Consider the following 45,897-nt stretch of genomic DNA (forward strand, 5'->3'; position numbering starts at 1 on the left):
TCACGGTGCGGCCGGTGTCGGCCTGGGCGGTGGTCATGGGCCCCCTCCTCCTCGAGCGGAACCCGGATCGAGTGCCCTGACCGGCTTCTCTTACGCCCGAAGTTTCAGGCGCCCAGGGCGTGCGACACCGTGTAGATGAGCAGGCCGGCCAGGGAGCCGACGACCGTGCCGTTGATGCGGATGAACTGCAGGTCCCGGCCGATGTTCGCCTCGATCTTCCTCGTGGTGTGCTCGGCGTCCCAGCTCGCCACCGTGTCGGTGATCAGGGAGGTGATCTCCTTGCGGTAGGTGGTGACGACGTAGACGGCCGCGTCCTCCACCCACTGGTCGACCTTGTCCTGCACCTTGCGCTCGCCCGCCATCCGCGAACCCAGCGACAGCAGGGACGCCCGAACGCGCAGCCGCAGCTCGCTGCGCTCGTCCTCGGCGGCCGAGACGATCATGGATCGTACGGCCGTCCAGGCGCTGGCGATGAGGTCCTGGACCTCGCCGCGGCCCAGCACCTCGCCCTTGAGCCGCTCGACGCGGGCACGGGTGTCGGTGTCGGACTGGAGGTCGCCCGCGAAGTCGGTGAGGAAGCGGTCCAGGGCGCTGCGCGCCGGGTGGCCGGGCATGTCGCGCATCTCGGTGGCGAAGCGCAGCAGCTCCCGGTAGACGCGCTCGCCGACCTTCCGGTCGACGAACTTCGGCGTCCAGCCCGGGGCGCCGCCCTCCACGGCGTCCATCACCTCGTCCCGGTGCAGCACCAGCCAGTCGTGCGCGCGGTTGACGACGAGGTCGACGACGCGTTTGTGGCCGCCGTCCGCGACGACCTTCTCCAGCATCTTGCCGATGCCGGGCCCGATCTCCTGGGCATTGGCACGACGGGTGATGGCCTCCCCGACCACGGCCTGGACGTCGGAGTCGCGCAGGACCGTCAGGGCGCCGCGCAGGGCGGTGGACAGCTCGGCGGTGACCCGGTCGGCGTGTTCGGGGACCGCGAGCCAGGCGCCGAGGCGGCTGCCGATGCCGACGGCGCGCAGCCGCTGCCGTACGACGTCCTCGGAGAGGAAGTTCTCGCCGACGAACTCGCCCAGGGAGACGCCCAGCTGGTCCTTCTTGGTGGGGATGATCGCGGTGTGCGGGATGGGGATGCCGAGGGGGTGCCGGAAGAGGGCGGTGACGGCGAACCAGTCGGCGAGCGCGCCGACCATGCCCGCCTCGGAGGCGGCGGCGACATAGGCCGCCCAGGCCCCGGCGCCGGAGTTGTGCGCCCACGTGGACAGGACGTAGACCAGCGCCACGAACACCAGGAGTCCGGTGGCGGTGAGCTTCATCTGGCGTACGCCGCGCTGTTTCTCCTCGTCCGCCGGACTGAACGTCGTCATCGCACGGTTCACGGCGCCGCCGGGGCGGGCATGCTGCCCTCCGGCGTCGGCACCCTTTTCTGCTGCTTTCGTCCGTTCCATCCGCTCCACCCGCTCGGTGATCCCGCACACACATTGTCCCTTCCTGACCGACTCCTGGAACGGAACAGGAGTTCCCGGCGTCTGTCAGGAGGGGTATTGCCACGGGGTGCTGTGAGCTTCCCCCGGCCCATGCCGCATCATGGGCACATCAGATCGGAGCCTTGGGCTCCCATCGCCCGAGGAGAACTGAACAGCATGACCCGAGGACGTGGCTACGCCCTCCTGGCCCTGGTCGTCGCAGCGATCGTGGCCCTTTCCACCGCCATATACGTCGGCGTGGGGTCCGACGACGGCACGCGCAACCGGAACGCCATCGGCGACGGCCGCGCCAATCACAACTCCGCCGCTCCCGCCTCCACCGGCACCTGGGTCGGCACCTGGTCCACGTCCCCCTCCGCCGCCGAACCCGGCACCGAGACCACGGGCATGGCGGACCGTTCGGTACGCAACGTCGTCCACACCAGCGTCGGCGGTACGAGTGCCCGCGTGACGCTGTCCAATCTCTACGGCCAGTCGCCGCTGAGCATCACGCGGGCGACGATCGCCGTCTCCGCGGGCAGCGGCACGGCGGCAGCGCTCGCGGACACCATGCGGCAGCTGACCTTCGGCGGTGGCCCCACGGTCGTCATCCCGCCCGGCCGGCAGGTCATGAGCGACGCGGTACGGGTCGTCGTCCCGCACGACTCCGACGTCCTGATCACCACCTACACGCCCACCAGCTCCGGCCCGGTGACCTACCACCGGCACGCCCGGCAGGTCTCCTACGTCGCCCAGGGCGACCACGCGCAGGACGCCACGGGCGCCCCGTACACCGAGCGGATCGGATCCTGGCGGTACCTGACGGCGCTGGACGTGCTGAGCAACGAGTCCGACGGCACGGTCGTCGTCATCGGCGACTCCCTGACGGACGGCATCACCTCCACGCCGGACACCAACAGCCGCTGGACCGACGTGCTGTCCGACCGGCTGCGCTCCGAGATCGCCTCCGGGCGGGACCTGCCCCGCTACAGCGTGGTCAACCAGGGCATCAGCGGCAACCAGGTCCTCGCCGACGGCCTGGGCCGCCCCGCGGACAACCCCAGCGGCCTGAACCGCTTCGGGCGGGACGTGCTGGAGCGGACGAACGTCAAGGTCGTCGTCATCGACCTCGGCGTCAACGACATCCTGCGCAACCCGCGCCTCGCCGACCCGAACGCGATCCTCACCGGGCTGCGGTCGATGGTGGGACAGGCCCACGCGCGCGGTGTGAAGGTGGTCGGGGCGACGCTGATGCCGTTCTCCGGGCACCGCGGGTACACCGAGGCGCGTGAGCAGGTCCGCCAGACGATCAACGCGCAGATCCGCGCCGGGCGGGTGTACGACGCCGTGGCCGACTTCGACCAGGCACTGCGGGACCCGTACGACCCGCGGCGGCTGCGGCCCGAATACGACTCGGGCGACCATCTGCACCCCAGCGACAAGGGGTACGCGCGGATGGCGGAGTCCTTCGACCTGCAGACGCTGAAGGGGTCCGCTCCGGCGGAGCTGTAGCCCTTGTCCCGTCCCGTGCCCGTCGTCTGCCGCAGACGGCGGGCACACCGCTGCCGGGGCAGCGCGCACGCGCCGACCGGCGGCGGCCACCCGGCCGCCGGGGCTCAGTGTCCGCCGTGACGGTGCCGCCTGTGCGGATCGTCCAGCTCCCGCCGCCCCGCCTTGCGCTCCAGCTTCTCCTGGCGGCGCTCCTCGCGGATCCGCAGCTTCTCCGCGCGGGGCAGCTTCCGCTGGACCCCGACGCCGCCCCACAGCGCGAACCCGGTCACGATCACCCTCGGTGCGCCCGGCTCGCCCGGCACGCCCTCCTCGCGCTGATCGAAACCGCCCATGACGCCGATGCCGCGGACGACGACCTCGACTCCGGGAGGCACGATCACATCCACCCCGCCCATGATCGCGATCGCGTTGATCTCGACCTCGCGGTCCGCGAACCGCGCCTCACGCAGGTCGATCTCCCCGCCGCCCCAGAAGGCGAGGCAGGTGAACCGCCGGGGCATCGTCCAGCGCCCCTTGCGCTGGAAACCGGACATGACGGCGACGGCCCAGGTGGAGGACCCCTCACCGCCGACGATCCGCCCTGACCAGTCCGGCCCGGCCGCCACATCCTTCGTCAGGGACACCGACGGCACCGCGACACCCGCGGCCGGCAGGTCCCGGGTGATCGGCGCCAACTCCCCGTAGGTGCGCGCCTTGTACGTCGCGTCCAGCCGCTCCTCGAACTCCTCCATGTCGAGGCGCCCCTCCGCGAGGGCGTCCCGCAGGATCTCGGCGACCTGTTCACGGTCGGCGTCGGAGGCGCGGAGGTCCGGGACGGCGTCGTCGGTCATGGACAGCAGACTACGAGTTCACCCCCGCCGGGGGCTACGAGATCGCCCGCTCGGCCTGATCCGCGTACATCTTCGCGATCACCGCCTCGATGTCCGGCTCCCGCACCGACAGGTCCACCAGCGGGTACTCGGCGGCGATCCGCGCCACGAGCGGCGCCGCCGACTCCCCCGCCGGGAACGCCAGCCACTGCCGCGGACCGTCCACGCGCACGACCCGCGCCGGCACCGGCGCCTCGATCGGCGGAAGTTCCCGCTCCAGGTCCACCACCAGGACCCGCTCGCTCTCCCCCGCCTCGTGCAACCCGGCGAGCGGACCGTCGTACATCAGGCGCCCGTGGTCGATGACCATCACCCGCTTGCACAACTGCTCGATGTCCTGCAGGTCGTGCGTGGTCAGCAGCACCGTCGTACCGCGCTCGGCGTTCACCTCCCGCAGGAACTCCCGCACCTTCGACTTGGAGACGACGTCCAGACCGATGGTCGGCTCGTCCAGGTACAGCACCTCCGGGTCGTGCAGCAGCGCCGCCGCGATGTCGCCGCGCATCCGCTGACCGAGGGAGAGCTGCCGCACCGGCACGTCCAGCAGGTCGCCCAGGTCGAGGAGTTCGACCAGACGGTCGAGGTTCTCCCGGTAACGGGCGTCCGGGATCCGGTACATGCGGTGCATCAGCCGGTAGGAGTCCAGCAGCGGCAGGTCCCACCAAAGCGTCGTACGCTGCCCGAACACCACGCCGATCCGGTGCGCGAGGCGCGTCCGCTCCCGGGAGGGGTCGATGCCGGCCACCCGCAGCCGGCCCGCGCTCGGCGTGAGGATGCCGGTCAGCATCTTGATCGTGGTGGACTTGCCGGCGCCGTTCGGGCCGATGTAGCCGACCATCTCGCCGCGTTCCACACGGAAGGAGATCGAGTCGACGGCCCGCACCTGCCGCCGCTCCCGCTTCATGAAGCCGGTCTTCTTGCGCACCTCGAAGACCTTCTCGACACCGTCGAGTTCGATGAACCCGCTCTCCGGTTCCATGAACCCGCTCTCCGGTTCGACGAACCCGCTTTCCGACCCGGTCAACTCAACTCCCTGTACTCCGGTACGAACGAAGCCCCGTCCGCCACGCCAGCCCGGCCAGCACACAGCACGCCACCGCCACCGGCGGCGAGGCGAACGCCACCCACCCGGGCAGCCCGATCGGGTACGGCCGCCCCAGCACATGGGTGGCGGGCACCCAGTTGACGAAGGCCAGCGGCAGCATGAAGGTCACGCCCCGCACCAGGTCCTTGCCGAACACCGACGGCGGGTACTGCAACAGCGTCGTCCCGCCGTAGGTGAAGGCGTTCTGCACCTCGGCGGCGTCCTGCGCATAGATCTGGAAGGCCGCGCCCGCCACGAACACCGCCGAGAAGATCGCCGCGCCGCTGACCACCATCACCGGCACCAACAGCACCTTCGCCGCGCTCCAGTCGACGTCCACCGACACCAGCGCCCAGCCCAGCACCACCGCGCCCTGGGTGATCCGGCCCAGCCGCCGCAACGCGAACCGGTCGGCGCCGACCTGGGCCAGCACCGGCACCGGACGCACCAGCAGCGTGTCGAACGAGCCGTCGCGCATCCGGGCACCCAGGACGTCCATCGAACCGAGCACCAGATCGGCGATCCCGAACGACGTCGCCGACAGCCCGTAGAGGAAGGCCACCTCGGGCAGCGACCAGCCGCCCAGCGAGTCGACCTGCGAGAACATCAGCAGGATCCCCACGAAATCCAGGGCGGTCACCACCAGGTTGCCGAACACCGTGACGACGAAGGAGGTCCGGTAGGCCATGCTGGAGCGCACCCACATCCCGGCGATCAGCCGGTAGGCCCGCAACCCCTCCAGCAGGACACCACGCTCAGCCACCCTGCACCACCACCCGTCGCGTCGCGGCCGACTGCAGCAGCCGCCCCGCCGCCAGCAGCGCCACGGCCCACGCCGCCTGGAAGGCGAACGCCCGCAGCGGGTCCGTCTCCCCCATCAGCACGTCCGCCGGCATCTGGATCTGCGCCGCCCACGGCAGCACCCGCACCACCTCGCCGAACACGCCCGGGAAGGCGTTCAGCGGCAGCACCATGCCCGAGAAGAAGATCCCCGTGATCACCAGAACCTGGTTGACGCCCATGCCGTCCATCAACCAGAACACGCTCAGCGCCGCCAGATAGCGGATCGCGAAGCTCACGACCGTCGCCAGCAGCAGCGTGACCACGAAGGCCGCCCAGGGGATGAACGTCGTCGGCAGCGCCATCGGGAAGAAGAGCGCACCGAACAGGAACGGGATCACGCCCCGCCCCAGCATCTGGAACAACGCCCGGCCCACGTCCCCCGCGAGCCACCACAGTTGAAGATCGGCCGGCCGGTACAGGTCGACGGCGATCTCACCGGTGCGGATGCGATCCATCAGGTCCTTCTCGGCACCCCCGCCCTGGATCGCCAGCGTCGCGTAGAGGCACTGCCCCAGCCAGACGTAGGTCACGGCCTGCGCCTGGTCGTACCCCCCGAGATGCGGCTTCTCGTCCCACAGCGCCAGATACGTGTAGACGAGGATGACGCCGAAGACCGTGTTGGTGAACACCCCGGCCACCGTGGCCGCCCGATACGTCGCGTACCGCCTGAAACCCCCCGCCGCGACGGCCGCGTACAACCGTCCCGAGCCCACATCCACAGCCCTCCTCGCCGCCCGGCACCGAAGCGCAGGAGCCTAGTCCTCCCGCGTACGGGCCTGCCACGCAATTTCGGGGAGCGGCGGGAGTGCCGCGGGGCGAGCGCGCACCGGCCCAGACGGTACGATCCGTTGCGTCCGCGCGGGCCCTGGCGTCCGTGGCCAGGGCGAGCAGCGTGACGGCGGTGCCGGCCGGACGGAGCGTAGGAGCCGTCGCGATCCACGGTCGGGTCCCCCTTCGGGCGAACGTCGCGCAGGCGAGATCACGATTCGGGCAGGAGCGCGGAGCAGCGCGTTTCACCTGTGCCCGCACGCGCACTCGCCCGCACGCGGTCCGCCTCACCACGGCTCACAGCCCGGCCCTCGATCAGGGAACTGATCAACGGATGGGACAGTCTTCATCACAGGGGCGCAAGAGCGAGCAGAGACGTACGGAACGACGTACGACGCGAAACAGGAGTCCGTGCACGACATGAGTGACGAGCCTCAGCCGCAGCAGCCGAATCCGGGCTGGGCATCGAGAGAGCCGCAGGCGCACGCCGACGGCGCCCCGGGCACGCCCGAGGCCACGGCGGCCGGGAAACCGAAGCGGACCGGCTGGCGCCGGGCGATCCCGACCTGGCGCATGACGCTCGGCGGCTTCATCATCGTCGTGCTGCTGCTGGTCGGCGGCTTCTTCCTGGGCTACTCGTTGGTGAAGATCCCCCCGGCCAACGCGCTCGCCACCAAGCAGGCCAACGTCTACCTCTACGCGGACGGCTCCGTCATCGCCCGCGACGGCGAGGTCAACCGGGAGAACGTCACCCTCCCCCAGATCTCCAAGGACGCCCAGCACGCGATCCTGGCCGCCGAGGACCGCGACTTCTACACCGAGTCCGCCGTCGACCCCAAGGCCATGGTCCGCGCCGCCTGGAACACCGCCCTCGGCAAGGGCAAGCAGTCCGGCTCCACCATCACCCAGCAGTACGTGAAGAACTACTACCTGCGCCAGGAACAGACCGTCACGCGCAAGGCCAAGGAGTTCTTCATCTCGATCAAGCTGGACCGCGAGGTCAGCAAGGACCACATCCTCGAGGGCTACCTCAACACCAGCTACTTCGGCCGCAACGCCTACGGCATCCAGGCAGCCGCCCAGGCCTACTACGGCATGGACGCCAAGGACCTCGACCCGGCCCGCGCCGCCTACCTCGCCGCGCTCGTCAACGCGCCCAGCCAGTACGACGTCGTCGCCCACCCGGAGAACCGGAAGGCCGCCGAGTCCCGCTGGAACTACGTCCTGGACGGCATGGTCAAGAAGGGCTGGCTCAGCGAGTCGAAGCGGACCGGCATGAAGTTCCCCATGCCGAAGGAGTCCACCCTCTCCACCGGCATGTCCGGCCAGCGCGGCTACATCGTCCGGATCGTCAAGGACTACCTCGTCCAGAACAAGATCATCGACGAGAGCAAGCTGGACGCCGGCGGCTACCGCATCACGACGACCCTGCAGAAGAGCAAGCAGGACGCGTTCGTGAAGGCCGTCAACGACAAGCTGATGTCCAAGCTCGACAAGAAGAACAAGGTCGACACCTACGTCCGCGCCGGCGGCGCCTCCGTCGACCCCAAGACCGGCAAGGTCGTGGCGATGTACAACGGCATCGACTACGTCAAGCAGTACACCCCCAACGCCACCCGCCGGGACTTCCAGGTCGGCTCCACCTTCAAGCCCTTCGTGTTCACCTCGGCCGTCGAGAACCACTCCGAGACGCAGGACGGCCGCGTCATCACCCCGAACACCATCTACGACGGCACCAACAAACGCCCCGTCCAGGGCTGGACCGGCGACCCCTACGCCCCCGAGAACGAGGACCAGCGCTCCTACGGCGACATCACCGTCACCGAGGCCACCGACAGCTCCGTGAACTCGGTGTACGCGCAGATGGCCGCCGACGTCGGCCCCGCGAAGGTCAAGCAGACCGCGATCGACCTCGGCGTCCCCGAGACCACCCCCGACCTCGCCGACGGCCCCGCCATCGCGCTCGGCACCGCCACCGCCAGCGTCCTCGACATGGCCGAGGCCTACGCCACCCTCGCCAACCACGGCCGGCACGGCACGTACACGATCGTCGACAAGGTCACCAAGGAGGGCACGCCCATCGACCTGCCCGAGCGGCGCACCCGGCAGGCCGTCAGCCGCGAGGCGGCCGACACCACCACCTCCATGCTGCGGAGCGTCGTCCAGAACGGCACCGCCTCCGCCGCACAGGCCGCGGGCCGCCCCGTCGCCGGCAAGACCGGCACCGCCGAGGAGGACACGGCCGCCTGGTTCGCGGGCTACACCCCCGACCTCGCAACCGTCGTCTCCGTCATGGGCCAGGACCCCGTCACCGCCGCCCACAAGTCGCTCTACGGCGCCATGGGTCTGCCGCGCATCAACGGCGGCGGCGCGCCCGCCGAGATCTGGACCCAGTTCACCGAGGACGCCCTCAAGGGCAAGCCCGCCAAGGAGTTCGACCTCAGGCTCCAGCCCGGCGCGAACGTCTCGCAGGCCCCCAGCAGCGAGGCCCCGGCCGACCCGAGCGCCGGCGCCACCACCGACGGCGGCACGACCACCGGCGGCGAGGAAACCGGCACCCAGACGCCCGAGCAGAGCCCCAGCGCCCCCGAGGGGCAGACCGAGGGCCAGACCGACGGCGGCACCACCGACGGCGGCACCGGCGGCGAGTCCCCCACCGGCGGCGGCACGGCGGACGGCGGCACGACCGACGGCGGGACGACCGACGGCGGCACCACGGACGGCGGCACGACGGAGGGCGGTGGCGGTGGCGGCGACGCGACCGACGGCGGCGCGACGGGTGGCCCGACCGGCCCGGGCTGGGGCGTGGTCCCACAGGGCGCACGGCGGGAGTAGCGCATCGCCCGTGCCGAGGGTCATTGACCGGTGGCGCGTAGCCCGTGCCTGGCCGGTCAGTGACCGCTGGTCGCTTTGAGCCCCACCGCGGCGGCGGCGCTCAGTGGCCGCTGGTCGCCTTCAGCCCCACCACGGCGACCAGCAGCAGGCACACGAAGAAGATCCGGGCGGCGGTCGCCGGCTCACCCAGCACCGCCATCCCGAACACCGCCGCCCCGGCCGCACCGATCCCCACCCACACGCCGTAGGCGGTACCGATGGGCAGGGTCTTGGCCGCCTGCGACAGCAGCAGCATGCTCGCGACGATGCCGGCGCCCGTGAGCACACTGGGCAGCGGACGCGTGAACCCGTCGGTGTACTTCATGCCGACGGACCACCCCACCTCGAGCAGACCGGCGACGACGAGCAGAACCCAGGCCATGACGGGCACCTCCGGGAAACGGGCTGACGGTGTCGGTGCGTCGTCTTTGCCTTGATCCCGGTACGGCGCGTCTCGTCGGGGTGCCTCCAACGTAGCAAAGCCGCACGGCACGGCGAGGGGGCCGGTGACCACCGTCACCGGCCCCCTCGCACCGCCATGTGCCCTAGAGGTACAGACCCGTCGAGTCCTCGGCACTCGTCCTAGAGGTACAGACCCGTCGAGTCCTCGGCACCCTCGAACCGGTCCGCGGCCACCGCGTGCAGGTCCCGCTCGCGCATGAGCACGTACGCGATCCCCCGCACCTCGACCTCGGCCCGGTCCTCCGGGTCGAACAGCACCCGGTCGCCCGCCTCCACGGTCCGCACGTTCTGACCCACCGCGACGACCTCTGCCCACGCCAGCCGGCGGCCGACCGCCGCCGTGGCGGGGATCAGGATGCCGCCGCCGGAACGCCGCTCGCCCTCGCTGGTGTCCTGCCGCACGAGTACGCGGTCGTGCAGCATCCGGATGGGCAGCTTGTCCGGATGGGTGCTCTGCTCGTTTCTCTTGGCGCTCACGCCCTGAAACCTACCTGTCCTCGACGCACACGTACGCAGTCGGGTCAGCCCTTGCGCCGCCGCGTGCTGACCGCGAGCAGCCCGACCACACCCACCACGACGAGCGCCACCGGCACGACCCGCTCGAGCCGGGGCGCGCCCTGCTCGTCCACGAACCGGGCGCGCACATCGGTGACGGCCCGGTTGACCCCCACGTAAGCCCGTCCGAGGGTGTGATCAATATTCGAAGCGACCTTGGCCTTGGCATCCCCGACGATCGTCTTCGGGTGCACCCGCACCCCGATCTCGTCGAGGGTCTCGGCCAGGGTCGCGCGGCGGCGCCTGATGTCCGCCTCGATCTGCGCCGGGGTCCTGGTGTCCGCCGTGTCCGCCACCGTGTCGCCTCCGAAGTCGGTGTGAAGCCTGTGTGGGACAGTCTGTCAGCTCCACGGCTCATCACACTGTCAGCACCCCCGGTTACCCTGGCCCGATGAGCGAGCGACTCCAGCCGGGGGACGTGGCCCCCGCCTTCACCCTGCCCGACGCCGACGGCACCGAGGTGTCCCTGTCGGACCACAAGGGCCGCAAGGTCATCGTGTACTTCTACCCGGCCGCCCTCACCCCGGGCTGCACGAAGCAGGCCTGCGACTTCACGGACAACCTGGAGCTGCTGGCGGGCGCGGGCTACGACGTCATCGGCATCTCCCCCGACAAGCCGGAGAAGCTGGCCAAGTTCCGCGAGAAGGAGTCCCTGAAGGTCACCCTGCTGGCCGACCCGGACAAGCAGGTCCTGGAGTCCTACGGCGCCTTCGGCGAGAAGAAGCTGTACGGCAAGACGGTCGTCGGCGTCATCCGCTCCACGATCGTCGTGGACGAGGAGGGCAAGGTCGAACGCGCCCTGTACAACGTCAAGGCGACGGGCCACGTGGCCAAGATCATCAAGGACCTGGGGGTCTGAGGCCCCACTGATCGTCTCGCGAGCGGCTCGTACCGGTGAACCTCCGGTACGAGCCGCTCCGCATTCCGCACGCATTCCGGGCGTGACTGTCCGATAAACGGTTCGTTACTCCGTGCGAGGCCACGAACGGGTTGTCGGAGACGGAGACGTGTGACGTGCGGAACACATCGAGCTTGTACGGCGATGAGCGACTGGTGTCGGCTGTAGCCGAGGCTCGCAACTGGACCGACCTGATGCGACGGCTCGGCCTGAAAGTGAGCGGAGGCCAACGGCGCGTGCTGCAAGAGAGAGTGGTGGAGCGCGGACTCGACACGAGTCACTTCGTCAAGCGCAGCCCGTATCGCAAGTACCCGGACTCCGCCATCGCGGAAGCGGCCGCCTCGTCGTCGTCACTTCGCGAAGTAGCACTGAAACTGGGCGCCGACCCGGCCAGCGGCACCTTGTCGCACATTCGCCGCCGCATTCACGCGGCCGGCATCGACGTCCGTCACTTCCCGGTATCAATAGGCCCGACCTGGACCTGCCCTTCACTCTCCAAGAGCTCCAGGAAGCAACAGTGACGGCGACGAGTGTGCGGGGCGTAGCTCGTTCCCTGGGAGTACCGGACGACAGCCGTTCGCGTGCCACCTTGAGCCGCATGATGCGGGGGCATGGGATCGACACCTCACATTTCACCCACCGGCGTGTATCGATCCCCGAGGGCAGACTCCGTGGGCTCGTAGAAAACTCCACGAGCTACGCCGACTTGATGCGCGGCCTCGGCTTGGATGTGGACAACACCAATCACCGACGCGTCAGGCGCGCGGTCTCTCGGCTCGGACTGGACACCGGCCATTTCAAGCGCAGAGGGTGGGCGCGACCGGAGCGCCCGGCTCCCGAGCCCGTCTCTCGACGGGTACTGGTCGTCCTGCCCTCGAGTGCGGGACGAACCAACAGAGCTCAGCTCCACCGCGCCCTGGTCGAGATCGGCGTGCCATACGCATGCCAGGCATGCGGCAACAAGGGCGAGTGGCTGGGCCAGTCGATCACATTGCAGATCGACCACATCAACGGCAACTGGCGCGACAACCGCCGGGAGAATCTGCGGTATCTCTGCCCCAACTGTCACGCGCTCACTGAGACGTGGTGCCGCCAGAAGGCGAGGATGCCTCTCGTCGCGTAACTCGCTCAGCCCGTACACTTAACACTGCCGGTCGAGCGCGATGACCGTTTTTGAGCGGCCGTGATGGAATTGGCAGTCATGCTGGGTTTAGATCCCAGTGGGTTCACACCCGTGTGGGTTCGAATCCCACCGGCCGCACGCACAGAGGGGCCGCCCGGGCTGGGCGGCCCCTCTCGCGCATTTCAGCCCAACAGCTCCCGAACCACCGGCACCAGCGCCCGGAACGCCTTCCCCCGGTGGCTGATCGCGTTCTTCTCCTGGGGGGTCAACTCCGCGCAGGTGCGCGACTCGCCCTCCGGCTGGAGGATCGGGTCGTAGCCGAAGCCGCCCGTGCCCGTCGGCTCGTGGCGGAGGGTGCCGGGGAGTTGGCCCTCGACCACCCTTTCCGTGCCGTCGGGCAGGGCGAGGGCCGCCGCGCAGGCGAAATGGGCGCCCCGGTGTTCCTCGGCGATGTCGGAGAGCTGGGCGAGGAGGAGGTCCAGGTTGGCCTTGTCGTCGCCGTGGCGGCCGGACCAGCGGGCCGAGAAGATGCCGGGGGCGCCGTTGAGGACGTCGACGCAGAGGCCCGAGTCGTCGGCGACGGCCGGGAGGCCCGTGGCCCGGGCCAGCGCGTGGGCCTTGAGGAGGGCGTTCTCGGCGAACGTCACGCCCGTTTCCTTGACGTCGGGGATGTCCGGGTAGGCGTCGGCGCCGACGAGTTCGTGGGGCAGCCCGGCTTCGGCGAGGATCGCGCGAAGTTCGGTGATCTTCCCGGCGTTACGGGTGGCGAGGATCAGGCGACTCATGCCCCCAGTATCGCCGGGGCAGCATCGCGCTCCGTCAGTGGCCGCAGGGAGCCCTGGACGGAATCCCGCCCCGTCCGTGCGCAGGGAACCCTGGACGGCATCCCGCCCCGTCAGTGCGCAGGGGACCTGGGCAGATCGCGCCCCCTCAGGGGCGCGGGGAACTGCGCGGGCGGCCACGACGGATCCGCACCCGCCCAACGGCAGAGACCCGGCACACGAGAAGCCTGGCCCAGTCGGCGCAGCCTTACGGCGTGCAGACCTTCGTCAACTCGCCCGCCGCGTCCGTGACCGGGCTGATGTCGGGCGTCTCGTCGCCGTTCTTGATCGATGTGCGGACGTTGTCGACGGCCTTGTTCAGGTCGTCCACGGCCTTGCCCACGTCCGCGTTGTCGGTCTTGTCGCCGATCTCGCCGAGGTTCTTGTCGATGGAGTCGAGGGACTCGTCGAGCTGTGTCGGGTCGTTCGACGCGCTGTCGACGGCCTGCTGGAGTTCCGTGACGCTGTCGGCGATGGCGTCGGCGGTCTGGACGCAGTCCAGCGCCTTGTCGACGGCGGCGCAGCCGGTGGTGAGTCCGGCGGTCAGCGCGACGGCCGCCAGGGTGGCGGCGACGGCTGCGGTGCGGCGTCGGCGGCTCGCGGCCATGGAGCGGTCCCTCTCGTTCGGTCGGGCCGGTCGGGCCCGCGCGGCTGGCCGGGCGCACAGGGGTGAGCCGTGCGCCCGTACTCCTTCAGACGCGAGTGCGCTCGGCGCGGTTGCCCGTGCCGAGCACCCGTCTTGGCGTGCCTTTTACTTTTCGGGTTGCTGTGTCGAGCCGCTTGTTCGAGTCACTTCTCGAGGACGGCGTCGAGCGCGGTGCGCTGGTGCGCGGCGAGTTCGCCGCAGCCGGCGACGGCGAGGTCGAGGAGGGCGTTGAGTTCGTCGCGGGCGAAGGGTTCGGCTTCGGCGGTGCCCTGGACCTCGACGAAGCGGCCGTCGCCGGTGCAGACGACGTTCATGTCGGTGTCGGCCCTGACGTCTTCCTCGTAGCAGAGGTCGAGGAGGGGGACGCCTGCGACGATGCCGACGGAGACGGCGGAGACGGTGCCGGTGAGGGGCTTGCGGCCGGCCTTGATGAGCTTTTTGCCCTGGGCCCAGGCGATGGCGTCGGCGAGTGCGACGTAGGCGCCGGTGATGGCTGCCGTGCGGGTGCCGCCGTCGGCCTGCAGGACGTCGCAGTCGAGGACGATGGTGTTCTCGCCGAGGGCCTTGTAGTCGATGACGGCACGCAGGGAGCGGCCGATGAGGCGGCTGATCTCGTGGGTGCGGCCGCCGATCTTGCCGCGGACGGATTCGCGGTCGCCGCGGGTGTTGGTGGCGCGGGGCAGCATGGAGTATTCGGCGGTGACCCAGCCCTCGCCGCTGCCCTTGCGCCAGCGGGGGACGCCTTCGGTGACGGAGGCGGTGCAGAAGACCTTGGTGTCGCCGAAGGAGACTAGGACGGAGCCTTCGGCGTGCTTGCTCCAGCCGCGCTCGATGGTGATGGGGCGGAGCTGCTGGGGGGTGCGGCCGTCGATTCGAGACATGCGGCTGAGCCTATCCGTACCGCGGAAGGGGCCCTTCCCGCGGTGGGAGGGGCCCCGTTGGTGAGGTGGGGGGTCTGTCTCAGGGGGTGAAGCCCGGGACGATCCCCGCCCTTCACATCATGTCTTCGATCTCCGCGGCGATGGGGTCGGCGTCGGTGCCGATGACGACCTGGATGGCGGTGCCCATTTTGACGACGCCGTGGGCGCCGGCGGCCTTCAGGGCGGTCTCGTCGACCTTGGCGGGGTCCACGACCTCGGTGCGGAGGCGGGTGATGCAGCCTTCGACCTCTTCGATGTTGTCGATGCCGCCGAGCCCGGCAACGATCTTCTCAGCCTTGGTGGCCATGTTCGTTCTCCCTGATCCGAACCGCTTTGTCGCAGTAACCCACAGTTGGCCCGTCTTTGCGAGCGGCCCTGTCGTGTGTGCCGAAGGACGGCGTCACGTTCGTGCGACCGTCGAACGCCTGGTCTACACCACGAGCCCGCCTCGCGACAAAAGGCCCCCGGCATGGGGGGCGGCGCCGGGGCGTGATCGTCTCCAGCGGGCGGAATTGGCGGGTTCCACTCGTTCGGCCTACCGTGCTACAACTGGTCTACACCACTCACCGGTGGAGGTCGCGCGGTGGCTACCGCGTTCCCCTTTCTTTGAGACGCCGCCGTCCCCCGTCGCATCCTTCCTGGGCGGCGCCGTGCCCCATGGAGGAAGTTCATGTCCACAGACACCGCCGCGCCCGCGAGCCCGAAGAGAGGCTCGGCCGTGATGGCCGTCTTGCAGCGTATCGGCCGCAGTCTCATGCTGCCCGTGGCGGTGCTGCCCGCCGCCGCGCTGCTGGTCCGGCTCGGCAACACCGACATGCTGGGGCGGGATTCGTTCCCTGAGGTGATCACCAAGATCGCGGGCTTCATGACCGCGGGTGGCAACGCGATCCTCGACAACATGCCGCTGTTGTTCGCCGTGGGCATCGCGATCGGCTTCGCGAAGAAGTCGGACGGCTCGACCGCGCTCGCCGCCGTGGTCGGCTACCTGGTGTTCAAGAACGTGCTGGGCACGTTCACCGACCCGACCCTGCCCAAGGTGGCGGCGAAGGTCGGCGACAAGGCCGTCATGGTGGACGCTCCCGCGGACGCCAAGGTGCTGGGCGGTGTCGTCATGGGCATCGTGGTGGCCCTGCTCTACCAGCGGTTCTACCGGACCAAGCTGCCCGACTGGGCGGGCTTCTTCGGCGGTCGCCGCCTGGTGCCGATCCTGTCCGCCTTCGCGGGCCTGGTCATGGGCGTCGTCTTCGGCTACATCTGGCCGGTCCTCGGTACGGCTCTGCACAACTTCGGTGAGTGGCTGGTCGGCTCCGGAGCCGTGGGCGCGGGCATCTTCGGTGTCGCCAACCGTGCACTGATCCCGGTGGGCATGCACCACCTGCTCAATTCCTTCCCCTGGCTGCAGGCGGGCTCCTACGAAGGGAAGAGCGGGGACATCGCGCGCTTCCTGGCCGGTGACCCGACCGCGGGGCAGTTCATGACCGGTTTCTTCCCGATCATGATGTTCGCCCTTCCCGCCGCCTGCCTCGCGATCGTGCACTGCGCCCGTCCCGAACGGCGCAAGGTCGTCGGCGGCATGATGTTCTCGCTCGCGCTGACCTCGTTCGTCACCGGTGTCACCGAGCCGATCGAGTTCACGTTCATGTTCATCGCCCCGGTGCTGTACGCGATCCACGCGGTGCTCACCGGTGTCTCCATGGCGCTGACCTGGGCCCTCGGCATGAAGGACGGGTTCGGTTTCTCCGCCGGTGCGATCGACTTCCTGCTGAACCTCGGCATCGCGACCAAGCCGTGGCTGCTGGCCCTGGTCGGCCTGTGCTTCGCGGCGGTCTACTACGTGGTCTTCCGCTTCGCGATCACCAAGTTCAACCTGCCGACGCCGGGCCGGGAGTCCGACGAGGAACTCGCCGAGCTGCAGAAGGCGGAGGCGAAGTAGCCCGCGGCCCGCACCGCGCGAAGGCCCCGGAACCACAACGGTTCCGGGGCCTTCGCGTGTGCTCCTGGCCCTCGTGCGCGTACCGGGGCCTCGGTGCCGTGCCGTGGAGCGCTAGATCTCGTACGTCTGCCCCGGCGCGGCCAGGTCCACCCGGCCGTCGTAGACCTCGCGGGCGTGGACGAGGTTGACCTGGGGGTCCGTCCACGGCGGGATGTGGGTGAGGACCAGGCGGCGGGCACCGGCCCGGGCCGCCGTCTCCCCCGCCTCGCGGCCGTTGAGATGCAGGTCGGGGATGTCCTCCTTGCCGTGCGTGAACGCGGCCTCGCACAGGAACAGGTCGGCGTCCCGGGCGAGTTCGTCCAGCGCGGGGCTCACCCCGGTGTCGCCGGAGTACGTCAGCGTCCGGCCGCCGTGCTCGATCCGGATGCCGTAGGCCTCCACGGGGTGGGCCACCCGCTCGGTGTGCACGGTGAAGGGGCCGAGTTCGAAGGTGGACGGCTTGACCGTGTGGAAGTCGAAGACCTCGCTCATGGAGGAGGCGGAGGGGGTGTCCGCGTAGGCGGTGGTCAGCCGGTGTTCCGTGCCTTCGGGGCCGTGGACGGGGATCGGATCGCAGCGGCCGCCGTCGTGGCGGTAGTAGCGCGCGACGAAGTACGCGCACATGTCGATGCAGTGGTCGGCGTGCAGATGGCTGAGGAAGATCGCGTCGAGGTCGTAGAGACCGCAGTGGCGCTGCAGCTCGCCCAGGGCACCGTTGCCCATGTCGAGAAGCAGCCGGAAGCCGTCGGCCTCGACGAGGTAGCTCGAGCAGGCCGATTCCGCGGACGGGAACGACCCCGAGCAGCCGACGACGGTGAGCTTCATGAAGCAGAAACCTCCGCTGGCGGGATAAGTCTGAGAGGGGCGTCGGGGGTCGTGCGGTCCGTCGAGCGTAAGGCGCAAAACCTCCGGTAGCTCCTCCGCCAAGGCCTGTTGTGGGCGAACTCACCTGTGGTGTCACCGGTTCGGCTGGCAGAGCCGGGGGTGATCCCTGTGAGGGGGGCGCGTGGCAGGGGCGGCGCCGGTAACGTCTTTCAGTATGGACACGTCCTGGTGGCTGGCGCTCGCCGCGGTGGTGCTGCTCGCGCTCATCGCCACGCTCGTCGACGGCTGGGGCCGGGGCCGGCGGCCGTCGGTCCGGCGTGGCTCGACTGCGGCCCCCGTCCTCCCGGAGGGCCGGCCGCAGCCGGCGGAGATCTGGTGGGCCGATGTGCCCTACGACGACGAGGCCCGTACGAAGGACCGGCCCTGTCTGGTGCTGGCGGTGCGCGGGGAGCGGGCGACGGTCGCGAAGATCACCACCCGGTTCCGTGACGAGCGCACCGGGGTGATCCCGCTGCCGCCGGGCTCGGTCGGCGATGCCCAGGGGCGGGCGAGTTTCCTGGAGACGGAGGAGTTGCGGGAGGTCCCGGTGTGGGGCTTCCGGCGGCGGGTCGGCGTGGTGGATCCGACCCTCTGGGACCAGGTGCGGTACCTGGCGGGCTGACCCGGGAAAGCGGTACCCGGCGGGCTGACCCGGGAAAGCGGTACCCGGCGGGCTGGTCCGGGAAAGCGGTACCCGGCGGGCTCACCCGGGCCAAGCGACGGGAAGAGCGGCACCGGGGAAGGCGCCGGGGGAAGAGGCACCGGAAAAGGGCTGGAGTCGTGGACTCCAGCCCTTCGTGTCGGTGGTGCTCGCCGTCGGCTACGCCCAGAGCTGGCCCTGGAGGGTGTCGATGGCTTCCTCGGTCGTGGCCGCCGTGTAGACGCCGGTCGAGAGGTACTTCCAGCCGCCGTCGGCGACGACGAAGACGATGTCGGCCGGCTCTCCGGCCTTGACGGCCTTCTTGCCGACGCCGATCGCGGCGTGCAGCGCGGCGCCCGTGGAGACGCCGGCGAAGATGCCCTCCTGCTGGAGCAGCTCGCGGGTGCGGGTGACCGCGTCCGCGGAGCCGACCGAGAAGCGGCTGGTGAGGACGGACGCGTCGTACAGCTCGGGGACGAAGCCCTCGTCGAGGTTGCGCAGGCCGTAGACCAGGTCGTCGTAGCGCGGTTCGGCGGCGACGATCTGGACGTCCGGCTTGTGCTCGCGCAGGAAGCGGCCCACGCCCATGAGGGTGCCGGTGGTGCCGAGGCCGGCCACGAAGTGGGTGACGGACGGCAGGTCGGCGAGGATCTCGGGGCCGGTCGTGGCGTAGTGGGCGCCGGCGTTGTCGGGGTTGCCGTACTGGTAGAGCATCACCCAGTCGGGGTGCTCGGCCGAGAGCTCCTTGGCGACGCGCACGGCGGTGTTGGAGCCGCCCGCCGCCGGGGAGGAGATGATCTCCGCGCCCCACATGCCCAGCAGGTCCCGGCGTTCCTGCGAGGTGTTCTCCGGCATCACGCAGACGATGCGGTAACCCTTGAGCTTCGCCGCCATGGCCAGGGAGATGCCGGTGTTGCCCGACGTCGGTTCGAGGATGGTGCAGCCCGGGGTCAGGCGGCCGTCCTTCTCCGCCTGCTCGATCATGTGCAGGGCTGGGCGGTCCTTGACCGACCCCGTCGGGTTGCGGTCCTCCAGCTTCGCCCAGATACGGACGTCGGCGGACGGCGACAGCCGCGGCAGGCGCACCAGGGGGGTGTTGCCGACCGCGGCCAGGGGGGAGTCGTAGCGCATGGTTGATCAGACCATGCCGCCGGCCACGGCCGGCAGGATCGTGACGTTGTCGCCGTCCGACAGCTTGGTGTTGATGCCGTCGAGGAAGCGGACGTCCTCGTCGTTCAGGTAGACGTTGACGAAGCGGCGCAGCTGGTCGCCGTCGACGATGCGGGCCCGGATGCCGGCGTGCCGGGTCTCGAGGTCGGTGAAGAGCTCGGCGAGGGTGTCTCCCTTGCCCTCCACCGCCTTCTGACCGTCGGTGTAGGTGCGGAGGATGGTCGGGATGCGGACCTCGATGGCCATGGCTTCAGGGCTCCTGTCGGGAGTAGTCAGTCGGGGCGCGCGGCAGCGCAGGAACAGCAGGTGGTGCGTGTGTGCAGCGCCGCGGCTCACGGCCGTACGGCGGCAGGGACCGGCGTCAACAGATGGCGCTGGCGAGCCTGCACAGGTCGACGTGCAGCCGCGCCACGAGCAGATCGCCCGGCGTCTTTTCGCTCACGTCGTGGAAAACCATGGGCTCATCGTATCGATTCCCGGTCCGGGTCCTGGAATGTGATCCCACATTGCGGACGTTTTCGGGCCGGACAGTGAGACCGCCCTGTTCAGGCGTCCTCAGTAGGCCTCGACGACCTGGACCTCTTCCTCCGTGACCTCGCCCTCGACGATGCGGAAGGAGCGGAACTGGAACTCGCCGGCGCCGTCGGTGTCGGCGGTGGAGACGAGGACGTAGTGCGCGCCGGGCTCGTTGGCGTAGGAGATGTCGGTGCGCGAGGGGTAGGCCTCGGTGGCGGTGTGGGAGTGGTAGATGACCACCGGCTCCTCGTCGCGGTCGTCCATCTCCCGGTACAGCTTGAGCAGGTCGCCGGAGTCGAACTCGTAGAACGTGGGCGACATGGCCGCGTTCAGCATGGGGATGAAGCGCTCGGGGCGGTCCGAGCCCGCCGGGCCGGCGACGACGCCGCACGCCTCGTCGGGGTGGTCCTTGCGCGCGTGGGCGACGATCTGGTCGACGAGGGCCTGGGTGATGGTCAGCATGCTCGCCAGGATAAGCAGAAGGGCCGTTCCGTACCGAGGGTTGGTACGGAACGGCCCATATGCCGGACGCCCTGAGCGGCGGCCGCAGGGAGTGCCACGAGTACTCCCTGCGGCGGGCGTCCCGCGGGTTGGTCAGCCGACCTGTTCGAACTCCGGGTCACGGCGCTCGGTGAGCTGCGGGTTGCGGCGCTTGAGGAACGCCCAGCCGATGCCGAGGGCGACGGCCCAGCCGGCGGCGACGTACAGGCAGACCCGGGCGTCCTTGTCGTACGCGATCATGCAGGTCACGCCGATGAGGAAGAGGAGCGCGACCCAGCTGAAGAGGGCGCCGCCGGGGGCGGGGAAGGACGAGGCGCGCAGCCGGCCCGCGTCGACCGCGGAGCGGTAGCGGATGTGGCTGACGAGGATCATCATCCAGGTCCAGATGCCGGCCGCGGTGGCGACGGAGGTGACGTAGAGGAACGCCTTCTCCGGGACGACGTAGTTCAGGACGACGCCGATGCCCATGAGCGCCACGGAGACGGTGATGCCGACGGCGGGCGTCTTGCGGGCGTTGAGCTTGCCGAACGCCTGCGGGGCCTCGCTGTTGGCGGCCAGGTCGCGGAGCATGCGGCCGGTGGAGTACATGCCCGAGTTGCAGGACGACAGGGCCGCGGTGAGCACCACGAAGTTGACGATGCCCGCGGCGAGCGGAATGCCGATCTTGCCGAAGGCGTGCACGAAGGGGCTTTCACCGGCGGAGAACTCGGTCCACTTGACGACGGAGAGGATCACCAGCAGCGCGCCGACGTAGAAGACGATGATGCGCCAGGGCAGGGTGTTGATGGCCTTGGGCAGGGTCTTCTCGGGGTTCTCGGACTCGCCCGCGGTGACGCCGACGAGCTCGACGGCGAGGTAGGCGAACATGACGCCCTGGAGGGTCATCAGGCTGGAGCCGATGCCGTTCGGGAAGAAGCCGTCGTGCGCCCAGAGGTTGGAGACGGTGGCGGTGTCACCGGCGTCGGAGAAGCCGAGGGTGAGCACGCCGAGGCCGATGACGATCATGCCGATGATGGCCGTGACCTTGATCATCGAGAACCAGAACTCGACCTCGCCGAAGATCTTGACGGAGATCAGGTTGACGCCGAAGAGCACCACCAGGAACACCAGGGCGCTGACCCACTGGGGGATCTCCGGGAACCAGAAGTGGATGTAGATCGCGGCGGCCGTCAGTTCGGCCATGCCGGTGACCACCCACATGAGCCAGTACGTCCAGCCCGTGACGAACCCGAAGAACGGGCCGAGGAACTCGCGCGCGTACTCGGCGAAGGAGCCGGAGACCGGACGGTAGAGCAGCAGCTCGCCCAGCGCTCGCATGATGAAGAAGATGATCACGCCCGCGAGGGCGTACATGAGGATGATGCTGGGCCCGGCCTTGGCGATGTTCGCCCCGGCGCCCATGAACAGACCGACGCCGATGGCGCCGCCGATCGCGATCATCTGGACCTGACGGCTGCCGAGTCCGCGCTCGTAGCCCTCTTCAGGTGCTTTCTCCGTGTCGACCTGCGCAGAGGTCATGTGTGGTGCGCCTTTCTCCATGCCGACCCGGGCCCTCGTCGGCCTCGGATCGGGTTTCGATCCCCCCGGAATGATGGAGCTGAGCGGGCCCGGAAGCCTGCTCGTGCCTGGCCGGCGGTTGCCGGCTCGGTGGCGCACCCGGCCGAACATTCGGGTGGTGTTCTGCCGGGCGGTCGTGAAGATTTATCACGCTGGAAACACTGATCACAGCGGCGCGATGTGGCGCACGGCACAGGGAAAAGCAGACAAAACGCACCCGAAGAGGCCATAGGCGGCGGGTGCGGTGACGGGATCGTTATCCGGATTTGAGTGTCCTCTGAGCGAACACCGTTCGGTCACTCAGCGGTCACGAAATCTGCACCGATCAGGGCATAAGGGTTCCGACCAGCGTCTCCTGGAGTCCACCGAGCCACAGGTAGGCCATCACCATCGGCTTGCGCGGGTCGTCGTCCGGGAGGCGGTAGAGGAGGTCGGTGTCCTCGTCGTCGGTGATCTCCAGCCGCGAGCCGATCGCGAGCCGCAGGTCGTTCAGGGCCCCCAGCCACTGCTGGGACTCGGCCGGCGACAGCTTCAGCACCGCGCCGCCCTCGCCGGCGGAGGCCGCGGAGAGCTCGTCGAGGGAGCGGATCACCGCGAGGGCGCTGTCCCGCTTGCCGGCCCGCAGGTCGTTCTCGGTGTACCGCCGGAACTCCGCCGAGTGCGCCCGCTGCTCCTCGGCGTCCCGGGGCGAGGCGGGCTGCTCGGGGTCGCTGTAGGCGTCCGGGAACAGCCGCCTGAGCACCGGGTCGGTGGGCGGCTCGCTCGGGCCCTCGGCGAACAGCTCGGCGAGCGGGTCGTCGGGGGCGTCCGCGGCGGGGCCGGGGCCGATGAGCTCCAGGAGCTGGACGGCCAGCGACCGGATGATGGAGATCTCGACGTCGTCGAGGGCGACGGCCGCGCCGCCGCCGGGGAGCGGTTCGAAGGTTCCGGGCATGAACGCCTTTTCGCTGCTGGGCGGGGAGCTGGCTACTTGCGGTCCTGCTGGAGGGTGGCCCACAGGCCGTAGCCGTGCATGGCCTGCACGTCGCGTTCCATCTCCTCGCGGCTGCCGCTGGAGACGACCGCCCGGCCCTTGTGGTGGACGTCGAGCATGAGCTTGGTGGCCTTGTCCTTGGAGTAGCCGAAGTACGACTGGAAGACGTACGTCACGTAGCTCATGAGGTTGACCGGGTCGTTGTGGACGATCGTGACCCACGGGACGTCCGGCTCGGGTACGGCGAAGACCTCCTCCGCCGACTCGGTGCGTTCGATCTCCAGGGGCGCGGGTGACGTCACACTGCCCATGCTGCCACCCGAGGGGGGTGGTCGCACAAACGGGCCTGGCCGTAAGGGGATCGCGTCTCCCGGAACTGCAATCGTCAGATTGACGAAATGGGGGTACGCTCCTTTCCATGAACACAGCGGACCTTGGGCTGCCGGTGGACGTTCCCTCGACGGCTCTCTTCACGGACCAGTACGAGCTGACGATGCTGCGGGCCGCCCTCGCCTCGGGCACGGCCGAACGGCGGAGCGTGTTCGAGGTCTTCACCCGGCGGCTGCCGAACGGTCGCCGCTACGGCGTCGTGGGCGGCACCGGGCGGGTGCTGGACGCGGTGGAGAACTTCCGTTTCGACACGGCCGTGCTGAACTTCCTGCGCGAGCGGGGGATCGTCGACGAGGAGACCCTGCAGTGGCTCTCCGGCTACCGGTTCAGCGGCGACATCTGGGGCTACCCCGAGGGCGAGGTGTACTTCCCCGGCTCGCCGATCATGCGGGTCGAGGGCACCTTCGCCGAGTGCGTGCTGCTGGAGACCGTGATCCTGTCGATCCTCAACCACGACTCGGCCATCGCCGCGGCCGCCTCGCGCATGGCGGCGGCGGCGGGCGACCGGCCCCTGATCGAGATGGGCGCCCGGCGTACCCACGAGCTGGCGGCGGTGGCGGCCTCCCGGGCCGCGTACGTCGGCGGTTTCGCCACCACCTCCGACCTGGCCGCCGGCTTCCGGTACGGCATCCCGACCGTCGGCACCTCCGCGCACGCCTTCACCCTGCTGCACGACAGCGAGCGGGACGCCTTCCAGGCCCAGGTCGACACCCTGGGCCGGGGCACCACCCTGCTGGTGGACACCTACGACGTCGCCGAGGCGGTCCGCACGGCCGTCGAGGTCGCCGGGACCGAGCTGGGCGCGGTGCGGATCGACTCCGGCGACCTGCTGCTGGTGGCGCACCGGGTGCGCCAGCAGCTGGACGAGCTGGGCGCGAGGGACACGAAGATCGTGGTGACCTCCGACCTGGACGAGTACGCGATCGCCTCGCTGGCGGCGGCGCCGGTGGACGCGTACGGCGTCGGGACGCAGCTGGTGACCGGCTCCGGCCACCCCACCTCCTCGATGGTCTACAAACTGGTCGCACGGGCCGAGTCCACCGGCCCGAAGGCACCGCTGGTGGCCGTGGCGAAGAAGTCCAGCGGCGGCAAGACGTCGGTCGGCGGACGCAAGTGGGCGGCGCGGCGGCTGGACTCCTACGGGGTGGCCGAGGCCGAGGTGATCGGCACCGGGCGGGTGCCGGCCGAGCTCGCGGACCGGCAGCTGCTGGTCGAGCTGGTCAAGGGCGGCGAGGTGGTGGCGCGTGAGCCCCTGGACGCGGCGCGCGAGCGGCACACGAGGGCGCGCGCGGGTCTCCCGATGTCGGCCACGCAGCTCTCGCGCGGGGAGCCCGTCCTTCCCACGGAGTACCTGCACGAGAGCTCGGGTAGCTAATTGCGGTGTGCCGTTGCGCGCCGACCCGCGACCCCTCCCGTCCGCTCCCCTCTGTCAATAGGCTCGGTGGTTCACCGGCCGGGCTTGCCGACCTCATAGCCGAAGGACACCGACCATGCGCCGCGCCTTGATCGTCGTCGATGTGCAGAACGACTTCTGTGAGGGGGGCAGCCTCGCGGTGTCCGGCGGTGCCGACGTGGCCGCCGCCGTCACGGAGCTGATCGGGCAGGCGGCCGGGTCCGGCTACCAGCACGTCGTGGCCACCCGCGACCACCACATCGCCCCCGGCGGCCACTTCTCCACGAACCCGGACTACGCCCGCTCCTGGCCCGCGCACTGCGTCGCCGGCACGGAGGGCGTCGGCTTCCATCCGAATTTCGCCCCCGCGGTCGCCTCCGGCTCGATCGACGCGGTGTTCGACAAGGGGGCGTACTCGGCGGCGTACAGCGGTTTCGAGGGCGCCGACGAGAACGGCACGCCGCTCGCCGACTGGCTGCGCTCCCGCCAGGTCACCGAGGTCGACGTGGTCGGCATCGCGACCGATCACTGCGTCAAGGCCACCGCTCTGGACGCGGCCCGCGAGGGCTTCCGCACCCAGGTCCTGCTGGACCTCACCGCGGGAGTGGCCGAGGAGACCACGGAACGGGCCCTGGAGGAGCTGCGGGCAGCGGGCGTGGAGCTGTCGGGGAAGCCTGTGGTCTGACCACCTCGTCGCGCCGGCTCACGGAGTCCGGCGCGGGTGGGCGCGCTGAGACCGATGGACGGGCCGGTGCCCGGCCCGTCCAGGACCCGGTCAGGTCCTGATACCGCCGATGTTGATCCCGTCGCAGCTCCGCTCGATGAACTCACCGACCCGGACACCGGCCTGCTTGAACCTGTCCCGTTCCGCCCCGCCCGGGTGCTCGTACCACGCGATCAGCCGGTCGAACTCGCCCGCGATGTCGTCCGGGGCCAGCTCACGCAGTTCTTCCATGAGGTGAGTACGGCGGTGCGCCGACAATTCCTCGGACTTCGACAGATCAAGCGGCTCGGCTTCCTCGCAGAATTTCGGCCGCTCCTCGGCATGACGGAACGATTCGATGTCGGGACCACTTTCACCCGACCGCAGTACGAGCACTGCGACAAAAGCAATCACCGCCGCCGCGACATAGCTGGTGATTCGCCACGCTCTGCCCATCACGTCCCTGCCTTGATCGCATTGAGGTCGTGCTGGTCATAGTTCTGGGGCCAGATCTCCACTCGCATGCAGGAATTGTTGTCCGTGTCATTGCTCCTGCTGCGGTGGCCGAGGTCACCGGTGTGCCCGAATTCATGGCAGCCGAGGCTGCGCCACTGGGCAGCGGTCTTGTACTGGTAGGTGTTGAAACGCACCCGGATGACGTCACAGGACGTCGCGAACGGCGTCCAGTCGATGCAGTCGGTCCGGCCGTGCCAGCCGGTGTCGCCGTAGTTGTTGTCGTAGACGTGGATGTCGCTGTCGCCCCAGGACGTGGTGATAACGCTGCGCTCCAGCTGGCTCTTGCCGTGGTTCATCGCCCTGGTGCCGTTGGTGCTCAGGTCGTAGCCCTTGACCGCCTGGCTGCGGTTGTCGGGGTCGGTGCCGTTGTCGTCGTGGTCGGCGACCGCGGTGAACGGTGTGCTGAGCACCAGGGCCGCAGCCGACGCGAGTACGGCCATGGACCTGCGAGAGGTGTGCACGATGTTCTCCTCGTTCCTTCGGGAGGTGGCCGGACTCAGGTGGACGAGGGGTAAGGCGTCGGCTCGGAGCCGTCGTCCGTCGATCCGTCGGGCTCCGGCTCCACGGGGCTGTCCGGGACGTCGTTCTGCTCATCGCCGACCGCCGGTACGGGCTGCGGCAGGACCGTCAGCTGGTTCGCGTTCGCCGGGTCGAGCAGGCGCTTGAGTTCGGCGTAGAAGTCGGTGTTGGTCCGCCCGTCGATGAGCGGGAACAGCGGACCCTTCGGGTCGGCCGAAGAGCGGACGATCCCGTCCTTGTTCAGCACCCGGCCCTGGGTGCTCACGTAGCGCCATTTCGTGGTGACGGCATCCCGCTTCAGGAAGTAGTAGCCGGTCTCGCCCACCTGGCTCCAGGTCAGGTTCTCGATCTGGTAGCCGTTGCCGGAACCGTCCCAGCCCCACTCCTCCAGCGTGAGCGTGGCGCCGATGTCGGCCCCGCCCCTCTTCAGAACGGCGTCGACGCGGAGCGTCACATTGCGCGCCTGATCGGTGCCACCGGTCTCGGCGGTGCCGACCGTCCGCCCCGGAGCGGTGCTCAGCACCGTGCCCCGGATCATGACCGGAGAGGTGCCCACCAGGGCGTTGACGGTGGCGAAGGAGAAGTCCTCACGAGCGTGCACAATGCGTTCCGGATGCGCATCCCGATGGGCCGACACACCTTGCGCCGATCCCGACGAGGTGGCGATTATTCCGACCATGGCACCGGCCGCCGCAGCTATGGCGGCGCGCACGAAATAGCCTGTTTTCATTTAGCGATCCCCCGACAACCCCAAGAGGGGAACACCTGTTCCCCTCTGATCGGCAGTCAGACTAACAGGCATGTGATCAACAAGGAAGAAGTCGCGGGAGGAGAACCAAAATCGCTATCCGCGCCCCGGGCAGGCGGGCGCGTCCGCCCTGTTCGCCTCCGCCGTCATCCATTCTTCGGTGGGTGCGATATCGCTTCCGGTGAACAGCAAAGGCACCTCGTCGTCGAAGCGCGAGACGGCCACCAGCACGCGGGAGCCGGTCTGGTAGGCCGCGCCGTCCGCCCGCGGCACCACGAACCGCACTTCGTCGGGTCCCTTGCCGGGCTTCACATACCGCTCGACGTCCAGCCGGACGCCGACCTTGCCGGGCCCGGCGACGTCGGTGCCCGCCACCGTGCCTTCCACGACGAGCTTCGCGCAGGCCACGATCCCCGACTGGTCGGGCTTCGACTCCGCCTCCTCATCCGGCGACCAGGGCGCCCACAGCGCGGCCGAGACCACTCCGGTCACGACCGCCGCGAGGCCGAGAACGCCCGCTGTCATCCGCCCGGACCGCCGCCGGGCGCCCACCGCCCCAGCCTCCCGGGGGGGACCGGTGTCCGCCGTCGCGGACTCCTCCGCCCTCGCCGTCGTCTCCGCGTCCTCTTCCAGGAGCACCCCGATGAACTTCAGGCGATCCGCCACGAGGTCCTCGGTGTGCTTGTCGCTCCAGTCGTCGTTCATCGCGCCTCCACCGCCGCCTCGCTCCGCAGATGTGCCTTCATCGCCCGGCCGGCCGCGTGCAGGCGGCTCTTGACGGTACCCACGGGTACCGCCAGGACCTCCGCCATCTGCGGCACGGTCAGGTCGGCGTAGTACCGCAGGATGAGCACCTGCCGCTGGAGCGCGGGCAGCGCGTCCAGGCCCTCGGCGACGGCCAGGGTGAGTATCTCCGCCTCCGGGCCCGGCACCGTCCGGCGCCACTCGCCCATGCTGCGCAGCCGCTCGCCCACCAGTTCCTGTCGGTTGCGGCTGCGGTGCCAGTCGACTGCGTAGTTCGAGGCGACCACGACCGCCCAGGCGGCCAGGTCCCGTGGCGCCTCGGCACCCCTGGCCAGCCGCTCGACCAGCCGGAGCCGCACCTGCTGGACCCCGTCGGCGCGGTCCTCCCGCGGCACGCCGCCCAGCGCCAGGACCGCCGTCACACGGCGCACCTGAGCGGAGCTGAGCAAGTCTTCGTCCTCCACCGGCACGGTCCCCCAAGCCATCTCAACGACACCATCACCACTGAGACGCTGGAGGGACCCGAAACGTTCGGTACCCGTGAATGCTTTCCGTGTGCGCCGGGCCGGCAGGTGGCGCGGATCAAGCCGGGGTGGCGGGCTGGCGGACCAGGGTCCGTATCGGGTGCCAGAGCTCTTGGGCGAGCTCGGTGCCGCGGATCTCGCTTCCTGGGGCCCTGCGCCAGACGAGGCCATCGGGGTGGTGCAGGACCGCAGTGATTTCGTCCGGCGTAGGCGGGGCGGCGTTGCCGCGCAGGTAGACCGACCGCAGACCGAGGTTGCGGAGCCTGGTCAGGGCCCGGGCACGGTTCACGGAGTGGACGAGGACACGGACGGCGCCGGGGCCGGCGGCGGCGGGGCTGGGCAGGTTCAGCGCCACCACCACCGTGCCGTTCGGCAGCTTGCAGAAGCCTCCTGCGGCCATGCGCTCATCCCCCCGTGTCGGTCGGTGTCAATAAGAGAGCCACAGGACGCACCTAAACACGGATCGGCGGTGACCCGCCAGTGGGTCACCGCCGATCATGCTTTGACCTGCAAGGATGCGGATTACCTACCCGCGGCGCCGACCTCCAGCTCGATCGTCGAGCCGTCCTTGGCTTCCTTGAGGATCTTGATCTTCGTGTTGGTGTCAGTGATCTTGACACCCGCGGTCGGGTTCGACTCGTCGTAATAGTCGTTCTTCCGGTCGTTGAAGACCGAGACGCCCTTCGAGCCCGGGATGTACTTCGCCACGTCCGCCTTGTGCAGCGTCATGCCGTCGGTGCGGTAGAGGCTGAACGGCGAGTCGTAGGCCTGGATGCGGTTGCGCATGAGCGTGCCGTCGGCCCACTTCAGCTGGTCCGGGTGCGAGTCGATCGGCAGGACCAGACCGGTGCCCTGGTGCTTGCTGGTGTTGTTGTCCGCCTGGGAGGTGTCCCACTTCCAGATCAGCAGGCCGTTCTGGTACGCGTAGTGCTCCACCCAGTCCGGGCGCGCCGTGAAGCCGAAGTTGTACGGGCCGACCTTCAGCGTCTTGTCGTACGAGACGTACTGCCGGTTCTCCGCGATGTAGTACTGCGCGTAGTCCTTGGTGAAGGACGCGCCGATGCGGGAGAAGCCGGTGGCCTTCCACGCCTCGTCCGCGGTCTCGGCGTTGTCGGTGAAGACGGGGGCGCCGTCGGCGGTCACCGTGATCGAGTCGGCCGCGAAGCCCTTCATCGCCAGGCCGCCGTCGGTCTGGTAGCGGAAGCGCAGGTCGATCTTCTTGCCGGCGTAGGCGTCGAGCGGGAAGGCAAGCTTCTTGTAGCCGTCGACCGTGCCGGTCAGGACCGGCTTGTCGCTGCCGTCGCGCGGGATCGGCTGGCCGTCCACCGTGCCGTCGAGGGCGGTCCAGTTGGCGCCGCCGTCGGTCGAGACCTCGGTGTAGAGGTAGTCGTAGTTGGCCTCGATCTCGTACCAGCCGTCGAGGGTCAGCTGCGCCTTCGACTTGCCGGTCAGGTCGACCGAACGCGTCAGGGTGTTCTTGAGGTTGTCACCGCTGCCGCTCCACCACTGGGTCTTGCCCTCGGCGGGGGTGACGAGCTCGGTGGTGACCGCCTTCTTGGGGAGGTCGACGACCAGGGCCTGCTTGTGCTTGGTGTTGTACTCCGCCACGCCCAGCTTGTGCCAGGAGTTGACGCCGGCCTTGGCCTTGTCGTAGTTCAGCCAGCCGAGCTGCAGCTTGTCCCAGGCGGTCATGTCGCCGGGCAGGTCGCCGATCTCGTTCTTGCCGGTGCCGAGCCAGGACCCGGACGACATCAGCGTCCAGAAGCCGGTGGAGTTCTCGCCGCCCGAGGTGTCGTAGTGGTCCGGCAGACCGAGGTCGTGGCCGTACTCGTGGGCGTAGACGCCGAGTCCGCCGTTCTCCGGCTGGACGGTGTAGTCGCCGACCCAGATGCCGGTGTCGCCGATCTTCGCGCCGCCGAGCTTGTTGTTCGCGGGGCCGGTGGCGCCGGCGTCGGTGCCGAAGGCGTACCAGCGGTGGGCCCAGATCGCGTCGGTGCCCTGGGCGCCGCCGCCCGCGGACTCGTCCTCGCCGGCGTGCACGATCTGGAAGTGGTCGATGTAGCCGTCGGGCTCGTTGAAGTCGCCGTCGCCGTCGAAGTCGTAGCGGTCCCACTCGTCGAACCGGGCCACGTCCGCCTTGATCTGGGCGTCGGTGCGGCCTGCGGCCTTCTGCTGGGCGACCCAGGAGTTCAGACCGTCGCTGACGACGTTCCACACGCTCGGGCAGTTGGTGTCACCGCAGGCGTTGTTGCCGTAACGGGCCTCGTTGTAGGGGACCTTGACCCAGTCGGAGACCTCGCCGTCGACGGAGTAGCGGCCCGAGGACTGCTTCTCGTAGTAGGTCTTGACCGAGTCGACGCCCTTGCCGTGACCGAAGTACAGGTCCTGGAAGTACTCCTGGTCGTAGTCGGCCTTCCACGCCGTGGAGTTGTCCTTCTTGCGGTCGGGCTTGGGTATCGCGTTGTGCAGCGGGCCCGCGGTGCCGCCGAAGCGGCTGTCGACCTTGTCCCCGAACTCGACCAGGATCGTGAAGATCTTGTCGGTCTTCTCGCGGCCGAGCTCGACGTACTTGGCGTCGCCCTTCTTGCTCTTGAGCTGGACGACCTTCGAGCCCTCGCGGTTCTTGACCTTGCTCTTGCCGGATATGACCTGCTTCAGGGCTTCCTGGCGCTGAGCGTCCTGCGTCTTGCTCAGCGGGCCTTCGAGGTCGTGCTCGTCATGGTGACGATCCGCCGGGTCGTGCCGGTCCACGGTGGTGGACCGGGGGGCCGAGGCGTCGTCGGCCACCGCGTACGTGGATGCGGTGGCGGTGGCCGCCGCGAGCGCCACGCTTATGGCGGCCGCTCTGAACGTCCAGGTTCTACTGGTCACTTGAGATCCTCCCCCGCGTTCGTGCGCGCGGCAGGCGGGGTCCCGGTCGTGGAAGTCCGCGCGCGCGTGATCAACGCGTGTAGTCAAGTGACGACATTTGACTAGAGGTTTAGAAGAAAAGACAGACCTTGACTTGGACAGGTCAAGTGCATTATGCGGAGGCGAAGTTCGTTTTACGGACAACCAAACGGTTGTCCCGCGACCTTCCCAGCGGCCCCTGCGGGCGCGTGCGCATGTCCACTACGTGGACGTCATGACTCCGTGCGCCCCCTGTGCACCGCCCTTGTTGATTAGGTCACGCTTACCGCCGGTTCCGGTCGGGCACCCTGCCCGAGAGAATGTCGTTCGGCGGAACGCCCTCAAGCCGGCGGATTGCCGGGCCGACACCCCGTGGACCCCACATTCGAGGACATGATGGCCATGCCCCGTCCGACTGCCGCACAGCTCGCCTACGGTTCGTGCACCGTGATCTTCTCGACCCTCGCCATGCTGCTGCTGTCCCAGACGAGTTCGGGCGCGGGGATCGCGGTCATCGCCCTCGCGGCGCTCGCCCTCGGGCTGCTGGTCGCCATGACGGTGCCGCTGCCCGGCAAGCGCCCGGCCGCGGTGGAACAGCCCGCGCCCCCCGAACCGCTCCGGGCCTCGGTCCCGGCACCGGCCCGCGAGCCGGTGCGCGAACGGGCGGCTTCCTGACCGCCCGCTGACCTTTCTTCACCGCCAGCTGTTCCCCAGGTGTCTCATCTGGTGCTGACCACGACCGTCTTGGCCGCCTTGTCGTGCAGGCCCTGCTTGTAGGGCCGGTCGAAGTAGCTCCAGCCGCCGGAGACCACCAACCAGACACAGGGACAACAGAAGGCGAACGGGACCCACAGCACGGCGGCACGCAGCAGCGCGTTCGGCACGGAGGGCGTCTCGCCGTTCTCCAGGTTGGCCACGCGCATGCGCAGCAGCTTCTTGCCGAGGGTCTGGCCGTTCCTCGCTGTCAGAACCGTGTCGTAGGCGACGTAGAGCACGGCGAAGACCAGCGCCTGCCAGAACGACTTGCTGATCTGGCGGTCGCTGTCCACGTCGTACTCGTTGATGGCGAAGCCCCACGTGAGCAGCCAGACGACGGCACCCACCAGGATCATGTCGATGATGCGCGCGAGCGTGCGCATGACGCTGTCGCCGAGCGGGGGCATGCCGGCGAGGGGGTCGGTGGGGTAGGAGCCGCCGCCGTACGGATCACCGCCGTAGGGGCCGCCGCCGGGGGGACCACCATCGCCCGGTGGACCGCCCCCGAAGCCGCCGCCCGGGCCACCGCCAGGGCCAACCGGGCCACCGCCAGGGCCGTCGGGGCCGCCCGGGCCGCCCCCGTACGGCGGGGGCTCGCTGCCGTGGGGCGAGCCCCCGCCCGCACCGGGCGGCTCGTCCGGGGGACGCTTCCGGAAGGGGTCGTCGTCCGGGGGCTCCTGACCGGAGCCGGGGGGCGGTTCACTGCTCATGGGCCGAGTCGACCGCGAACCCCCGGCCTCCGCATCCGGCAGACGGCTGTCCGAGGGAGCTCAGCCCGCCACGAACGTGTGCGCTGCCTTGTCGTGCCAGCACTGGCGCCAGGGCCGGTCGAAGAGGCACCAGGCCATGCCGACGATCCCGACGACGAGGAGCCCGGGCACGCAGCAGACCAGCCAGCGGCGCAGGGCCGCGCCGAACTCCGGGGAATCGTGCCCCTCGATGTCCCTCACCTCGAGGCCCATCAGCTTCTTGCCGAGGGTGCGGCCCCACTTGGCGGTGGGCAGCACCTCGCACAGAACACCGGCGAGCAGCAGGACGGCCAGGATGATGCCGAGGCAGACCGAGGTGGTGCCGTCGAGCAGCCAGACCGTGACGGTCTCGCCGGAGAGCCTGGCCGCGTCGATCTTCTCCTCGACGTGGTCGATCGCCTTGGTGCCGAGCGGTACGGCCGCCGTGGCGGTGAGAGCGGCGAGGACGACGGTGTCCAGCAGCCGGGCGACGAGGCGCTTGCCGAGTCCGGCGGGGCGGGCCTCGGCCTGGCGCCGGGCAGCCGCCTGGAACACGTCCTCGACCGGCGGCTTCCAGGGCGCGACGGGCTGCTCGTCACCGCCGCCGGACCCGGCGAGCCGATGCACCTGCTGCGCCCAGGAGGACTGGCCGCCGCCGGGCCCGGGGCTGAGAGGGGCGGCGGAGGCGGCGGGTTGGGCGCTGCCGGGCCCGCCGGACTGCGGAGGGACCGTTGGGGCGGCCTGGGGTCCGGACAGTGCCGTCGGGGCGGCCCCGGAGGCCGGGGCGGCGGCGCTCCCGGCCGCTGCCTGCGCGGCGGAGGCCCGGGCGGCGGCCGCCTTGCCGGCACTGAAGCCGGGTCCCGCGGAGCCGCTCCCGGAACCGGCCGGCCCGGCCTGCGCGCCGAAGGCGGATGCCGCCGGGCCACTGCCCGGGCCGGCCGGCCCGAAGCCGGATCCGGGTGCCCCGGCCTGCCCTGCGGAACCGGACGCCGCCGAGTCGCCACCGGCCGCCCCGAAGCCGGAACCGCCGGCCCTGCCCTGCGCGCCGAACCCAGACGCCGCCGGACCGCTGCCCGGGCCGCCCGCACCCGCCGGTCCGAAGCCCGGACCCGAAGAACTGCCCCCTGAGCCACCGGCACCGACCGCCCCGGCCTGCCCGCCGGAACCGGACGCCGCCGGTTCGCCACCGGACCCGGCCGGCCCGAAGCCGGAACCCCCGGCCCCGCCCTGCGCACCGAACGCGGCACCGGCTGCGCCACGGTCCCCGGCCCCGGGCCCCCCGGCCGCTTGCGAACCTCCACCGGCCGGGCCCGGGCGCGGGGACACCGCGCGGAACGTCATCGTGCCGTCGTCGGGGGCATCGGCCGGGGCCGCCCCTGCCCCGGGCTCCCCCGCCGGGCGGCGGAACACGAACGTGCTGCCCCCCGCCGCGGCCTGCGCCTCCCGGTCGGCCAGGGGGGCGTCCGCCGTGCCGTCGGCGGGGGCCGGCTCCCCGTCGGGCCGCCGGTCGGCGTGCGGCAGCCTCGGATCGCCGCCCTGGGCACCCTGCGGGGCCGCGCCCTGTGCCCCCTGCGGCGCGCCCCACGAGACACGGCGGTCCTGGCCACCGCCGAAGCCGGACTGCCGGGAGCGGTCGGCGCCCCAGGCGGAGGCCGGTTCGGGACGGCTGCCGTGCTGCGCGTCGGCGGCGGACGGCGACGCGGAGGGCTCCTCGACCGGGTCCTCGTCGAAGAAGTGCGGACCGGTCTCCTCGACCGAGCCGGGCTGCGCCGCCCCCGCTCCGGGCGGTGGCGCGAGCGACTCGCCCTCCCCCGGTGCCGGCCGACTGGTGCCCGGCACCCAGGAGGCACCGTTCCAGTACCGGACATATCCAGGAATGGAAGGGTCCGGGTAATACCCTTCGCGGGGCCTGTCGTCACCGGGGGCCGGGGTTGGGGCGCTCATGTCCGTCGTCCCGTATCTGCTCGGGGGCCAAATGGGGGCCTCCACATCTATCAGACGTGCGCAAGCCCCACCGCCGCTCCCACCGGACCCGCCCCTTTCGAGCACCGATGTGCTACGCACCGCACCCCTCCGGCGGATCCCCGTGCGAAAAAAACTTCCGGCAAGGCGCGTAATGCCGGGGCCACGACCCGCTCTCTCCTGCTGACCGGCCCGCACGGGCAACCGTCAGGAGAAGGGAAGACCGCCATGCACACCGTCGTGGAGCGGGAACTGGAGCTGAAACTCGTCCTGTCGCCCGAACGCAGGATCCCGGTGCCTGCCCGGCTCGGGTATCTCACCGACGACCCCTACGCCGTCCACGTCACCTTCCACATCGACACCGAGCACCCGGTGTACTGGACGTTCGCCCGGGACCTGCTCGTGGAGGGCGTGTTCCGCCCCTGCGGGCAGGGGGACGTGCGGGTGTGGCCGACGAAGACCGAGGGGCGCGGCGTCGTGCTGATGGCGCTGAGTTCACCCGACGGGGACGCCCTGCTGGAGGCTCCGGCGGCAGCGGTGTCGGCCTGGCTGGAGCGCACGCTGCGGGTGGTTCCGCCGGGGACGGAGGGTGAGCAGCTCGGGCTGGACGACGAGCTGGCCCAGCTGCTCGCCCAGTGAGGGGCAGGGCCTCAGAAGAGCTTGCCCGGGTTCAGGATGTCCAGCGGGTCGAAGGCCTGCTTGACGGCCCGCTGCATCTCCATGCCCACGGGGCCGATCTCGCGCGCCAGCCATTCCTTCTTCAGGACGCCGACGCCGTGCTCGCCGGTGATGGTGCCGCCGAGTTCCAGGCCGAGTGCCATGATCTCGTCGAAGGACTCGCGGGCGCGCCGGGACTCGTCGGGGTCCGCCGGGTCGAAACAGACCGTCGGGTGGGTGTTGCCGTCGCCCGCGTGGGCGACGACACCGATGGTGAGCTGGTACTTCTCGGCGATCCGGTCCACCCCTTCGAGCATCTCGGCGAGCCGGGAGCGCGGCACGCACACGTCGTCGATCATCGTCACGCCCCTGACCGCCTCCAGCGCGGTGAGCGACAACCGGCGGGCCTGGAGCAGCAGTTCGGACTCGGTCACGTCGTCGGCGGGGACGACCTGGGTGGCGCCTGCCGCCTCGCAGAGCGCTCCGACTGCGGCGAGGTCGGCGGCCGGGGCGGTGGTGTCGAACGCGGCCAGCAGCAGGGCCTCGGTGCTCTCGGGGAGGCCCATCTGCGCCATGTCGTTGACGGCCTTGACCGTCGTACGGTCCATGAGTTCGAGGAGTGACGGGACGTGGCCGCCCTCCATGATCCGGCACACGGCGTCGCAGGCCGCGGAGGCGGAGGCGAACTCGGCGGCCAGCACCAGCTGCTCGGGCGGCTTGGGGCGCAGTCCGAGGACGGCCCGTACGACGATGCCGAGCGAGCCCTCGGAGCCGACGAACAGCCGGGTCAGGTCGTAGCCGGCGACGCCCTTGGCGGTGCGGCGGCCGGTGGACATCAGGCGGCCGTCGGCGAGGACGACGTCGAGGCCGAGGACGTACTCGGCGGTCACCCCGTACTTGACGCAGCACAGGCCACCGGAGGCGGTGCCGATGTTGCCGCCGATGGTGCACATCTCCCAGCTGGAAGGGTCCGGCGGGTAGGAGAGGCCGTGTTCGCCGACGGCCCTGGACAGGGCGGCGTTGACGACTCCGGGCTCGACGACGGCGATGCGGTCGACCGGATTGATCTCCAGGATCCGGTCCATCTTCGTCAGGGACAGCACGATGCAGCCGTCGGAGGCGTTGGCGGCGCCGGACAGTCCGGTGCGGGCGCCCTGCGGGACGACGGGGACGCGCAGGGCGGTGGCCGTGCGCATCACGTGCTGGACCTGCTCGGTCGTGCGGGGCAGCACGACCACGGCAGGGCGGCCGGCCGGGCAGAAGCTCGCCATGTCGTTGGCGTAGGAGGCCGTGACGTCGGGATCGGTGAGGACCGCTTCGGCGGGGAGGCCGCCGAGCAGCAGGTCCACGAGGTCGCCGGTCGCTGCGGTGTCCTCGGAGCGGGGCGCTTCGATACGGCTCATGATCACAGGTTCGCACCCGGGGCCATCGGTGTGAACCCGTCGGCGGCTCCCTTCGGCTGCCCGGGTGTGGTCGTCGTACTGACGCACAGTGAGCGCCATGGAGAACGAGCGGGAGGGCCCGGAGCGGCAGGAGAGAAGCGTGCGACGCCGCCGGGTGCTGATCGCCTCCGTCGCGGGGTGTGCCGTGCTGGGCGGGGTGCTGGTGCTGCTGCCGTGGGAGCGGGCCGCCGGGCCCGCTGCGCCGTCTCCCGGGGCGTCGGCCATGGCGGCGGTCGGCAGGGGGGCGCCGGCCGCGCTGCCGGACCTGGCGGTACTGATCGACGAGCGGGTCAGGGCCGTGCGCGAGCGGCCGGGGGACGCCGCGTCCTGGGCGGTGCTCGGGGCGGCCTATGTGGAGCGGGGGCGCCGCCTGGCCGACCCGGCCTACTACCCGCGGGCGGAGAAGGCGCTGCGGATGTCGCTGACGGTGCGGCCGCGGCGCAACACCGCGGCCCTGGTGGGTCTTGCCGCGCTGTCGAACGCCCGGCGGGACTTCGCCGCCGCGCGCCGGTGGGGTGAGGCGGCGCTGCGGCTGGAGCCGCGGCGGTGGACGACGTATCCGCTGCTCGTCGAGGCATACACAGGGCTCGGTGAGTACAAGGCGGCCGAGCGGACGCGGGACCGGCTGACCGGACTGCGTTCCGGCCCGGCCGTGCGGGCGCGGGTCAGGGTGGCGGCCGCCTACCGGGACCGGGGCCGGCTGGAGGACGCGGCGGCCTCGCTGGCGGACGCGGCGGCGGGCGCGCGGGCTCCCGCCGAGCGGGCCGCGCATCTGGAGCGGGCCGGGCGACTGGCCTTCGAACGCGGGGATCCCGATGTCGCGCTGCGGCACTTCCGGGAGGCGGTCCGCCTCGACCCCGACCAGCGGGCCGCGCAGGCCGGGCAGGGTCGCGCCCTGGCGGCGCTGGGCCGGTCGGCGGAGGCCCTGAGCGCCTACCGGGCGGCCTTCGCCGGGCAGCCGCGTCCGCAGTACGCCCTGGAACTGGGCGAGTTGTACGAGTCGCTGGGCGAGCCCCGGGCGGCCCGGGTGCAGTACGGCCTGCTGCGGGAGCGGGTGCGGGGCGCTGCCGCGGGCGGGGCCGACGAGCAGGTGGTGCTGGGGCGGTTCGAGGCGGATCACGGCGATCCGAAGGAGGCGGTACGGCGGTTGCGGGCGGAGTGGAGGCGCCAGCCCGCGACGGAGGTCGCCGACGCCCTGGGGTGGGCGCTGCACCGGGCCGGGGAACCCGAGGAGGCGCTGCGGTTCGCGCTGGTGGCGACGGACCCCGAACGCGGGGGCGGGATGTGCGACGCGGTGTCCATGTACCACCGGGGCATGATCGAGCGGGAGCTGAAGCGTTACGGCGCGGCCCGCCGCCACCTCGGGGAGGCGCTGCGGATCAACCCGCACTTCTCCCCGTTGCAGGCACCCGCGGCGCGGGCGGCGGTCGAGGCGTTGGGCGAGCCGCCGGACGTAGGGGTGCCGGAGATGGCCCGGCCGTGAGCTCGTGCGGGTGCCCCGTGACACCCGCACGAGCTCGGTGGGGCGATCGGGTCACAGGTTGCCGCGGCGCTCCTGCTCGCGCTCGATCGCCTCGAAGAGGGCCTTGAAGTTGCCCTTGCCGAAGCCCATCGAGCCGTGGCGTTCGATGATCTCGAAGAAGACGGTCGGGCGGTCCTGGACCGGCTTGGTGAAGATCTGCAGCAGGTAGCCGTCCTCGTCGCGGTCGGCGAGGATCTTCAGTTCGCGCAGGGTGTCGATCGGGACCCGGGTCTCGCCGACCCACTCACCCAGCGTGTCGTAGTAGGAGTCGGGCGTGTTGAGGAACTCGACGCCGGCCGCGCGCATCGTGCGGACCGTCTGGACGATGTCGCCCGTGTTCAGCGCGATGTGCTGCACGCCCGCGCCGCCGTAGAACTCCAGGTACTCGTCGATCTGGGACTTCTTCTTGGCGATGGCCGGCTCGTTGATCGGGAACTTGACCTTGAGCGTGCCGTCGGCGACGACCTTCGACATCAGGGCGCTGTACTCGGTGGCGATGTCGTCGCCCACGAACTCCTTCATGTTCGTGAAGCCCATCACCTTGTTGTAGAAGCCCACCCACTCGTTCATCTTGCCGAGCTCGACGTTGCCCACGCAGTGGTCGATCGCCTGGAAGGTGCGCTGCGCGGGCGGCTCGACGATCGGCTGGGCCGCGACGAAGCCGGGCAGGTACGGGCCGTCGTAGCCGGAGCGCTCGACGAGGGTGTGGCGGGTCTCGCCGTAGGTGGCGATGGCGGCCAGGACGACCGTGCCGTGCTCGTCCTTACGCTCGTACGGCTCGGCGACCGAGCGGGCGCCGTGCTCCAGGGCGTAGGCGTAGGCGGCGCGCGCGTCCGGGACCTCGATGGCGAGGTCGACGACACCGTCGCCGTGCTCGGCCACGTGCTTCGCGAGGAAGTGGCCCCACTCGGTGGTGGGCTTGATGACCGAGGTGAGGACGAAGCGGGCGGAGCCGTTCTCCAGGACGTACGCAGCGGTCTCGCGGCTGCCGTTCTCCGGTCCGGAGTACGCGACCAGCTTCATGCCGAAGGCGGTGGAGTAGTAGTGCGCCGCCTGCTTGGCGTTGCCCACGGCGAAGACGACCGCGTCCATTCCCTTGACCGGGAAGGGGTCGGCCTGCCGGGCGGTGTCGGGAGTGTGGTGTGTGGTCTGCGTCATAGCCGCAGGGTCTCCCCGCCCGGCAAGGTGCGCAATAGTTTGCGTTTCGGCTGGGCAATCTGTTCAGCGATACGGCCGTATCGTCGGCTCTTCTGTACAGGATGACCATGCCGGGAGGCTGCGGTGGCGATCGATCATCTGGACGGCCGGATCATTCTGCTGCTGGCCCGGGAGCCGCGGATCGGGGTGCTGGAGATGTCCCGGCGGCTGGGGGTGGCCCGGGGCACCGCGCAGGCGCGGCTGGACCGGCTTCAGTCGAACGGAGTCATCCGGGGATTCGGTCCGCAGGTGGACCCGGCGGCGCTCGGCTACCCCGTCACGGCGTTCGCGACGCTGCAGATCCGGCAGGGGCAAGGGCCCGACGTGCGGGCCCACTTGGCGACCGTGCCGGAGGTGCTGGAGCTGCACACCACCACCGGCACCGGGGACATGCTGTGCCGCCTCGTGGCCCGCTCCAACGCCGATCTCCAGCGTGTGATCGACCGGGTCGTCGGTTTTGATGGCATCGTCCGGGCCTCCACGGCGATCGTCATGGAGAACCCCGTTCCGCTGCGGATCATCCCGCTCGTGGAGCAGGCCGCGGAGGAGACCTGACGTGTAGGGGTGAGCGCGTATGAACTTCTGGGAGTACCTGGTCAACCGGCACCAGCAGCTGCTCACGGACGCCTACCAGCACGCGAGCGTGGTCTTCCAGTGCATGGTCGTGGCGACGGCGCTCGGGGTGCTGATCGGCGTGGTCACCTACCGCAGTGAATGGTCCGGGAACCTCGCGACCACGACCACCGCCACCGTCCTGACCGTGCCGGCGCTCGCCCTGATCGGTCTGCTCATCCCCCTCGTGGGCCTCGGCGTGCCGCCCACGGTGATCGCGCTGACCCTGTACGGGCTGCTGCCGGTGGTGCGCAACGCGATCGTCGGGCTGCGCGGCGTCGATCCGGCGCTGGTGGACGCGGCCACGGGCATCGGGATGTCCCGGCCGGCCCGGCTGCTGCGGATCGAGCTGCCGCTGGCCTGGCCGCCGATCCTGACCGGGATCCGGGTCTCCACCCAGATGCTGATGGGCATCGCGGCCATCGCGGCGTACGCCTCCGGCCCGGGCCTCGGCAACGTCATCTTCCGCGGCCTCGCCTCGCTGGGCAGCGCCAACGCGCTCAACCAGGTCCTCGCGGGCACGCTCGGCATCATCATCCTGGCGCTGCTGTTCGACGCCGCCTACGTCCTGATCGGACGGCTGACCATTCCCAGGGGGATCCGTGCCTGAGACCGGTGACCGCGGCGCCTCGATCGAACTGGAGAGCCTGACCAAGCGCTATCCGGGCAGTGCGCAACCGGCCGTGGACAACGTGAGCATGCAGATCAAGGCGGGCGAGGTCGTCGTCCTCGTCGGCCCCTCGGGCTGCGGCAAGTCCACCACGCTCAAGATGATCAACCGGCTGATCGAGCCGACCGGCGGCCGCATCCGCATCGGAGGCGAGGACGTCACCGACATGGACCCGGTCAAGCTGCGCCGCAAGGTCGGTTACGCCATCCAGTCCGCCGGGCTCTTCCCGCACATGACGGTGGCGCAGAACATCGGGATCGTCCCGAGGATGATCGGCTGGCCGAAGGCACGGATCAAGGAGCGGACCGAGGAACTCCTCGACCTCGTCGGCCTCGACCCCGGGGAGTTCCACGGCCGCTACCCGCGCCGGCTCTCCGGCGGACAGCAGCAGCGCGTGGGCGTGGCCCGGGCACTGGCCGCCGATCCCCCGGTGCTGCTGATGGACGAGCCGTTCGGGGCGGTGGACCCGGTCACCCGGGACCACCTCCAGGACGAGCTGATCCGCCTGCAGCACGAGCTGCACAAGACGATCGTCTTCGTCACCCACGACTTCGACGAGGCCATCAAGATCGGCGACCGGATCGCCGTGCTGCGCGAGCGGTCGCACATCGCGCAGTTCGACACCCCCGAGGCCATCCTCACCAACCCGGCGGACGACTTCGTGTCGGGATTCGTGGGCGCCGGCGCGGCGCTGAAGCGCCTGAACCTGACCCGCGTACGGGACGTGGAGATCACCGACTATCCGACGGTCACGGTCGACGACCCGTTGCAGGAGATCTTCAACCGGCTGCGGACCAGCGGCAGCAACGAGATCCTGCTGCTCGACCGGCGCGGCCGTCCCTACAAGTGGCTGCGGCGCGGTGACCTGATGCGAGCCCGGGGCTCACTGGCCCGCGCCGGGACCCTGGTGAGCGACACGGTCACCCGGGACGCGACCCTGCGGGACGCGCTGGAGGCGGTGCTCACCGACAACGCCGGGCGGGTGGCGGTGACCGGGCGGCGCGGGGAGTACACGGGCGTCGTCGACATGGAGACCCTGATGAACTCCGTGCACGAGATGCTGGAGGCGGACCGGCTCGACGCGATGGAGCATCAGCACGAGCTGGAGTCGCTGCGGGCCTCGCAGACGCACGCGGAGCAGGAGGGGGCCGCGGGCCCGGCGGGCGTGGGCGCCCCGGGAGGAGGGCGGTGACGGTCACGGAGGCCGGGGAGGTCGGGGAGACCTCCGAGACCGTCGAGGAGGCGCCCCCGGCGGAGCGCCCGCCCGCCCGTCTGACCTGGCAGAAGCTGACCTTCCTGCCGGTCGCCCTGATCTCCGTGCTGCTCGCCACCTGGCTCTGGTTCCAGCAGGCCGACCTGGACGCGCTCACCCGCAACGCCCTGTCGGGCGGTCAGGTCACCAAGGCGCTGTGGCAGCACATCCAACTGACCGCGATCTCCACGTTCTTCGTGCTGATCATCGCGATCCCGCTGGGCATCCTGCTGACCCGCGGGGCGATGAGCAGGGCCACCCCGGTGGCGATGGCGTTCGCCAACACGGGCCAGGCGACCCCGGCGATCGGCCTGCTCGCCCTCCTGGTGATCTGGCTGGGCATCGGCCGCAGGGCCGCCCTGATCGGCATGATCATCTATGCCGTCCTGCCGGTGCTCTCCAACACGATCACGGGCCTGAAGGCGAACGACCCGACCCTGCTGGAGGCCGCCCGCGGCATCGGCATGTCCCCCACCGGGGTGCTGGCCCGGGTGGAACTCCCGCTCGCGGTCCCGCTGATCCTCGCGGGCGTGCGCACGGCCCTCGTCCTGAACGTCGGTACGGCGACCCTGGCGGTCTTCGGCGGGGGCGGCGGCCTCGGGGTGCTGATCACCACCGGGATCACCAACCAGCGGATGCCGGTGCTGGTGCTGGGATCGGTCCTCACGGTGGTGCTGGCGCTGCTGGTGGACTGGCTGGCGTCGATCGTCGAACTGCTGCTGCGCCCGCGCGGGTTGCAGCCATGAGGAGGCGCAGGTGCCTGGCGTGCTCCGGCCTGCTGCTGGCAGCGGCCGGGTGCGGCCTGACCAGTGGCTCTCCCCTGACCGACGATGTGAAGCCGGGCTCGATCGGCCGGGGTGAGCCGCTGAAGGGCGCGCATCTGACGGTGACGTCGAAGTCGTTCACCGAGCAGCTGATCCTCGGCTCGATCATGGGCATCGCCTTCGAGGCGGCCGGCGCGGACGTCATCGACCGCACCGGCATCCAGGGCTCCGTCGGCAGCCGCGAGGCGGTCCGCAAGGGCGAGGCGGACGCCGGGTACGAGTACACCGGCACGGCCTGGATCACGTACCTCGGGCACAGCAAGCCGATCACCGATCCGCGGGAGCAGTGGGACGCGGTGCGGAAGGAGGACGCGAAGAACGGGCTGGTCTGGCTGCCGCCGTCGAAGCTCGACAACACCTACGCGCTGGCGACGAACCAGCAGAACGCGCAGAAGTACGGCACGAGGACCATGTCGGAGGTGGCGAAGCTGGCGAAGTCCGACCCGGGGGCCGTGAAGCTCTGCGTGGAGGTCGAGTTCGCGAACCGGGCGGACGGGCTGCCCGGCATGCAGAACGCCTACGGCATGGACGTCCCGGCGCGGAACATCACGCAGATGGACACCGGGATCATCTACACGCAGACCGCGCAGGGCAATTGCGCGTACGGGGAGGTGTTCACCACCGACGGGCGCATCAAGTCGATGGACCTGGCGGTGATGGACGACGACGAGAAGTTCTTCCCCAACTACAACGCCGCGCCGATGATCAACGCCAGGTCCCTGAAGGAGTGGCCGGCGATCGCGGAGGTCCTGAACCCGGTGACGGCGAAGCTGAACAACTCCGTGGCGCGGACGCTGAACGCGAAGGTGGACGTGGACGGGGAGGATCCGCACCAGGTGGCGCTGGACTGGATGGTGGAGGAGGGGTTCGTCGAGGAGTGAGTTACAAAGAGACCGTTGCAAAGGAGGCTTTGCAACGCTATCTTTGGATGCATGCCCGACGAACCGGCTCCCCGTCTGCTCGACGCCCGCTCACTGCGCGGCCTGGCTCATCCTCTGCGGATGCAGCTGCTGGTCGCACTGCGGCGCGGCGGCCCTGCCACTGCTTCCCAACTGGCGGAGAAACTGGGTGAGTCCAGCGGCGCGACCAGTTACCACCTGCGGCAACTCGCCGCACACGGCTTCGTCGCCGACGACCCGGAGCGCGGCAAGGGACGGGAGCGCTGGTGGAAGGCGATGGACCGGGGCGTCCAGATCGACGAGACCTTGATCCAGGACCCGGATCCGGCCGTGCGGGGAGCCGTCGCCCTGTTCCGGTACGAGATCGCCAACGCGCACACCAGGGAGATCTCGACCTGGCTCGGCAACACGAGCGAATGGGGCGAGGAATGGGACGGCGCCACGGACCTCAGCGACTTCACGCTGCGGCTCACTCCCGAACTCGCCCGTGAGCTGGTCGGCAAGATGCACGACCTCATACAGAGCTACCGCCCTGCGCCCGAGGGCACTCCGGACGCCGAGACGGTACGCGTCCACACGCACGTCTTCCCCAGCCAGACGACGCTGTGAAAGGCCATCACTCATGCACCCGGACATCCACCTCGCCCTGCACCACGCCCGCGCCGCCGAACTCCGTGGGGAGACCGGACCCCGTCCGGCGCACCGTCCCGAACTCCGTACGCGTCTGGGCTGGGCCCTCATAGAGGTCGGGCTGAAGCTCGCCACCCGGCCCGGGCCGGTGCCCGCCCTCTAGCAGCTGGGGACGGAGCCCTTCCCCGTTTCCAGGGCCACCAGTGAACTCACCGTGCTCCTCAGCGTGGTCACCGGAATCAGCCGCAGCCCCTTGGGAAGCTCGGCGCGAGCGTCCCCGCACTCCGCCTTGGGGACCAGGAACACCGTCGCCCCGTCCCGCTTCGCGGCCTGGGTCTTGAGGGCGACGCCCCCCACCGCACCGACCCGGCCGGCCGCGTCGATCGTGCCCGTACCGGCGATGACCCGGCCGCCGGTGAGGTCCCCGCCGGTGCCGTCGCCGTCGAGCTTGTCGATGATCCCGAGGGAGAAGAGCAGCCCCGCGCTCGGGCCGCCCACATCCGCGAGCTTCAGGCTGACCTCGACGTCCTTGTCGTCGAGGCCGAGGTACCCCAGCGCGGCCTGCGTCGCCGCGTCCTGGGATTCCTTCATCTGCTTCTCGTTGTGCCGCTCGATCTCCTTGACGTTGTCCCCGCTCGGGTAGACGGAGTCGCGGGGCATGACCGCCTGGTCGGTACGGAACCAGCTGTCGATGACGTCGGGGAGCGAGACCCGGGTGTCCGGGGAGGTCGCCTCGATGGTGGTCATCCGCAACTGGCCCCGGGTGTCCCGGACCGGCGCACCGGAGATGGTGATCACCTCCGCGCCCTTGTTCTCGCCGAGCACGTTCGCCGTCAGCCCCGGCTGCGCCACCGAGAACGGCAGCGGCGCGAACACCGCCGTCGCGAACAGGGCCACGACGGGCAGGGCGCAGACGGCGATGGCCTGGGGGCGCGTGAGGCGAGAGAACACGGGATCAATCTAACGCGGGAGGGAGATACCCCCGGGACCAGGGCGTCCGGGGCCCGAGCAGGGAGGCCGCCGGCTGTCGGGGCAAGGCAGCCCGCGCCTGTGCGGGAAGCCACCGGCCGTCGGGGCAAGGCAGCCCGCGCCGGTGCGGGAAGCCGCCAGCCGTCGGCGCAAGGCGGCCCGCGCCGGTTCAGGGAAGCTCAGGTCAGCAGCGCAAGGCGTCCCGCGCGGTGCGGGGAAGCCGCCGGCTGTCGGGGCAAGGCAGCCCGCGCCTGTGCGGGAAGCCACCGGCCGTCGGGGCAAGGCAGCCCGCGCCGGTGCGGGAAGCCGCCAGCCGT

The 45,897-nt window shown here is 70.3% G+C and carries 51 protein-coding genes, 1 tRNA gene and 1 riboswitch (1 of these 53 cut by a window edge); of the genes, 19 read left to right on the forward strand and 33 right to left on the reverse strand.

All coding sequences use genetic code 11. From position 1 onward, the window contains the following. Together ACFY5B_RS05455 and ACFY5B_RS05460 are read right to left on the reverse strand one after the other, a co-directional pair. Positions 1–37 carry the 5' portion of an MFS transporter gene (locus ACFY5B_RS05455; RefSeq protein WP_389964842.1) on the reverse strand. Its footprint begins 1,484 nt before the window's first position, so only the first 37 of its 1,521 coding nucleotides appear in the window; the start codon lies at positions 35–37; its stop codon lies off the left edge, out of view. 67 nt (positions 38–104) lie between these two features. Further along, complete coding sequence (locus ACFY5B_RS05460) at positions 105–1,478, reverse strand: DUF445 domain-containing protein (RefSeq protein ID WP_389964844.1); 1,374 nt, start codon at positions 1,476–1,478, stop codon at positions 105–107. A gap of 165 nt (positions 1,479–1,643) precedes the next feature. On the opposite strand from ACFY5B_RS05460, the gene ACFY5B_RS05465 reads away from it, so the two are divergent. Continuing rightward, positions 1,644–2,978 carry an SGNH/GDSL hydrolase family protein gene (locus tag ACFY5B_RS05465; protein ID WP_389964847.1) on the forward strand — a complete coding sequence of 445 codons (1,335 nt, stop codon included), beginning with the start codon at positions 1,644–1,646 and terminating at the stop codon, positions 2,976–2,978. 104 nt (positions 2,979–3,082) lie between these two features. Here ACFY5B_RS05465 and ACFY5B_RS05470 read toward each other — a convergent pair whose 3' ends face one another. Genes ACFY5B_RS05470 through ACFY5B_RS05485 form a run of 4 tightly spaced genes read right to left on the reverse strand, consistent with a single transcriptional unit; the run spans position 3,083 to position 6,487 of the window. Further along, complete coding sequence (locus tag ACFY5B_RS05470) at positions 3,083–3,808, reverse strand: DUF1707 domain-containing protein (protein ID WP_389964850.1); 726 nt, start codon at positions 3,806–3,808, stop codon at positions 3,083–3,085. Positions 3,809–3,842: 34 nt separating this feature from the next. Continuing rightward, a complete protein-coding gene (locus ACFY5B_RS05475; protein ID WP_389965159.1) occupies positions 3,843–4,826 on the reverse strand; it encodes an ATP-binding cassette domain-containing protein in 984 nt (327 codons plus the stop codon). Positions 4,827–4,872: 46 nt separating this feature from the next. Next, entirely contained in the window at positions 4,873–5,694 is an 822-nt protein-coding gene (locus tag ACFY5B_RS05480) for an ABC transporter permease (protein ID WP_389964853.1), read from the reverse strand. Further along, positions 5,687–6,487, reverse strand: a complete 801-nt coding sequence (locus tag ACFY5B_RS05485; RefSeq protein WP_389965162.1) for an ABC transporter permease — start codon at positions 6,485–6,487, stop codon at positions 5,687–5,689. Before ACFY5B_RS05485 ends, ACFY5B_RS05480 begins: the two co-directional genes overlap by 8 nt. A 475-nt stretch (positions 6,488–6,962) precedes the next feature. Between ACFY5B_RS05485 and ACFY5B_RS05490 the strand changes: the two genes are divergently transcribed. Continuing rightward, positions 6,963–9,377: a transglycosylase domain-containing protein gene (locus ACFY5B_RS05490; RefSeq protein ID WP_389964856.1), complete on the forward strand. Its 2,415-nt coding sequence runs from the start codon at positions 6,963–6,965 to the stop codon at positions 9,375–9,377. 100 nt (positions 9,378–9,477) lie between these two features. Here the strand turns inward: ACFY5B_RS05490 and ACFY5B_RS05495 are convergent, their stop codons facing one another. From ACFY5B_RS05495 to ACFY5B_RS05505, 3 genes are all read right to left on the reverse strand, one after another. Next, the gene (locus ACFY5B_RS05495; protein WP_031140108.1) at positions 9,478–9,798 is read right to left on the reverse strand and encodes a multidrug efflux SMR transporter; all 321 of its coding nucleotides are present in this window, start codon (positions 9,796–9,798) and stop codon (positions 9,478–9,480) included. Between the two features lie 34 nt (positions 9,799–9,832). Continuing rightward, a riboswitch (guanidine-III (ykkC-III) riboswitch) is annotated at positions 9,833–9,899 on the reverse strand. A gap of 99 nt (positions 9,900–9,998) precedes the next feature. Further along, positions 9,999–10,355 carry a co-chaperone GroES gene (locus tag ACFY5B_RS05500; RefSeq protein WP_104779699.1) on the reverse strand — a complete coding sequence of 119 codons (357 nt, stop codon included), beginning with the start codon at positions 10,353–10,355 and terminating at the stop codon, positions 9,999–10,001. Between the two features lie 44 nt (positions 10,356–10,399). Further along, positions 10,400–10,729 carry a DUF3618 domain-containing protein gene (locus tag ACFY5B_RS05505; RefSeq protein WP_389964860.1) on the reverse strand — a complete coding sequence of 110 codons (330 nt, stop codon included), beginning with the start codon at positions 10,727–10,729 and terminating at the stop codon, positions 10,400–10,402. A gap of 95 nt (positions 10,730–10,824) precedes the next feature. Here ACFY5B_RS05505 and bcp point away from each other — a divergent pair, with 95 nt between their 5' ends. From bcp to ACFY5B_RS05520, 3 genes are all read left to right on the forward strand, one after another. Beyond that, positions 10,825–11,292 (forward strand): thioredoxin-dependent thiol peroxidase, encoded by a 468-nt coding sequence (gene bcp / locus ACFY5B_RS05510; protein ID WP_104779697.1) that lies wholly within the window; start codon positions 10,825–10,827, stop codon positions 11,290–11,292. 194 nt (positions 11,293–11,486) lie between these two features. Beyond that, positions 11,487–11,852, forward strand: coding sequence for a hypothetical protein (locus ACFY5B_RS05515; protein ID WP_389964863.1), 366 nt, complete (start codon positions 11,487–11,489; stop codon positions 11,850–11,852). Positions 11,853–12,508: 656 nt separating this feature from the next. Beyond that, a tRNA-Leu gene (locus ACFY5B_RS05520) sits at positions 12,509–12,592 on the forward strand. 44 nt (positions 12,593–12,636) lie between these two features. Here the strand turns inward: ACFY5B_RS05520 and rdgB are convergent. The 4 genes from rdgB to ACFY5B_RS05540 form a co-directional block, all read right to left on the reverse strand. Next, the gene (gene rdgB, locus ACFY5B_RS05525; protein WP_389964866.1) at positions 12,637–13,239 is read right to left on the reverse strand and encodes an RdgB/HAM1 family non-canonical purine NTP pyrophosphatase; all 603 of its coding nucleotides are present in this window, start codon (positions 13,237–13,239) and stop codon (positions 12,637–12,639) included. Positions 13,240–13,483: 244 nt separating this feature from the next. Continuing rightward, complete coding sequence (locus tag ACFY5B_RS05530) at positions 13,484–13,882, reverse strand: hypothetical protein (protein ID WP_104779695.1); 399 nt, start codon at positions 13,880–13,882, stop codon at positions 13,484–13,486. A 182-nt stretch (positions 13,883–14,064) separates the two neighbouring features. Continuing rightward, positions 14,065–14,802, reverse strand: a complete 738-nt coding sequence (rph, locus tag ACFY5B_RS05535) for a ribonuclease PH (RefSeq protein WP_389964869.1) — start codon at positions 14,800–14,802, stop codon at positions 14,065–14,067. 112 nt (positions 14,803–14,914) lie between these two features. Continuing rightward, positions 14,915–15,148 carry a glucose PTS transporter subunit EIIB gene (locus ACFY5B_RS05540; protein ID WP_086602225.1) on the reverse strand — a complete coding sequence of 78 codons (234 nt, stop codon included), beginning with the start codon at positions 15,146–15,148 and terminating at the stop codon, positions 14,915–14,917. Between the two features lie 363 nt (positions 15,149–15,511). Here ACFY5B_RS05540 and ACFY5B_RS05545 point away from each other — a divergent pair, with 363 nt between their 5' ends. Beyond that, a complete protein-coding gene (locus ACFY5B_RS05545) occupies positions 15,512–16,774 on the forward strand; it encodes a PTS transporter subunit EIIC (protein WP_389964873.1) in 1,263 nt (420 codons plus the stop codon). 111 nt (positions 16,775–16,885) lie between these two features. Here the strand turns inward: ACFY5B_RS05545 and ACFY5B_RS05550 are convergent, their stop codons facing one another. Continuing rightward, positions 16,886–17,638, reverse strand: coding sequence for an MBL fold metallo-hydrolase (locus tag ACFY5B_RS05550; RefSeq protein WP_389964876.1), 753 nt, complete (start codon positions 17,636–17,638; stop codon positions 16,886–16,888). 214 nt (positions 17,639–17,852) lie between these two features. Here ACFY5B_RS05550 and ACFY5B_RS05555 point away from each other — a divergent pair, with 214 nt between their 5' ends. Further along, entirely contained in the window at positions 17,853–18,299 is a 447-nt protein-coding gene (locus ACFY5B_RS05555) for a type II toxin-antitoxin system PemK/MazF family toxin (protein WP_389964879.1), read from the forward strand. A 198-nt stretch (positions 18,300–18,497) separates the two neighbouring features. Here the strand turns inward: ACFY5B_RS05555 and ACFY5B_RS05560 are convergent, their stop codons facing one another. The 7 genes from ACFY5B_RS05560 to clpS form a co-directional block, all read right to left on the reverse strand. Further along, positions 18,498–19,448, reverse strand: a complete 951-nt coding sequence (locus ACFY5B_RS05560) for a PLP-dependent cysteine synthase family protein (RefSeq protein ID WP_184558625.1) — start codon at positions 19,446–19,448, stop codon at positions 18,498–18,500. A 6-nt stretch (positions 19,449–19,454) separates the two neighbouring features. Further along, entirely contained in the window at positions 19,455–19,733 is a 279-nt protein-coding gene (locus ACFY5B_RS05565) for a MoaD/ThiS family protein (protein ID WP_352097959.1), read from the reverse strand. Positions 19,734–19,848: 115 nt separating this feature from the next. Beyond that, positions 19,849–19,944 carry a putative leader peptide gene (locus ACFY5B_RS05570; RefSeq protein WP_311688247.1) on the reverse strand — a complete coding sequence of 32 codons (96 nt, stop codon included), beginning with the start codon at positions 19,942–19,944 and terminating at the stop codon, positions 19,849–19,851. Between the two features lie 98 nt (positions 19,945–20,042). After that, on the reverse strand, positions 20,043–20,465 hold the full coding sequence (locus ACFY5B_RS05575; protein ID WP_031140077.1) for a Mov34/MPN/PAD-1 family protein: 423 nt from the start codon (positions 20,463–20,465) through the stop codon (positions 20,043–20,045). 132 nt (positions 20,466–20,597) lie between these two features. Beyond that, a complete protein-coding gene (locus tag ACFY5B_RS05580; RefSeq protein ID WP_389964885.1) occupies positions 20,598–22,022 on the reverse strand; it encodes an amino acid permease in 1,425 nt (474 codons plus the stop codon). Between the two features lie 364 nt (positions 22,023–22,386). Further along, positions 22,387–22,995 (reverse strand): DUF2017 domain-containing protein, encoded by a 609-nt coding sequence (locus tag ACFY5B_RS05585; protein WP_389964888.1) that lies wholly within the window; start codon positions 22,993–22,995, stop codon positions 22,387–22,389. Positions 22,996–23,027: 32 nt separating this feature from the next. Continuing rightward, positions 23,028–23,345 (reverse strand): ATP-dependent Clp protease adapter ClpS, encoded by a 318-nt coding sequence (gene clpS / locus ACFY5B_RS05590; protein WP_031102986.1) that lies wholly within the window; start codon positions 23,343–23,345, stop codon positions 23,028–23,030. 107 nt (positions 23,346–23,452) lie between these two features. Here clpS and ACFY5B_RS05595 point away from each other — a divergent pair, with 107 nt between their 5' ends. Together ACFY5B_RS05595 and ACFY5B_RS05600 are read left to right on the forward strand one after the other, a co-directional pair. After that, positions 23,453–24,799, forward strand: coding sequence for a nicotinate phosphoribosyltransferase (locus tag ACFY5B_RS05595; protein ID WP_389964892.1), 1,347 nt, complete (start codon positions 23,453–23,455; stop codon positions 24,797–24,799). A 115-nt stretch (positions 24,800–24,914) separates the two neighbouring features. Further along, complete coding sequence (locus ACFY5B_RS05600) at positions 24,915–25,502, forward strand: nicotinamidase (protein ID WP_389964895.1); 588 nt, start codon at positions 24,915–24,917, stop codon at positions 25,500–25,502. Positions 25,503–25,592: 90 nt separating this feature from the next. Here the strand turns inward: ACFY5B_RS05600 and ACFY5B_RS05605 are convergent, their stop codons facing one another. The 7 genes from ACFY5B_RS05605 to ACFY5B_RS05635 all read right to left on the reverse strand — a co-directional run bounded on the left by ACFY5B_RS05605 (position 25,593) and on the right by ACFY5B_RS05635 (position 31,442). Then, positions 25,593–25,979 (reverse strand): hypothetical protein, encoded by a 387-nt coding sequence (locus tag ACFY5B_RS05605; protein ID WP_389964898.1) that lies wholly within the window; start codon positions 25,977–25,979, stop codon positions 25,593–25,595. Further along, the gene (locus ACFY5B_RS05610; protein WP_389964901.1) at positions 25,976–26,497 is read right to left on the reverse strand and encodes a hypothetical protein; all 522 of its coding nucleotides are present in this window, start codon (positions 26,495–26,497) and stop codon (positions 25,976–25,978) included. Before ACFY5B_RS05610 ends, ACFY5B_RS05605 begins: the two co-directional genes overlap by 4 nt. A 35-nt stretch (positions 26,498–26,532) precedes the next feature. Continuing rightward, entirely contained in the window at positions 26,533–27,156 is a 624-nt protein-coding gene (locus tag ACFY5B_RS05615; protein WP_389964904.1) for a hypothetical protein, read from the reverse strand. Between the two features lie 243 nt (positions 27,157–27,399). Then, on the reverse strand, positions 27,400–28,008 hold the full coding sequence (locus ACFY5B_RS05620) for a hypothetical protein (RefSeq protein ID WP_389964907.1): 609 nt from the start codon (positions 28,006–28,008) through the stop codon (positions 27,400–27,402). Beyond that, positions 28,005–28,532 (reverse strand): RNA polymerase sigma factor, encoded by a 528-nt coding sequence (locus tag ACFY5B_RS05625; RefSeq protein ID WP_389964910.1) that lies wholly within the window; start codon positions 28,530–28,532, stop codon positions 28,005–28,007. The genes ACFY5B_RS05620 and ACFY5B_RS05625 overlap by 4 nt, the downstream gene beginning before the upstream one ends. Before the next feature lie 97 nt (positions 28,533–28,629). After that, complete coding sequence (locus ACFY5B_RS05630; protein ID WP_389964913.1) at positions 28,630–28,971, reverse strand: hypothetical protein; 342 nt, start codon at positions 28,969–28,971, stop codon at positions 28,630–28,632. A 122-nt stretch (positions 28,972–29,093) separates the two neighbouring features. Further along, positions 29,094–31,442 carry an immune inhibitor A domain-containing protein gene (locus tag ACFY5B_RS05635; RefSeq protein ID WP_389964916.1) on the reverse strand — a complete coding sequence of 783 codons (2,349 nt, stop codon included), beginning with the start codon at positions 31,440–31,442 and terminating at the stop codon, positions 29,094–29,096. A 414-nt stretch (positions 31,443–31,856) separates the two neighbouring features. Here ACFY5B_RS05635 and ACFY5B_RS05640 point away from each other — a divergent pair, with 414 nt between their 5' ends. Continuing rightward, entirely contained in the window at positions 31,857–32,135 is a 279-nt protein-coding gene (locus ACFY5B_RS05640) for a hypothetical protein (protein WP_389965165.1), read from the forward strand. 44 nt (positions 32,136–32,179) lie between these two features. On the opposite strand, the gene ACFY5B_RS05645 is transcribed toward ACFY5B_RS05640, so the two are convergent. Together ACFY5B_RS05645 and ACFY5B_RS05650 are read right to left on the reverse strand one after the other, a co-directional pair. Next, positions 32,180–32,926 (reverse strand): RDD family protein, encoded by a 747-nt coding sequence (locus ACFY5B_RS05645; RefSeq protein WP_389964919.1) that lies wholly within the window; start codon positions 32,924–32,926, stop codon positions 32,180–32,182. A gap of 60 nt (positions 32,927–32,986) precedes the next feature. Next, positions 32,987–34,888: an RDD family protein gene (locus ACFY5B_RS05650; RefSeq protein ID WP_389964922.1), complete on the reverse strand. Its 1,902-nt coding sequence runs from the start codon at positions 34,886–34,888 to the stop codon at positions 32,987–32,989. Between the two features lie 246 nt (positions 34,889–35,134). Here ACFY5B_RS05650 and ACFY5B_RS05655 point away from each other — a divergent pair, with 246 nt between their 5' ends. Beyond that, positions 35,135–35,545: an SsgA family sporulation/cell division regulator gene (locus ACFY5B_RS05655; RefSeq protein ID WP_389964925.1), complete on the forward strand. Its 411-nt coding sequence runs from the start codon at positions 35,135–35,137 to the stop codon at positions 35,543–35,545. 11 nt (positions 35,546–35,556) lie between these two features. Here ACFY5B_RS05655 and ACFY5B_RS05660 read toward each other — a convergent pair whose 3' ends face one another. Next, positions 35,557–36,972: an FAD-binding oxidoreductase gene (locus ACFY5B_RS05660; RefSeq protein ID WP_389964928.1), complete on the reverse strand. Its 1,416-nt coding sequence runs from the start codon at positions 36,970–36,972 to the stop codon at positions 35,557–35,559. Between the two features lie 91 nt (positions 36,973–37,063). Between ACFY5B_RS05660 and ACFY5B_RS05665 the strand changes: the two genes are divergently transcribed. Then, positions 37,064–38,488, forward strand: a complete 1,425-nt coding sequence (locus ACFY5B_RS05665) for a tetratricopeptide repeat protein (protein WP_389964931.1) — start codon at positions 37,064–37,066, stop codon at positions 38,486–38,488. A 51-nt stretch (positions 38,489–38,539) separates the two neighbouring features. Here the strand turns inward: ACFY5B_RS05665 and hppD are convergent, their stop codons facing one another. Continuing rightward, a complete protein-coding gene (gene hppD, locus ACFY5B_RS05670; protein WP_389964934.1) occupies positions 38,540–39,685 on the reverse strand; it encodes a 4-hydroxyphenylpyruvate dioxygenase in 1,146 nt (381 codons plus the stop codon). Positions 39,686–39,808: 123 nt separating this feature from the next. On the opposite strand from hppD, the gene ACFY5B_RS05675 reads away from it, so the two are divergent. Genes ACFY5B_RS05675 through ACFY5B_RS05705 form a run of 7 tightly spaced genes read left to right on the forward strand, consistent with a single transcriptional unit; the run spans position 39,809 to position 44,774 of the window. Then, a complete protein-coding gene (locus ACFY5B_RS05675; protein ID WP_053669862.1) occupies positions 39,809–40,279 on the forward strand; it encodes an Lrp/AsnC family transcriptional regulator in 471 nt (156 codons plus the stop codon). A gap of 19 nt (positions 40,280–40,298) precedes the next feature. Beyond that, positions 40,299–40,946, forward strand: coding sequence for an ABC transporter permease (locus ACFY5B_RS05680; protein WP_389964938.1), 648 nt, complete (start codon positions 40,299–40,301; stop codon positions 40,944–40,946). Next, positions 40,939–42,198, forward strand: coding sequence for a betaine/proline/choline family ABC transporter ATP-binding protein (locus ACFY5B_RS05685; protein WP_389964941.1), 1,260 nt, complete (start codon positions 40,939–40,941; stop codon positions 42,196–42,198). The genes ACFY5B_RS05680 and ACFY5B_RS05685 overlap by 8 nt, the downstream gene beginning before the upstream one ends. Beyond that, positions 42,195–43,004, forward strand: a complete 810-nt coding sequence (locus ACFY5B_RS05690; RefSeq protein ID WP_389964944.1) for an ABC transporter permease — start codon at positions 42,195–42,197, stop codon at positions 43,002–43,004. Before ACFY5B_RS05685 ends, ACFY5B_RS05690 begins: the two co-directional genes overlap by 4 nt. Then, the gene (locus ACFY5B_RS05695) at positions 43,001–43,963 is read left to right on the forward strand and encodes a glycine betaine ABC transporter substrate-binding protein (RefSeq protein WP_389964947.1); all 963 of its coding nucleotides are present in this window, start codon (positions 43,001–43,003) and stop codon (positions 43,961–43,963) included. The genes ACFY5B_RS05690 and ACFY5B_RS05695 overlap by 4 nt, the downstream gene beginning before the upstream one ends. 51 nt (positions 43,964–44,014) lie before the next feature. Continuing rightward, positions 44,015–44,590, forward strand: coding sequence for an ArsR/SmtB family transcription factor (locus ACFY5B_RS05700; RefSeq protein WP_389964949.1), 576 nt, complete (start codon positions 44,015–44,017; stop codon positions 44,588–44,590). A gap of 13 nt (positions 44,591–44,603) precedes the next feature. After that, complete coding sequence (locus ACFY5B_RS05705) at positions 44,604–44,774, forward strand: hypothetical protein (protein WP_389964952.1); 171 nt, start codon at positions 44,604–44,606, stop codon at positions 44,772–44,774. Here ACFY5B_RS05705 and ACFY5B_RS05710 read toward each other — a convergent pair. Then, a complete protein-coding gene (locus tag ACFY5B_RS05710) occupies positions 44,771–45,562 on the reverse strand; it encodes a S16 family serine protease (RefSeq protein ID WP_389964955.1) in 792 nt (263 codons plus the stop codon). The two genes, ACFY5B_RS05705 and ACFY5B_RS05710, sit on opposite strands and share 4 nt — an antisense overlap. Between the last annotated feature and the right edge of the window lie 335 nt (positions 45,563–45,897).

Source organism: Streptomyces sp. NPDC013187, from assembly GCF_042899705.1.
GTDB lineage: Bacteria > Actinomycetota > Actinomycetes > Streptomycetales > Streptomycetaceae > Streptomyces > Streptomyces hawaiiensis_A.

Coding starts and splice junctions, on each gene's coding strand:
- ACFY5B_RS05580 (WP_389964885.1), bottom strand. CDS start 22,022: ATGACCTCTGCGCAGGTCGACACGGAGAAAGCACCTGAAGAGGGCTAC.
- ACFY5B_RS05585 (WP_389964888.1), bottom strand. CDS start 22,995: ATGCCCGGAACCTTCGAACCGCTCCCCGGCGGCGGCGCGGCCGTCGCC.
- ACFY5B_RS05595 (WP_389964892.1), top strand. CDS start 23,453: ATGAACACAGCGGACCTTGGGCTGCCGGTGGACGTTCCCTCGACGGCT.
- ACFY5B_RS05570 (WP_311688247.1), bottom strand. CDS start 19,944: ATGGTTTTCCACGACGTGAGCGAAAAGACGCCGGGCGATCTGCTCGTG.
- hppD (WP_389964934.1), bottom strand. CDS start 39,685: ATGACGCAGACCACACACCACACTCCCGACACCGCCCGGCAGGCCGAC.
- ACFY5B_RS05550 (WP_389964876.1), bottom strand. CDS start 17,638: ATGAAGCTCACCGTCGTCGGCTGCTCGGGGTCGTTCCCGTCCGCGGAA.
- ACFY5B_RS05530 (WP_104779695.1), bottom strand. CDS start 13,882: ATGGCCGCGAGCCGCCGACGCCGCACCGCAGCCGTCGCCGCCACCCTG.
- ACFY5B_RS05540 (WP_086602225.1), bottom strand. CDS start 15,148: ATGGCCACCAAGGCTGAGAAGATCGTTGCCGGGCTCGGCGGCATCGAC.
- ACFY5B_RS05680 (WP_389964938.1), top strand. CDS start 40,299: ATGAACTTCTGGGAGTACCTGGTCAACCGGCACCAGCAGCTGCTCACG.
- ACFY5B_RS05655 (WP_389964925.1), top strand. CDS start 35,135: ATGCACACCGTCGTGGAGCGGGAACTGGAGCTGAAACTCGTCCTGTCG.
- ACFY5B_RS05495 (WP_031140108.1), bottom strand. CDS start 9,798: ATGGCCTGGGTTCTGCTCGTCGTCGCCGGTCTGCTCGAGGTGGGGTGG.
- ACFY5B_RS05650 (WP_389964922.1), bottom strand. CDS start 34,888: ATGAGCGCCCCAACCCCGGCCCCCGGTGACGACAGGCCCCGCGAAGGG.
- ACFY5B_RS05630 (WP_389964913.1), bottom strand. CDS start 28,971: ATGGCCGCAGGAGGCTTCTGCAAGCTGCCGAACGGCACGGTGGTGGTG.
- ACFY5B_RS05560 (WP_184558625.1), bottom strand. CDS start 19,448: ATGCGCTACGACTCCCCCCTGGCCGCGGTCGGCAACACCCCCCTGGTG.
- ACFY5B_RS05645 (WP_389964919.1), bottom strand. CDS start 32,926: ATGAGCAGTGAACCGCCCCCCGGCTCCGGTCAGGAGCCCCCGGACGAC.
- ACFY5B_RS05665 (WP_389964931.1), top strand. CDS start 37,064: ATGGAGAACGAGCGGGAGGGCCCGGAGCGGCAGGAGAGAAGCGTGCGA.
- ACFY5B_RS05575 (WP_031140077.1), bottom strand. CDS start 20,465: ATGCTGACCATCACCCAGGCCCTCGTCGACCAGATCGTCGCCCACGCG.
- ACFY5B_RS05470 (WP_389964850.1), bottom strand. CDS start 3,808: ATGACCGACGACGCCGTCCCGGACCTCCGCGCCTCCGACGCCGACCGT.
- ACFY5B_RS05565 (WP_352097959.1), bottom strand. CDS start 19,733: ATGGCCATCGAGGTCCGCATCCCGACCATCCTCCGCACCTACACCGAC.
- clpS (WP_031102986.1), bottom strand. CDS start 23,345: ATGGGCAGTGTGACGTCACCCGCGCCCCTGGAGATCGAACGCACCGAG.
- ACFY5B_RS05625 (WP_389964910.1), bottom strand. CDS start 28,532: ATGGCTTGGGGGACCGTGCCGGTGGAGGACGAAGACTTGCTCAGCTCC.
- rdgB (WP_389964866.1), bottom strand. CDS start 13,239: ATGAGTCGCCTGATCCTCGCCACCCGTAACGCCGGGAAGATCACCGAA.
- bcp (WP_104779697.1), top strand. CDS start 10,825: ATGAGCGAGCGACTCCAGCCGGGGGACGTGGCCCCCGCCTTCACCCTG.
- ACFY5B_RS05640 (WP_389965165.1), top strand. CDS start 31,857: ATGGCCATGCCCCGTCCGACTGCCGCACAGCTCGCCTACGGTTCGTGC.
- ACFY5B_RS05695 (WP_389964947.1), top strand. CDS start 43,001: ATGAGGAGGCGCAGGTGCCTGGCGTGCTCCGGCCTGCTGCTGGCAGCG.
- ACFY5B_RS05700 (WP_389964949.1), top strand. CDS start 44,015: ATGCCCGACGAACCGGCTCCCCGTCTGCTCGACGCCCGCTCACTGCGC.
- ACFY5B_RS05600 (WP_389964895.1), top strand. CDS start 24,915: ATGCGCCGCGCCTTGATCGTCGTCGATGTGCAGAACGACTTCTGTGAG.
- ACFY5B_RS05475 (WP_389965159.1), bottom strand. CDS start 4,826: ATGGAACCGGAGAGCGGGTTCATCGAACTCGACGGTGTCGAGAAGGTC.
- ACFY5B_RS05545 (WP_389964873.1), top strand. CDS start 15,512: ATGTCCACAGACACCGCCGCGCCCGCGAGCCCGAAGAGAGGCTCGGCC.
- ACFY5B_RS05555 (WP_389964879.1), top strand. CDS start 17,853: ATGGACACGTCCTGGTGGCTGGCGCTCGCCGCGGTGGTGCTGCTCGCG.
- rph (WP_389964869.1), bottom strand. CDS start 14,802: ATGTCTCGAATCGACGGCCGCACCCCCCAGCAGCTCCGCCCCATCACC.
- ACFY5B_RS05490 (WP_389964856.1), top strand. CDS start 6,963: ATGAGTGACGAGCCTCAGCCGCAGCAGCCGAATCCGGGCTGGGCATCG.
- ACFY5B_RS05620 (WP_389964907.1), bottom strand. CDS start 28,008: ATGAACGACGACTGGAGCGACAAGCACACCGAGGACCTCGTGGCGGAT.
- ACFY5B_RS05465 (WP_389964847.1), top strand. CDS start 1,644: ATGACCCGAGGACGTGGCTACGCCCTCCTGGCCCTGGTCGTCGCAGCG.
- ACFY5B_RS05705 (WP_389964952.1), top strand. CDS start 44,604: ATGCACCCGGACATCCACCTCGCCCTGCACCACGCCCGCGCCGCCGAA.